General features: G+C 66.9%; 50 protein-coding genes and 1 tRNA gene (2 of these 51 cut by a window edge). 18 read left to right on the forward strand and 33 right to left on the reverse strand.

Annotated elements, in window-relative coordinates; translation table 11 throughout:
- From RHOSA_RS0104920 to RHOSA_RS0104935, 3 genes are all read left to right on the forward strand, one after another.
- Window positions 1–204: the 3' end of a thioesterase family protein gene (locus RHOSA_RS0104920; protein ID WP_051431812.1), read on the forward strand. Its footprint begins 318 nt before the window's first position; only the last 204 of its 522 coding nucleotides appear in the window; its start codon lies off the left edge, out of view; it ends in the stop codon at window positions 202–204.
- 14 nt (window positions 205–218) lie between these two features.
- A complete protein-coding gene (locus tag RHOSA_RS0104925; RefSeq protein ID WP_081728479.1) occupies window positions 219–773 on the forward strand; it encodes a pentapeptide repeat-containing protein in 555 nt (184 codons plus the stop codon).
- Window positions 774–1,156: 383 nt separating this feature from the next.
- Window positions 1,157–2,611 (forward strand): DUF6880 family protein, encoded by a 1,455-nt coding sequence (locus RHOSA_RS0104935; RefSeq protein WP_027287803.1) that lies wholly within the window; start codon window positions 1,157–1,159, stop codon window positions 2,609–2,611.
- A 91-nt stretch (window positions 2,612–2,702) separates the two neighbouring features.
- On the opposite strand, the gene RHOSA_RS20550 is transcribed toward RHOSA_RS0104935, so the two are convergent.
- The 3 genes from RHOSA_RS20550 to RHOSA_RS0104950 form a co-directional block, all read right to left on the reverse strand.
- Window positions 2,703–3,683: a DMT family transporter gene (locus RHOSA_RS20550; RefSeq protein ID WP_051431813.1), complete on the reverse strand. Its 981-nt coding sequence runs from the start codon at window positions 3,681–3,683 to the stop codon at window positions 2,703–2,705.
- Window positions 3,680–4,501: an alpha/beta fold hydrolase gene (locus tag RHOSA_RS0104945; protein ID WP_027287804.1), complete on the reverse strand. Its 822-nt coding sequence runs from the start codon at window positions 4,499–4,501 to the stop codon at window positions 3,680–3,682. Before RHOSA_RS0104945 ends, RHOSA_RS20550 begins: the two co-directional genes overlap by 4 nt.
- Before the next feature lie 172 nt (window positions 4,502–4,673).
- Entirely contained in the window at window positions 4,674–6,587 is a 1,914-nt protein-coding gene (locus tag RHOSA_RS0104950; protein ID WP_051431814.1) for a chloride channel protein, read from the reverse strand.
- A gap of 127 nt (window positions 6,588–6,714) precedes the next feature.
- Between RHOSA_RS0104950 and RHOSA_RS0104955 the strand changes: the two genes are divergently transcribed.
- On the forward strand, window positions 6,715–9,033 hold the full coding sequence (locus RHOSA_RS0104955) for an ATP-dependent helicase (protein WP_027287806.1): 2,319 nt from the start codon (window positions 6,715–6,717) through the stop codon (window positions 9,031–9,033).
- A 22-nt stretch (window positions 9,034–9,055) separates the two neighbouring features.
- On the opposite strand, the gene RHOSA_RS0104960 is transcribed toward RHOSA_RS0104955, so the two are convergent.
- From RHOSA_RS0104960 to RHOSA_RS20560, 5 genes are all read right to left on the reverse strand, one after another.
- Window positions 9,056–9,379, reverse strand: coding sequence for a hypothetical protein (locus tag RHOSA_RS0104960; protein ID WP_027287807.1), 324 nt, complete (start codon window positions 9,377–9,379; stop codon window positions 9,056–9,058).
- Between the two features lie 86 nt (window positions 9,380–9,465).
- Window positions 9,466–10,968 carry an exosortase C-terminal domain/associated protein EpsI gene (locus tag RHOSA_RS0104965; RefSeq protein ID WP_027287808.1) on the reverse strand — a complete coding sequence of 501 codons (1,503 nt, stop codon included), beginning with the start codon at window positions 10,966–10,968 and terminating at the stop codon, window positions 9,466–9,468.
- Between the two features lie 22 nt (window positions 10,969–10,990).
- The gene (locus RHOSA_RS20555; protein WP_051431815.1) at window positions 10,991–11,851 is read right to left on the reverse strand and encodes a sterol desaturase family protein; all 861 of its coding nucleotides are present in this window, start codon (window positions 11,849–11,851) and stop codon (window positions 10,991–10,993) included.
- A 109-nt stretch (window positions 11,852–11,960) separates the two neighbouring features.
- Window positions 11,961–12,188 carry a hypothetical protein gene (locus RHOSA_RS0104975; protein WP_027287809.1) on the reverse strand — a complete coding sequence of 76 codons (228 nt, stop codon included), beginning with the start codon at window positions 12,186–12,188 and terminating at the stop codon, window positions 11,961–11,963.
- A 333-nt stretch (window positions 12,189–12,521) separates the two neighbouring features.
- The gene (locus RHOSA_RS20560; RefSeq protein WP_051431816.1) at window positions 12,522–13,220 is read right to left on the reverse strand and encodes a DUF1523 family protein; all 699 of its coding nucleotides are present in this window, start codon (window positions 13,218–13,220) and stop codon (window positions 12,522–12,524) included.
- Window positions 13,221–13,401: 181 nt separating this feature from the next.
- Here RHOSA_RS20560 and RHOSA_RS20565 point away from each other — a divergent pair, with 181 nt between their 5' ends.
- Window positions 13,402–13,842: a GIY-YIG nuclease family protein gene (locus RHOSA_RS20565; RefSeq protein ID WP_051432429.1), complete on the forward strand. Its 441-nt coding sequence runs from the start codon at window positions 13,402–13,404 to the stop codon at window positions 13,840–13,842.
- Between the two features lie 98 nt (window positions 13,843–13,940).
- Here RHOSA_RS20565 and RHOSA_RS20570 read toward each other — a convergent pair whose 3' ends face one another.
- The 3 genes from RHOSA_RS20570 to RHOSA_RS20575 form a co-directional block, all read right to left on the reverse strand.
- Window positions 13,941–14,750 carry a M48 family metallopeptidase gene (locus RHOSA_RS20570; RefSeq protein WP_037255728.1) on the reverse strand — a complete coding sequence of 270 codons (810 nt, stop codon included), beginning with the start codon at window positions 14,748–14,750 and terminating at the stop codon, window positions 13,941–13,943.
- 170 nt (window positions 14,751–14,920) lie between these two features.
- On the reverse strand, window positions 14,921–15,859 hold the full coding sequence (locus RHOSA_RS0104995) for an aldo/keto reductase (RefSeq protein ID WP_027287810.1): 939 nt from the start codon (window positions 15,857–15,859) through the stop codon (window positions 14,921–14,923).
- Window positions 15,860–15,939: 80 nt separating this feature from the next.
- Window positions 15,940–16,533 (reverse strand): L,D-transpeptidase family protein, encoded by a 594-nt coding sequence (locus RHOSA_RS20575; protein WP_027287811.1) that lies wholly within the window; start codon window positions 16,531–16,533, stop codon window positions 15,940–15,942.
- A gap of 264 nt (window positions 16,534–16,797) precedes the next feature.
- On the opposite strand from RHOSA_RS20575, the gene RHOSA_RS20580 reads away from it, so the two are divergent.
- Complete coding sequence (locus tag RHOSA_RS20580) at window positions 16,798–18,615, forward strand: monovalent cation:proton antiporter-2 (CPA2) family protein (protein ID WP_051431817.1); 1,818 nt, start codon at window positions 16,798–16,800, stop codon at window positions 18,613–18,615.
- Between the two features lie 27 nt (window positions 18,616–18,642).
- On the opposite strand, the gene RHOSA_RS0105010 is transcribed toward RHOSA_RS20580, so the two are convergent.
- From RHOSA_RS0105010 to map, 5 genes are all read right to left on the reverse strand, one after another.
- Window positions 18,643–19,437: an ABC transporter ATP-binding protein gene (locus RHOSA_RS0105010; RefSeq protein ID WP_027287812.1), complete on the reverse strand. Its 795-nt coding sequence runs from the start codon at window positions 19,435–19,437 to the stop codon at window positions 18,643–18,645.
- A complete protein-coding gene (locus RHOSA_RS0105015) occupies window positions 19,434–20,345 on the reverse strand; it encodes an ABC transporter permease (RefSeq protein WP_027287813.1) in 912 nt (303 codons plus the stop codon). The genes RHOSA_RS0105010 and RHOSA_RS0105015 overlap by 4 nt, the downstream gene beginning before the upstream one ends.
- A gap of 118 nt (window positions 20,346–20,463) precedes the next feature.
- A complete protein-coding gene (locus RHOSA_RS0105020) occupies window positions 20,464–21,438 on the reverse strand; it encodes an ABC transporter substrate-binding protein (RefSeq protein ID WP_037255729.1) in 975 nt (324 codons plus the stop codon).
- 121 nt (window positions 21,439–21,559) lie between these two features.
- Entirely contained in the window at window positions 21,560–22,315 is a 756-nt protein-coding gene (gene radC, locus RHOSA_RS20585; protein WP_051431818.1) for a RadC family protein, read from the reverse strand.
- A 42-nt stretch (window positions 22,316–22,357) separates the two neighbouring features.
- Window positions 22,358–23,164 (reverse strand): type I methionyl aminopeptidase, encoded by an 807-nt coding sequence (map, locus tag RHOSA_RS0105030; RefSeq protein WP_027287815.1) that lies wholly within the window; start codon window positions 23,162–23,164, stop codon window positions 22,358–22,360.
- Between the two features lie 285 nt (window positions 23,165–23,449).
- On the opposite strand from map, the gene RHOSA_RS0105035 reads away from it, so the two are divergent.
- From RHOSA_RS0105035 to RHOSA_RS0105050, 4 genes are all read left to right on the forward strand, one after another.
- Window positions 23,450–23,842 carry a hypothetical protein gene (locus RHOSA_RS0105035; protein WP_027287816.1) on the forward strand — a complete coding sequence of 131 codons (393 nt, stop codon included), beginning with the start codon at window positions 23,450–23,452 and terminating at the stop codon, window positions 23,840–23,842.
- Between the two features lie 43 nt (window positions 23,843–23,885).
- The gene (locus RHOSA_RS0105040) at window positions 23,886–24,665 is read left to right on the forward strand and encodes a competence/damage-inducible protein A (RefSeq protein WP_027287817.1); all 780 of its coding nucleotides are present in this window, start codon (window positions 23,886–23,888) and stop codon (window positions 24,663–24,665) included.
- Between the two features lie 54 nt (window positions 24,666–24,719).
- Complete coding sequence (locus tag RHOSA_RS0105045) at window positions 24,720–24,992, forward strand: hypothetical protein (protein WP_037255730.1); 273 nt, start codon at window positions 24,720–24,722, stop codon at window positions 24,990–24,992.
- Window positions 24,993–25,152: 160 nt separating this feature from the next.
- Entirely contained in the window at window positions 25,153–26,430 is a 1,278-nt protein-coding gene (locus RHOSA_RS0105050; protein ID WP_081728481.1) for a sensor histidine kinase, read from the forward strand.
- A gap of 67 nt (window positions 26,431–26,497) precedes the next feature.
- Here RHOSA_RS0105050 and RHOSA_RS0105055 read toward each other — a convergent pair.
- Window positions 26,498–26,583 (reverse strand) — tRNA-Leu (locus RHOSA_RS0105055).
- 261 nt (window positions 26,584–26,844) lie between these two features.
- On the opposite strand from RHOSA_RS0105055, the gene RHOSA_RS20590 reads away from it, so the two are divergent.
- The 3 genes from RHOSA_RS20590 to RHOSA_RS0105070 all read left to right on the forward strand — a co-directional run bounded on the left by RHOSA_RS20590 (window position 26,845) and on the right by RHOSA_RS0105070 (window position 29,911).
- On the forward strand, window positions 26,845–27,591 hold the full coding sequence (locus tag RHOSA_RS20590) for a ZIP family metal transporter (protein WP_037255731.1): 747 nt from the start codon (window positions 26,845–26,847) through the stop codon (window positions 27,589–27,591).
- A gap of 102 nt (window positions 27,592–27,693) precedes the next feature.
- On the forward strand, window positions 27,694–28,359 hold the full coding sequence (locus RHOSA_RS0105065; RefSeq protein WP_027287820.1) for a glutathione S-transferase family protein: 666 nt from the start codon (window positions 27,694–27,696) through the stop codon (window positions 28,357–28,359).
- A gap of 118 nt (window positions 28,360–28,477) precedes the next feature.
- A complete protein-coding gene (locus tag RHOSA_RS0105070) occupies window positions 28,478–29,911 on the forward strand; it encodes an FAD-binding oxidoreductase (RefSeq protein WP_027287821.1) in 1,434 nt (477 codons plus the stop codon).
- Window positions 29,912–29,920: 9 nt separating this feature from the next.
- Here the strand turns inward: RHOSA_RS0105070 and RHOSA_RS0105075 are convergent, their stop codons facing one another.
- Together RHOSA_RS0105075 and RHOSA_RS20595 are read right to left on the reverse strand one after the other, a co-directional pair.
- Window positions 29,921–31,171, reverse strand: coding sequence for an ABC transporter substrate-binding protein (locus RHOSA_RS0105075; protein WP_051431819.1), 1,251 nt, complete (start codon window positions 31,169–31,171; stop codon window positions 29,921–29,923).
- A gap of 124 nt (window positions 31,172–31,295) precedes the next feature.
- Window positions 31,296–32,381 (reverse strand): aminoglycoside phosphotransferase family protein, encoded by a 1,086-nt coding sequence (locus tag RHOSA_RS20595; protein ID WP_169816595.1) that lies wholly within the window; start codon window positions 32,379–32,381, stop codon window positions 31,296–31,298.
- An 87-nt stretch (window positions 32,382–32,468) separates the two neighbouring features.
- On the opposite strand from RHOSA_RS20595, the gene RHOSA_RS0105085 reads away from it, so the two are divergent.
- The gene (locus tag RHOSA_RS0105085) at window positions 32,469–33,239 is read left to right on the forward strand and encodes a TIGR04283 family arsenosugar biosynthesis glycosyltransferase (RefSeq protein ID WP_081728482.1); all 771 of its coding nucleotides are present in this window, start codon (window positions 32,469–32,471) and stop codon (window positions 33,237–33,239) included.
- 12 nt (window positions 33,240–33,251) lie between these two features.
- Window positions 33,252–33,863 carry a TIGR04282 family arsenosugar biosynthesis glycosyltransferase gene (locus RHOSA_RS20600; protein ID WP_037255732.1) on the forward strand — a complete coding sequence of 204 codons (612 nt, stop codon included), beginning with the start codon at window positions 33,252–33,254 and terminating at the stop codon, window positions 33,861–33,863.
- 40 nt (window positions 33,864–33,903) lie between these two features.
- Here RHOSA_RS20600 and RHOSA_RS25370 read toward each other — a convergent pair whose 3' ends face one another.
- The gene (locus RHOSA_RS25370) at window positions 33,904–34,644 is read right to left on the reverse strand and encodes a helix-turn-helix domain-containing protein (RefSeq protein ID WP_169816596.1); all 741 of its coding nucleotides are present in this window, start codon (window positions 34,642–34,644) and stop codon (window positions 33,904–33,906) included.
- 69 nt (window positions 34,645–34,713) lie between these two features.
- Between RHOSA_RS25370 and RHOSA_RS25375 the strand changes: the two genes are divergently transcribed.
- The gene (locus tag RHOSA_RS25375; protein WP_027287824.1) at window positions 34,714–35,172 is read left to right on the forward strand and encodes a hypothetical protein; all 459 of its coding nucleotides are present in this window, start codon (window positions 34,714–34,716) and stop codon (window positions 35,170–35,172) included.
- An 11-nt stretch (window positions 35,173–35,183) separates the two neighbouring features.
- Here the strand turns inward: RHOSA_RS25375 and RHOSA_RS24015 are convergent, their stop codons facing one another.
- The 4 genes from RHOSA_RS24015 to RHOSA_RS0105120 form a co-directional block, all read right to left on the reverse strand.
- Window positions 35,184–36,983, reverse strand: coding sequence for a sensor histidine kinase (locus RHOSA_RS24015; RefSeq protein ID WP_051431822.1), 1,800 nt, complete (start codon window positions 36,981–36,983; stop codon window positions 35,184–35,186).
- A gap of 188 nt (window positions 36,984–37,171) precedes the next feature.
- Window positions 37,172–37,789 carry a response regulator transcription factor gene (locus RHOSA_RS0105110; RefSeq protein ID WP_027287825.1) on the reverse strand — a complete coding sequence of 206 codons (618 nt, stop codon included), beginning with the start codon at window positions 37,787–37,789 and terminating at the stop codon, window positions 37,172–37,174.
- Between the two features lie 174 nt (window positions 37,790–37,963).
- On the reverse strand, window positions 37,964–40,531 hold the full coding sequence (locus RHOSA_RS20615) for a hybrid sensor histidine kinase/response regulator (protein WP_051431823.1): 2,568 nt from the start codon (window positions 40,529–40,531) through the stop codon (window positions 37,964–37,966).
- Between the two features lie 139 nt (window positions 40,532–40,670).
- On the reverse strand, window positions 40,671–41,228 hold the full coding sequence (locus RHOSA_RS0105120; protein WP_200371954.1) for a putative pterin-binding protein: 558 nt from the start codon (window positions 41,226–41,228) through the stop codon (window positions 40,671–40,673).
- A 391-nt stretch (window positions 41,229–41,619) separates the two neighbouring features.
- Here RHOSA_RS0105120 and nhaC point away from each other — a divergent pair, with 391 nt between their 5' ends.
- The gene (gene nhaC / locus RHOSA_RS20620; protein WP_051431824.1) at window positions 41,620–43,152 is read left to right on the forward strand and encodes a Na+/H+ antiporter NhaC; all 1,533 of its coding nucleotides are present in this window, start codon (window positions 41,620–41,622) and stop codon (window positions 43,150–43,152) included.
- A 123-nt stretch (window positions 43,153–43,275) separates the two neighbouring features.
- A complete protein-coding gene (gene putA, locus RHOSA_RS20625; protein ID WP_215904988.1) occupies window positions 43,276–47,253 on the forward strand; it encodes a bifunctional proline dehydrogenase/L-glutamate gamma-semialdehyde dehydrogenase PutA in 3,978 nt (1,325 codons plus the stop codon).
- Between the two features lie 33 nt (window positions 47,254–47,286).
- On the opposite strand, the gene RHOSA_RS0105135 is transcribed toward putA, so the two are convergent.
- The 9 genes from RHOSA_RS0105135 to RHOSA_RS20645 form a co-directional block, all read right to left on the reverse strand.
- Entirely contained in the window at window positions 47,287–47,838 is a 552-nt protein-coding gene (locus RHOSA_RS0105135) for a TadE/TadG family type IV pilus assembly protein (protein ID WP_027287827.1), read from the reverse strand.
- A 10-nt stretch (window positions 47,839–47,848) separates the two neighbouring features.
- Window positions 47,849–48,421, reverse strand: coding sequence for a TadE/TadG family type IV pilus assembly protein (locus RHOSA_RS0105140; RefSeq protein ID WP_027287828.1), 573 nt, complete (start codon window positions 48,419–48,421; stop codon window positions 47,849–47,851).
- Window positions 48,418–49,851: a pilus assembly protein TadG-related protein gene (locus RHOSA_RS0105145; RefSeq protein WP_027287829.1), complete on the reverse strand. Its 1,434-nt coding sequence runs from the start codon at window positions 49,849–49,851 to the stop codon at window positions 48,418–48,420. Before RHOSA_RS0105145 ends, RHOSA_RS0105140 begins: the two co-directional genes overlap by 4 nt.
- A gap of 142 nt (window positions 49,852–49,993) precedes the next feature.
- Window positions 49,994–50,956, reverse strand: coding sequence for a type II secretion system F family protein (locus RHOSA_RS20630; protein WP_051431825.1), 963 nt, complete (start codon window positions 50,954–50,956; stop codon window positions 49,994–49,996).
- A complete protein-coding gene (locus RHOSA_RS0105155; RefSeq protein WP_027287830.1) occupies window positions 50,953–51,948 on the reverse strand; it encodes a type II secretion system F family protein in 996 nt (331 codons plus the stop codon). Before RHOSA_RS0105155 ends, RHOSA_RS20630 begins: the two co-directional genes overlap by 4 nt.
- Complete coding sequence (locus RHOSA_RS20635; protein WP_081728486.1) at window positions 51,945–53,624, reverse strand: TadA family conjugal transfer-associated ATPase; 1,680 nt, start codon at window positions 53,622–53,624, stop codon at window positions 51,945–51,947. Before RHOSA_RS20635 ends, RHOSA_RS0105155 begins: the two co-directional genes overlap by 4 nt.
- 9 nt (window positions 53,625–53,633) lie before the next feature.
- Window positions 53,634–54,857 carry a CpaE/TadZ family protein gene (locus tag RHOSA_RS0105165; RefSeq protein ID WP_027287831.1) on the reverse strand — a complete coding sequence of 408 codons (1,224 nt, stop codon included), beginning with the start codon at window positions 54,855–54,857 and terminating at the stop codon, window positions 53,634–53,636.
- Complete coding sequence (locus RHOSA_RS24020) at window positions 54,854–55,603, reverse strand: CpaD family pilus assembly lipoprotein (protein WP_169816597.1); 750 nt, start codon at window positions 55,601–55,603, stop codon at window positions 54,854–54,856. The genes RHOSA_RS0105165 and RHOSA_RS24020 overlap by 4 nt, the downstream gene beginning before the upstream one ends.
- A gap of 13 nt (window positions 55,604–55,616) precedes the next feature.
- Window positions 55,617–56,152, reverse strand: the final stretch of a protein-coding gene (locus RHOSA_RS20645; RefSeq protein ID WP_081728488.1) for a type II and III secretion system protein family protein. It continues 847 nt past the right edge of the window; only the last 536 of its 1,383 coding nucleotides appear in the window; the start codon falls outside the window, past its right edge; its stop codon occupies window positions 55,617–55,619.

Raw genomic sequence — 56,152 nt, forward strand, 5'->3', positions numbered from 1 at the left:
GCCACCGGCGAGCTTGCCGCCACCCACGAGGTGCTGCACCTCTACGTCGACCTCAACGTCCGCAAGGTCGCCGAGATGCCGGCGGAGATCGCCGAGCGTCTCGCGCGGCTGAAGCGCGGCCACGATCAGGTTGCCGGTTGGCCCGAAGAGGCCGGCCGGGCCATCCGCGGCGTCCCCGACACGGGGGCGTCCAAGACAGGTTGAAGACCGCTGTGCGCATGTTGCATCGCCGACGCCCCGCCGACCCCGTCACCCTGTCCGCTCATGCCCGTCTGCGCCGCCGGCTCCTTGCTGGCGCGGTCGGGTGGGCTGCGTTGGCCTATGCAGGGCCCGCGCTTGCCGAGTGCACCGATCCGCCCATTCCAGGGGTGGACTACAGCGACTGCAGCTTCGATCGGAACAATCTGTCGGGCGTGAATCTGAGTGATGCGCGTCTGCGCGGGGCGACCTTCCTGCGCGCCGATCTGTCGGAAGCGGACATGTCGGGCACGGAAGCGTACAACACCAAGTTCATTTCCGCCGATCTGAGCGGGGCCAAATTCGACCGGGCCAAGCTCTACCAGTCGGACTTCTCGCGCGCGGATGCCGAGGGAGCGTCGTTCGCCGGGGCTGACCTGCGCTATGTCGAGTTCTACGGCGCCAACCTGCGTGGCGCCGATTTGAGCGATGCGCAGCTGCGCGGCACCAGCTTCACCAATGCCGATCTGTCGGGGGCCACCTGGACCGACGGCAACTACGTCTGTTCCGAGGGCTCGATCGGCCGCTGCATGTAGGGGGCGGGCGCTGTGTTCCCGCTTTCCTCCAGGTGGGCGTGGCCAATCGGGAGCCGCGTGAAGATGGATGCTTTGTGCCTCTCGCGCGAATTGGGTCGATTGCAGGACCACTCCCCCGTGACGGGGCCGATTGTCGCGGGTAACATGCTACTCGGGGAAAACATTGACGGGCTCCCGGCTATCGCGTGAAAGTCCGGCCGGCGGCGCCTCTATCTTGTCACGGTGAAATGTTCAGGAGCCTGAATGGCGCCCGTCTCCGAGGCACAGCAGCGCCGCGGCCGTCTCTCGAACCAGCGGGGGAAGCGCCGCTTCACTCTGTGTCCGTTGGACGGCAAGGGCAGAGTCGTACGGGCCGCATCCTCCTACAGGGGGAGGCGTGCGCCATGACGCGTCCGGATCAGCCGACCGGTGGCGGACATCTTGTCCCGGAAACCGCGGTCACGGAAACCAATCTGACCAAGCTGGATAGCCAGCGCTTGGCCCGGATTCTGGCGGAGCACTCAATGCGCAACCGCCAGCTGCGCCGGCGTCTGCAGACCGAGCTGGCCGCCCAGCGCGGCGTCGACGCGTTGGCGGAGGATATTCGTGGGCGCCTGGAACTGGTGGTACAGCCGGGAAGCCGGCATGAGGTCCGGCAGAAGACGCGCCATTTGGTCAATGAATTGGAGGCTGAGCGCGAGGCGATCGTCGACACGCTCGCGGCGCGGGCCCCGGACGCGGCGTTCGACCTGCTGCTATGTTTCCTGGAAATGCATGCCGAGGTCATGGCGTGCGCCGACGATGCCGATGGCCGGGTCGCGCACGTCTTCTATAAGGCTTGCTGCGATTTGGGGGCGATCGCAGAGTCCGCGCGCGTTCTGTCCAGTCGGCTCGCGCACACGATCGTTCACCTGATCCTGGACGACCCTTTCGGCCTGTATGACGGGTTGATCACGACGCTCTCCGATGCGCTTGGCGATACCGGACTCGCCATCCTGGGGCACGAGTTGCTGGCCAAGCGGGAGGCGATCCTGGCCGGCACCGAAAGCAGCACGGCACACGGATTGCCCAACGTTTCTGTCGTCAACGCGCGTTTGCGCGAAGTGTATGAGTGCCGGGAGGACGTGGACGGCCTGCTGTCCACCTACACATCCGAGGAGCTGAAGAGTGCGCGCGTGGCAGCCTCGCTGGTGCGCCGTCTGACGGACGCCGAACGTCCGCAGGAAGCGATGCAACTGCTGGATGCCGCGCCCCCCAGCGCGGACACGCACTTTTTCGGCGAATACGACTGGACGAGCGCCCGGATCGACGTGCTGGAGGCGCTTGGCGACTGGGCGGAAGCGCAAGAGCTTCGCCTGTCTACCTTCCCGGCGACGCCGAGTGCGGCGCACCTGAAGGCCTACATCACGCGTCTGGCCGGGGTGGAAGACGACGCGGCGACCGACCAAGCCGCACGCGCTTTCCTAGAAAATCCACGGCCCGATCGCTCCGAAGCGTTGGCGTTCCTGGTCTCCTGGCTGGTCTTTCAGAACGCTGCGCGGTTGGTCCGCGTGCAGACTGGCGATGGAGTCCGGCCGCAGCGGCAGGTGCTAATCCCGGCCTCGCGCTGCCTTGAAGAGGCTTATCCTCTCGTATCGGTCGCGTTGCGTCGTGCATTGATCGAGGATGCGCTGACGCTCGCCCGGGCCAGCCGCTATCCCGACGCGGCCCAGAACGTGCGCGAGTTGGAAGCGCTCGACGCGACGATTCACACCTATGAGGCGTTCGAGACCCACGAGCAGTTCATGACCCGGCTGCGCACCGATCATCCACGCAAAAGACGCTTCTGGTCGCAGCTCGAGGGGGCGGACGCGGAGTAGGGGATAATCCCCTACTCCAGCCGGGTGCGTCCGAATGTGTCGGGCCGTCGCCGTCGCCCGTTATACCACCTGGAATCGAGGCGTGGCGTTGCTACGCCCGCTTCGCACCAGGGCCGAGCTTGTCCCAACTCGCTTCCAGGAAAACGCAGGCGGTGATCACCACGATCGCCAGCACTTGCCAGGTGGTCGGCACGGTGCCCAGGAAGATCAACGCCAGCAGTGCCGCCACCGCAGGTTTGAGGAAGAACAGGTACATGCCGCGCGTGATGTCCGGCACGGCGGCCAGCCCGCCGACCCAGAGGAACTGCGTCAGCGTGGTGTTGTAGAGCGCCAGGACGAGGATCGCGACCACCGCCAGTTGGCTTAGGTGGAACAGCGAGAACACGTTGACCCAGTCGCCCCAGGCGATTCCGACCAGCAGCCACAGCGCGATCCCGCCGGGAAACATGGTGACGGCCGAGATTCGCATCGCGCCGTATTGGGCGATGTAGGGCTTGATCAGGATCAGGTAGATCGACAACAGCAGCGCGCAGCCCATCGCCAGCAGCACGCCCAGCAGGCTGGCGGCGTCGCCGGCTAGGCGGGCGAGCACGCCGTCGGTTACCAGCAGGGCCACCCCGGCGAGCGCGCCCAGGCCGCTTACGATCTTGGCGCCCGACAGCGGCTGCTTGTTGATCAGCAGGTTGAGGATACCCACGAAGATCGGCGCGGTGGTCACCATGGTCGCAACCTGCGCCACGGTGGCGTAGTCGAGTGACCAGTGGAACAGCAGGTAGGCGCCGGTCACGCCGAGCAGCGCGAGTGGCAGGATGCGGTGGCCGTTCTCCTTGATCGGCTTGCTCAGGTCGCGCTGTCCCGGGGTCAGCAGGGCGAGTACGACCAGCCCGAAGCCGCCCAGAACGAAACGCCAGACCGACACCTCCGGCCCCGCGATCGCGGTTTCGTTCGAGATCACCTTGGCGACGAACTCGCTTGAGGCGTGGCCCGCGACGCCTAGGAAGACGGCGAGGTACGCGATCCAGGGATGACGGTGCCAGAGGCCCTGCGGCTGGGTCTGCGTGGCAGCGCTCATGTGCTGAACTCCTCGGCGAAGGTCAGGAGTTCCTGGGCCAGCGCCTGCGGCCGTTCGATCGGGATCAGGTGGCCGGCGTCGGGCAGCGCGACCGGCCGTACGTCGGGAAGGCGGGTGAGCAGGCGGGTGACATCGGCTTCGTCGTAGAAGATTCGGTCCTGCAGGCCGGTCACGTTCAGGACCGGAAGGCTCAGGTCTTCGTACGGCAGGTCCCAGTCGACCTGCTCGCCGCTTTCGATCAGGCGGAAGATGCCCGCCGACCGGTCGAGCGGGGTATAACCGCCGGGCTGCAGGAAGCTCTGTGCGTTCTCCGCCTGCCAGCTCTCGTTGGTCAGGAGTGGCAGGTAGGCGTCCTTGATCAGCTCCAGCCCGCCGGTCGCGGCGAGGCGGGTGAGTGCGCCGTTCACCCACTTCAGTCGCGGGCCGTCGCGGCGCAGCGTGTTGACGAACACCAGCCCTGTCGCGTGGGCCCCCGCAAGCCAGGCGCGTGCCGCGTACAGTCCGCCGACCGATAGGCCGAGCAGGACTGGGCGCTGCGGCGCCACCGTGTCGAGCAGTGTCTTGGCGTCGCCCGCGATCTGGGCTTCGCCGACGGGGGTCGCATCGCCGACCGGGCTCTGCCCCTGGCCGCGATAGTCCCACCACAGCGTGCCGTGGCCGGCCGCGCGCACGGCGGCGCCCAGCGTGTTCTCGAAGCCGGCCATGTCGCCGGTCAGGGCGTTGAAGCCCACGAAGGTGACGCCCTCCGCCGCGCTGGGCGGCGTGTGGGCGTAGGCGATCCGGTCGCTGGGACCGATCTCGATCGTCTGTACGGTCATGAAGGTGCGGTTGCTCCCCAATAGATGAACGCACGGTCCGGGCGTGGCGGGCGCCTGCGCGCGGGCCGGCGGGATGTTTGGTATACAATTTTTGGGCGCAGATTATACGCAGCGGTCCGGATCGCGGAACCCCTCGCCCGCATAAAGCAGGTGCGCGCGATGCCTGCGCCGATCAGCTCTCACCCCGTTCCTCCCGCCGTGCCTGCGTGAGCGCGCGGTGATAGGTGGCCATCAGCTCGTGCTCGTGCGCGACGCCCTGCAAGCGGAAGTTCCGGCGGTCGTTGACCACCGGCAGGTGCACCTCGCCGCTGGCGCCAAACACCTTGACGGCGCGCTCCAGGTCGTCGTCCAGCTCCAGCACGATCGGGGCCGCGCGCATCAGATCGGCGGCGGTCAGACGGTTGTCCTGGCTGGTATCGAATGCCGCTTCCGACAGATCGTGAAAGGTGATCGTGCCGATTAGGTGTTCGGCCGGCGGGTCGTTTGCGCCGTTCGCGCTGCCGGGATCGTCGTGCTGGGCGCTTCGGGTGGCCTCGGCGCGGTTCGCGGCGCCGGCACTTTCGGGCAGCGGCTCGGTGACGAACAGCTCGCCCCAGGAGGCCTTGACCAGCAGGGCGCGTACTTCCGCCACGGGCGTATCGGGGCGGACGGTGTCGTAGGTTCGGTCGACCAGCTGACGCACCCGGATGGCGCGCAGCAGCCGCGCCTCCTGCCCGCCCGACAGCGAGATCCCCTGGCGCTCCAGTTGCCAGAGGAAGAAGGAACGGCCATGCAGTTGCTGGGTGATCACGCTCGCGATCACGGTGGAGACCATCACCGCGATGGTTAGCGCGTAGTCGCTGGTCAGCTCGAAGATCATCAGGATGGTCGAGATCGGCGCTCCCAGCACGCTGCCCGCGACCGCGCCCATGCCGACCAGCGTGTAGGCGCCGTGGCCGCTGGACAGATGCGGGAACGCATCGGTCGCGATCAGCCCAAACGCGCCGCCCGTCATCGCGCCGATGAACAGGGCGGGCGAGAACACCCCGCCGCCGAAGCCGGCGGCGATGCACACCGCCGTCGCCGCGATCTTCAGCGCGCCCAGGGCGATCAGCATGTCCAGGGGATACAGCTCCGACAGGGCCAGGTCGGTCGCTTCGTAGCCCACCCCCAGCAGGTGTGGGAATCCCACCGCAGCCAGCGTGCCGACGAGCAGGCCGGCGACGCACGGGCGGGCCCAGTAGGGCAGGCGGGCGCGGTCGAACGCGCCTTCCACCGCACCCACGGTGAAGATGAACAGGATCGCCGCGGCCGCGCAGACCACCCCCAACAGGGCGAACGCCGGGAACTCCCAGAAAGAGGCGACGGCGTAGGTTTCCGGCAGGATGAAGGCCGGATAGTCGCCGTAGTACATCCGGCTGACGATCGTGCCGGTCACGCTCGCGATCACCACCGGGGCGAAGGCGGACAGGGCGTAGTGTCCGACGACCACCTCGAGGGCGAAAAACACCCCCGCGATCGGTGCGTTGAACGAGGCCGCGACCCCCGCCGCGACGCCGCAGCCGAGCAGCGTGCGGGTCAGTGCCCGGCCCAGGTGCAGCACGGTGGCAAGGTAGCTGCCGACCGTCGCGCCGAGGTGGACCACCGGCCCTTCGCGCCCGACCGAGGCTCCGACCCCGATCGAGGCGGCCGAGAGGCACGCCGCCTTGATCCCGATCCCAAGGTCCATACGCCCGCCGCGCAGCGCGCTTGCCTGGATCACCTGCGCGACGCCCTGCGGTCGGCGGCCAGGCATGAAGCGATGGACGCACACCCCGATCAGCAGACCGCCCACGGTCGGGGCGAGCAGCATACGCCACCACGGTTCGTCGCGGATCAGCGTCACCAGATGCTCGCCCGGAAAGCCGAGCGCCAGGATCTGTACGCCGTCGATCGCCAGGCGGAACAGGATCGCCAACCCGCCGGCGCCCGCGCCCAGCAGCAGCGCCATCACCGACAGGATGACCTGATCGTTCTTGCCGAATCGCTTCAGGGTCACCAGAAGACGGCGCCTGGACGAGAGCGTTGTCCAGGTGCGGCGCAGGCGGTTGGGGCTTGGGATGCTCATCGTGTCTCCGTGTCGGAGTCGCGATCCATTAAACCGACCCCGGCCGTAGGGCGAAAGGGCGCGCGCCTGGACCGGCGTTCGAAATCGGGGGCTGAGGGACGGGCGTGCCTGCGCTATATATCGGGCCATGACCGACACTGAGCCCAACCCGTCCACTGGCGTCCCCGCTGCCGGCGCGCCGGATGCCGACGTTTTGACCGCCGATCTCAACGCCACGCAGAGCGAGGCCGTGCGCACCGTCGATGGCCCCGTGCTGGTGCTGGCCGGCGCCGGCACCGGCAAGACCCGGGTGCTGACCACGCGCCTCGCCTACATCTTGCGCGCGGGGTTGGCGATGCACGGCCAGATCCTGGCGGTGACCTTCACCAACAAGGCCGCCCGGGAGATGAAGGAGCGCGTCGGCGCCATGACCCGCCGGCCGGTCGAGGGCTGGTGGCTCGGTACCTTCCACGCGCTGGCCGCCCGGATGCTGCGCCAGAATGCCGAGCGGATCGGGCTGAACCCGAACTTCACGATCATCGACACCGATGACCAGTTGCGGCTGATGAAGCAGCTGCTGCAGGCGCAGTCGATCGACGAGAAGAAATGGCCGGCGCGCACCGTCCTGCACGCCGTGCAGCGCTGGAAGGATCGCGGCCTGACCCCCGACCAGGTCAGCGCCGAAGACGCTGGCGACCTTGCCGGCGGCAAGGCGATCGAGCTGTACAAGCAGTACCAGCAGCGCCTGTTGACCCTGAACGCCTGCGACTTCGGCGATCTGCTGCTGCATTGCCTGACGCTGTTCCGTGAAGCCGGCGACGTGCTGGAGAAGTACCAGCAACAGTTTAAGTACATCCTGGTCGACGAGTACCAGGATACCAACGTCGCGCAGTATTTATGGCTACGCTTGCTGGCGCAGGGCCATAAGAACATCTGCTGTGTTGGAGACGACGACCAATCAATATACGGTTGGAGAGGCGCGGAAGTCGGCAACATCTTGCGGTTCGAGCAGGATTTCCCAGGCGCCAGTGTCGTGCGGCTGGAGAAGAACTACCGTTCCACCGGGCACATCCTGGGCGCGGCCGGCGGGCTGATCAGCCATAACGAAGGGCGGCTGGGCAAGACGCTCTGGACCGAGATCGATCAGGGCGAGGCGGTACGCGTGCGCGGCCTGTGGGACGGCGACGCGGAGGCGCGCTTCGTCGGCGAGGAGGTCGAGGCGTTGCAGGCCGACGGGCACCCGCTGTCGGAGATCGCGGTCTTGGTGCGTACCGGTGCGATGACCCGGGGGTTCGAGGACCGCTTCTTCACCATCGGGTTGCCTTACCGGATCGTCGGCGGTGCGCGCTTCTTCGAGCGGCTGGAGATCCGTGACGCGCTCGCCTACCTGCGGCTGATCCAGTCGCCGGACGACGACCTGGCGTTCGAGCGGATTCTGAATACGCCCAAGCGTGGGCTGGGCGACAAGGCGCTGCAGACGCTCTACCAGGCCGCGCGGGCGCGTGGCACTTCGCTGATGCGCGCGGCTTTCGACGTGGCGCAGACGGAGGAGCTGCGCCCGCAGGCGCGCCGCGCGCTGGGGACGCTGTTGGAGAAGTTCGCCCGCTGGCGTCAGCTCGCGCAGGAAAGCGACCACGTCTCGCTCGCCCAGACGGTGTTGGACGAAAGCGGCTATACCGAGATGTGGCAGCGCGACAAGTCGGCGGAAGCGCCGGGCCGGCTGGACAACCTCAAGGAACTGATCTCCGCCATGGGTGAGTTCGACGCCCTGGGCGGCTTCCTGGAACACGTCAGCTTGGTGATGGAGACCTTCGCCGACGACGCCGCGGAGAAGGTCACGGTGATGACCCTGCACGCCGCCAAGGGCCTGGAATTCGATACCGTTTTCCTGGCCGGCTGGGAGGAGGGGCTGTTCCCCAACCAGCGCGCGATGGACGAGAACGGCGTTAAGGGCCTGGAGGAGGAGCGTCGGCTCGCCTACGTCGGCCTGACCCGTGCCAAGCGGCGGGCGATCGTCTCGTTCGCCGCCAACCGGCGGATGTTCGGGAGTTGGAACGCGGCGATCCCCTCGCGCTTCGTCGACGAGCTGCCGAAGGAGCACGTGAAGATGGAGAGCGACCCGGGCCTCTATGGCACCGGGACCGGCTTCGGTGGCGGCGGTTTCGGGGGCGGCCGTGACACCTTCTCCAGCTTTGCCGAGCAGCCCAGCCGGTGGACTCCCGGCATGGCGCGGGCCTACCAGCGCCGGCAGGAGGGGGAGGCGCCGACCAAGTTCATCGAAGGAACGGCGGAAACCGTGGCCTCGGCCCCCGGTAAGTTCGGCCGGGGCGACCGCGTGTTCCACCGCAAATTCGGCTACGGCACGGTTCGCCAGGCCGAGGGCGAGCGCCTGACCATCGACTTCGACAAGGCGGACACCAAGAAGGTGATGGCGAGCTTCGTGGTGCCGCCGGAACAGGCGGATTGAGCGGCGTGCACTGCCGGGCTATTCAGCTGCCGCAGCCGCCGGAACCGCAGCCACACCCGGCGCCGTTTATCGGGTGTTCGGCCTTGAAGCGGAAGGTTTTGCCGGCGTACGGCCTGTCCTGCACCTCGCCGTCGCCGGAGCCGTTCACGATCCGGCGCAGGTCAGCCATCACCGCTTGAGATTCCTGCTCGCGCATGTAGTCGTTCGCCTCTGCGGCGGCGGTGGCGAGCGTGTTCTCGACCCCGCACTCGGGGCAGAAAACGATGTCATCATCGCCGGGCGCGTCGACGCGGCTTTTCACCGCTACGTCGCAGCTGGCGCACATCAGGGTGGCTTGGTCGCTCATGGTGTTTGTCGTCTCCTCGCGCCGTCGCGTTCTCTTCAGCTAACCGCGCGGGCCGGCCGCTTGTAAAGCGGCCAGTGACGTCGGGTTCAGCGTGCGCGCAATAACTGCAGCAACGCGGCATCCGGCAGGCGCGGCGCCTCGGGCGTCCGGGTGTCCTGCATCACCGCGGCAAGGGTCGCCTGCGTCGACCGGCCGGTCAGGCGTGCCCAGCCGCGGGCGGTCCGCACGACAAGCGGCGAGACCGTTACGGCGTCCCCGATCGTGTAGTGCCAGACGAGATGCCGTGCGCGCTTGCCGCCCTGCAGCAGCAGGCGCTCGTAGACGGCGGGAACGCAGTGACTGTCGTCGCACAGCTCGATCCGCCGCATCACCGCGGGCATCCAGGTTGCCGATCCCGCCATCGTGTGCAGATCGACGCTGCCCGCGCTGATCTTATGCCGAGGGGTCAGCGCGCGGGCGACGAAAAGCTCCGCAGGCTGGCCATCCGGTCCCCGGTAGCTGCGCTGGCGTGTATCAGTCGCGGCGGCGGCGCGCGGCGTCCATTCGGGCTCGTCGGGCGTTGCCTGCCAGCCGTTGATCCGCTCCGGCAGGCCGGGGACCGGCGTGCGGCCGAGCGGGACCCCTGTATCCGTCAGCCACGGGCCGACGGCGATCAGTGCAGCGGCAAGCAGCGGCAGGGCCAGCGTGCGCGGCCAGCCTCCGCCCGGGGCTGGCGGCGGCGATGCCCGCGGCGGCTCCGCCCGGACCCGGGCGTGAGCAACCAGCAGTCCACCGAACAGGGTCGCGAAACTGATCAGTTCGTACACACGGTGGCCGGTCAGTGGCATCTGCGTACCGTTGATCTGGTCGCTGGCCACGATCGCGATCACCCGTCCACCGTTCCCGAGCATCCCCAAGAAGGCGCCAAGCGCCCCGAACGCCAGCACCTTCCAGAGGGTCGTGTAATTGAGTCCCCCGAACACCGTGCCGACGAACGCTCCCATCAGGACGAACGGCAGCCCGGCGCAATCGTCGACCACCACGTAGCGGTAGCCGTCCAGAAGCAGGGTGAAGCCATCGCGCGTCATCGGCACGTGTGCGGCGCTGGCGTACAGTTCGACGAACCTGGCGGTGATGGCGCGCAGGGGCAGCAGCAAGACCTGTCCCGCCGGCACCAGGAAGCACAGCAACAGCAGCGCTGGCAGCAGGCGGCGTGCGCAGCCGACACCAAGTGTGGCGACCGTCACGGCACCGATCCCAAGCGCGATTGCGGCATGGCGGGCCACGGAGATCTGAACCAACTCGCCGGCCAGCCATAGCAGCCCGGCTGCGGCCGCGAGCGCCACGCCCCACCAACTCGCCCTGGGTGGCGCGGCACGCAAGCTGGCCCGATGCCACCAAACGACGAAGGTAGCCGCCGGCAGGACCGCCCAGGCGTAGCTGTACGTTTCCGACCGCGCCCAGACTTCGGCCATCTGGACAAGGGTCGTGGCGTGCGCGACTGCGAGCAGGACGAATGTCGCGGCGAGGACGATCACATGGCGCGGCCAGCGCCCGTGCCCTGTTTCGGCCGGCGCCGGCGAGGCGGCGGCAAGCGGCGTATCTGTCATTGTCACGGTTGACCGACCTCAGTCACTCGGCAGGCGGCTGCGTGGCACGGCCGTTGCCCGGTACCTCAACCCGCCTCTCCGGACGAAGCAGCGAGGCGGGCACAAACGGCTGCAGCAACACGCGGTCGAGCCAGCCGGCGCGCGCTTCCCGGAAATACTCCAGGCCGAGCTGGCGGCGAGCGGCCGTCTCCGGCGAATCCGGTGTGTAGGTGCCGAACAGGCGGTCCCACAACGTCATCATCAGCCCGAAGTTGCTGTCGGTCTCGACTCGCTCCGCCGAGTGGTGGACGTTGTGCACGGCCGGCGTAACCACCAGCCAGCGCAGCGGCCGGTCGACCGCCCCGGCGATCTGGATATTGGCGTGGGAGAATACGGCGACGATCGTCGCCGTCAGCGCGTACAGCGCAACGGCGAGCGGCGGAATGCCGAAGGCGACCGTAACGGCGATGAAGCCGATGGTGCCGACGACCACTTCCAGCGGATGGTGCCGCTCGGCCGTCGTGAAATCCACCTCGGTGTCCGAGTGGTGCACCATATGCACGCGCCACAACAGCGGGATACCATGCATCAAGCGATGCTCGACGTACTTCCAGAGGTCGAGCACCAAGATCCCGACTGCAACCGCGAGCCATGCCGGCGCGTTCAGCCAGACGGAAAGGCCGACTTCGCCGGCCAACGCTCCGTATCCGATGGCGATGGCGGCCAACGGTCCAAGGAAGCGATGCAGCAGCATGTTCAGCAGATACAGGGCGATGTTGGTCGACCACCGTCGGTCCAGCGCCCGGGACGCCTCGCGCGCCGGCACCAGCAGCTCGGCAAGTGCGAACAGAATCACGGCTGCGTAGAACACGCTGGCCCACGCACTGGTCAGTGCTTCGTACATGGCTTTTCCCGTTGTCGGCTCTCACCCCTGCGATCGGTCGGCTCGCAGGAAACGCTGGCGATGCGCGGTGCAGGGGCGACCTCGGCCGGCCGCCGCCCGCACCGAGACGTCAACGCTTGCGCTTAGCCACCCAGATGCCAGCGGCAACACCCGCGGCGACCATCGCCAGCAGGCCGCCCTGCGCGACCGGCAGACTGCTGCCCAGGGCAGACCCCAGCGTCGCGCCCAGGCTGCTGCCAAGCTGCGAGCCGAGCGGCACGGCCGCACCGGCCATTGCCCCGGTCGCCGTCCCCAAAGTTGCGGTGAGCGCAGCCGCGCCAAGTACGATCTTTTTCATGCGAAGTCCTCCCTTCCGTGGTTGTAAGCGGCATCCGCGCCGCAACGCGAACGCCCCGTTCCGGGGAAGGAAGCAAGAGATACGCCAACACGCCAAAGGTGCGGAAAAGTGTGGTTCGTACCCCAGGGGGCGGCGGGACCTGTAACGTTTTTCGACAGGCGGCCCGCTCAATCCGTATGAGGCATTTCATCTGCCAGGCGTGAGAGGTCGCGCCGGAAAGCCCGATACAGCCCGTGCTTTGCGCTCTCGTATCCCGCCATTCGACCACGCGGAAGGGAGAGGGGCGGGAGGTGTCAAATAAACCGACAGCCTGGCAGCGCGCGTCTCGGTCCGCTAACGCTTGCGCGCCCGCATATCCTCGACCACCGAACTAACCTCCTCGCGCAGCCAGGCCCAGGTCTTGGACGGCAGGCCGGCGGTGTCGTCCAGTCGCCGTTCGATCTCCAGCCGGCGCATTACCGGTAGCCAGTGCCGGTCGACGAACCAGCGCCACAGGCGCCAGACGATTAGCACCACGATCAGCAGGACGACGATGAAGACGACGTTGATCCAAGGGACCAGCGGTTCGGCGGCCGGGCCTTCGACCTCCTCCAGATTGATCGCATTCGGAAACGCGGAGAAAATCGGGAGACGCCAGCCGTAGTGCGTCACCAGCACCCAGGTCGGGTCCTTTTCCTGCGAGCGCATGTCCTGCGCCTTGGCCTGCAGGTTCTGGCTGTCGAACTTCATGTACCAGGGGAAGCCCCAGCCGGTCTCTTCGTTCCGGTAGACCCGCGGGCTCCCGTCTGGCCAAACGGCGTTGATGAAGCGCACGTCGCGGTTCAGCACCTCGCCCTGTTCGGCCTGCTCTCCCGCCTTGACGTCCATTCGCTTGACGTCGGTATCGACCACCCGGACCACGTCGTAGCCGGGCAGGTAGTACCACAGGAACATGGCGACCGCGACGATCGGCAACAGCCGAAGCACCCAGCCTGTCGCCTCAAGAATGAAGGTCCACTTGAACGAACGGTCGGCGTCGTAAGACTGGCTCATGAGTGAGTCCGGTTCTTGGGGTGGCTGCGGATTGACTGGCTATCTACCGGTTCCGAGAAGACCACGGATGGCGGGTTGCGTCATCCGTCTTATAGCAAACGCGGCGCGCCTGTGCAGGCGCCCAAACGGCGTGACCAATGGCCGCTCATAGGGATGACCCGACGAGGAGGTGATTCAATCCGTGCCCGAGATTTATGCAACGCGTGACGGGCGTGATCTGCCGGCGGTGCCGGGGGCCTACCTGCTCTGGCTACCGCTCGATCGGCCGGTCGATCTGATCGCCCCCAAACCGGGCGGCAGGTTGATGCCGGGCGTTTACCTCTACTTCGGCAGCGCGAACGGTCCGGGCGGACTGCGGGCGCGTGTTGCCCGGCATTTGCGGGCTGAGAAGCGCCCGCGCTGGCACGTCGATCAACTGACCGCGGTAGCGGGCGGGGCAGCCCGGGCGCTCGCCTGGCCGGGGGGCAGCGAATGTGCCTGGCGGGAGCACGTCCAGGCGGCCGGCGCGACAGTCCCCGTGCCGCGCTTCGGCGCCAGTGACTGTCGTAGCTGTCCCGCCCACCTGCTGCGCTTTGACGACGCCGGACTGGACGACCCCCGGCTGTTTCCCGTCGACGCTTGAACGGGAGCGGTCGGAGGAGTCGTCGCGGGCAAAGCCACCGCGCTGGCTTGGTTGCTGCGCACCGTGCCCCTGGATGGCGATGAGCGAGCGTGGGCCGCTTAGGTGCCGCCCTCCTTGCGCCGGTAAACCTCCATCGCCTCCGGCAGCATTTCGCGCAACTGTTTCAGGCGGCGTTCGTTGGAGGGGTGGGTGGAGGTGAACTCCGGCGGTGCCTTGCCCTCGCTCTGCTCGCCCATCTTGGTCCAGAAGTCGATCGCCGCACGAGGATCGTACCCGGCCTTGGCCATGGTCATCAGGCCGAAGCGGTCGGCCTCCAGCTCCTGTGTACGGCCGTAGGGCAGGACGACGCCGTACTGGGCTCCGGCGCCCAGCAGTCCGGCGATCTGATTGGCGTATGACACGTTGCCGGCCTGCAGTGCGGCGTTCAACGCCTGCACGCTGACCTGGGAAACCTTGGCCGCGCCCAGGCGCTCGCGGGAGTGATCCTTGAGCACGTGACCGACCTCGTGGGCGACCACGCCCGCGATCTCCGCATCGCTGTCGGCCAGCTCGACCAGGCCGGCATAGATGCCGATCCGGCGGCCGGGGAGCGCGAAAGCGTTCACCTGGTCGCTTTTGAACACCACGACCTCCCACGGCTCGCCGCCGGCGACGTCGGCCGCCTTGGTGATCCGCTGGGCGATTTGGTCGATGCGCTGCTGCATCGCCTCATCCTGGACCGGCTGCTCGTCCTGCTTGATGCGCTGCCAGGTCTGCAGGCTCATCTGCGTGACTTCCTGCTCGGACACCAGCGCGCCCGGCGCATCGCCGAGGTCCAGGCCGCCTTCGGCGCAGCCGGCCAGCATTAGCGCAGCAAGCAGCGGCGCGGCGAGCGCGCGGGCAAACGGGCGGCGGAAGGCGGTGGTCATGACGGGGCCCTTTCCAACGTCTCGGCGGTCGATCGCGATTACGGGGAGTGGTTAACACGCTGGCCGCGCGTGTGCGATGGGATAGCGCACGGGCCACGCAGTGCTCACTAGCAAGGTCGGAATCCAGCCAGACGGTCCCAGGCTACCGCCCGGCCACTACAATTCGGCCGCTACAATCCGGCCACGTAGCGCGCCATCTTCTCGCGCGTTTTCTGTTCGGGGAGCGGACCGCTCAGCGCGCCCATGTTCTCCCGCATGTGCGGGATCTGGCTGGTGGCCGGGATCGCGCAGGTGACGGCCGGGTGCGAGATGATGAACTTCAGGAAGAACTCGGCCCAGTTCTGCGCGCCGGCCTCCGCTTCGGCCCAGCCCGGCAGCGGTTGATCCTGGTACTGCTGGAACAGCTGCTTGCGCTTGTAGGGGCGGTTGACGATCACCGCGATGCCGCGCTCGCGGGCCAGCGGCAGCAACCGATCCTCCGCCCAGCGGTCGAGGATGTTGTAGGTGAACTGGACGAAGTCGAGCGGCTCGTTCCGCATGATCCGCTCGAGTTCATCGTGGCGGCTGCCGTGGGAGGTGGTGACGCCGATGTAGCGCACCTTGCCCTCGTCCTTGTGGGCGCGCAGCGTTTTCAGGTGGGTCTGCCAGTCGACCAGATTGTGCACCTGCATGACGTCGAAGCTGTCGAGGCCCCAGAGCGCGCGCGAGCGCGCCATCTGCTGCACGCCGTCGCGCATGCCACGGGTCCAGACCTTGGTGGCCGAGATCAGTCCGTCGGGCTTGCCAAGCCGGTCCAGGCACCACCCCACGACGTCCTCGCTGGAGCCATACATCGGCGAGCTGTCGATCATCCCGCCGCCGTGGGCGAAGAATTCCGCCAGGATGCGCTTTCGGTGCTCGCGCAGCTGCGTGCTGCCACCCACGTTGAAGGTGATCCAGGTGCCCATGCCGACCGCGGGAATGCGCTCTCCGCTCGACGGGATCGCTCGGGTGTGGATGCCTTGGGAGGCCGCGCGTGCCAACTCCGGGCCGAACGTCGGCGCCAGTGCGGCCGCTGCTGTGGTGGCCAGGAACTGTCGGCGCGTGCAGCCGCGTCGTAGCTGACTCATGATCGCCATCCCGCTTTCACCGTGCCTGTTGCCGGCGCGAAGTGGCGCAGCGGGCACGTGCTTTCAAGCAGGATGGGCGGCTATGGCCGGATTTCGATCGGGGTCCCGACGGGAACCAGGGACCAGATCTCGTCGATCTGATCGTTGGTGACGGCAATGCAGCCTTCGGTCCAATCCTGTTGGACGTGACGTTTGCCGACCGAGGCGAACTCCGGCTTCAGGCCGTGGATCATGATGTTGCTGCCGGGGTGTACGCCCAGCGCGCGCGCCTCCCGCCAGTCCTGTGCGTTCGGATAAGAGACGCGGATCGAGCGGTAGAAGGCGCTGTTCTCGTTCTTGAAGTCGAGGGTGTAGAGGCCTTCGGGCGTGCGGCCGTCGCCTTCCCACATCTTGTCGCCCTTGGGCTCGCGGCCGAGAGCGATCTCATAGGTGCGGAAGACCTTGCCGTCGGCCAGGAGGCGCAATTCGCGCAGCGCCTTGACGACGACAACCTTGTCAGCCTCCTCGGGTTCCCGGTTGGTGGCCGACTTATCGGTGTCGGGCGTGGTGCGGGGCTGGACCTTGGCGGTATCGGCCGGATTGGTCACGGAGATCGGGTCGCCCTGCCGCGTGGGCCCGGTGCAGCCCAGCAGGAGCGCGCCGGCGAGGGCCAGCGCGATGCCGGGGAGCGCCATGTACGTTCGAACCTGCCGAAATCCCATTGCCAGCCGCCTCGTCACGCGCGCGATCCTCATCACCCTTTGGCCTAACATGTCCCGTCCCGGACTGGTACGAAACCGGATCTGTTCCAACGTTTCCGGGCGACGCGCCTCTGGGACGCTGGAATCGTAACGATGTTTCGGCTGCTATAGTGTTAACACGTAAAGCCTGTCGAGCCATTCAACGGAGGGCCGGAGTCGCTGCGGCCTCTCCTATCCTCTGCGACCCCCCGGGAGATCATGGAACACGGCGCCGGACACGATTTTCTTTATAGCGCCCTGATGCTGCTTGCCGCCGGCGTGATCGGCGTCTGGGTGGCGAAACAGGCGGGCTTGGGCTCGGTGATCGGCTATCTGCTGGCCGGGGTGGCGATCGGCCCGTGGGGGCTGGGCGCGTTCACGGACGTCGAGCGAATCCTGGAATTCGCCGAACTGGGCGTGGTGCTGCTGTTGTTCGTGATCGGCCTGGAACTGGCGCCCGCGCGCCTGTGGGCGCTCAGACGGGCGGTGTTCGGGCTGGGCGCGTTGCAGGTGTTGGGCACCGGCGCCGTTTTGGCGGCCGGGACCTACTCGCTGGGCTTCCCGCTCAAGCCGGCGGTGGTGATCGGCTTGACCCTGGCGCTGTCCTCCACGGCGTTCGCGATCCAGGTGCTGTCGGAAAGCCGGCAGTTGACCACGCGCGCCGGCCGCTCCGCCTTTGCCGTGCTGCTGTTCCAGGACTTCGCGGTGATTCCCTTCCTGGCAGCGATGCCGGTCCTGGCCGTGGGCGGGCAGGGGATGGACCTGGACCGCCTGATCGAGGCCGGGAAGGTGATCGGGCTGCTGGTGCTGATCGTGGTCGGCGCGCGGTATCTGCTGCGCTATGCCCTGCGCGTGGTCGCGATGACCGGGGTGCGGGAGATTTTCGCCGCGGCCGCCCTGCTGACCGTGATCGGCATGGCGATTCTGCTCGAGGCAGTCGGCCTGTCGATGGCATTGGGCGCCTTCCTGGCTGGCGTGCTGCTCGCCGACAGTGAATATCGCCACGCGCTGGAAGCCGACATCGATGCCTTCCGCGGCCTGCTGCTGGGGCTGTTCTTCATGGCGGTCGGCATGTCGGTCAACCTGGGCCTGTTGCAGGCGCAGGTGCTGACCGTTCTGGGCGGCGTGGTTGGTCTGGTCGGGATCAAGGGCGCGGTGCTGTATGCGCTCGGGCGCTGGCACGGGCTGCGTCCCGGCGCGTCCCGGCGGTTCGCCGCGCTGCTCAGCCAGGGCGGCGAGTTCGCGTTCGTGCTGCTGACCGCGGCGGTCGGCCGTGGGTTGCTGGACCGCGCGGTCGCGGATCTGGTGACCTTGATCGTGATCGCCTCGATGCTGACGACGCCGTTGCTGGTCGCGCTGGCGGGGCGGCTGGATCCGGCACGCGCGCGCTCGGTGCCGCCGGAGGAAGCCGAGCTGCCGCCCAAGGAAGGCCGGGTGATCATCGCCGGGTTCGGCCGGTTCGGGCAGATCGTCGGGCGTGTGCTGCGGGCGCGCGGCATCTCCTTCACCGCGCTTGAGTCGGACCCCGCACAGGTCGATTTCGTGCAGCAGTTCGGCACCAAGGTATACTACGGCGATGCCGCGCGCCCAGACCTGCTGCGTGCTGCCGGCGCGGACGAGGCCGATGCGCTGGTCGTCGCGGTCGACGATACTGAGATCGCGGTGCGCACGGTCGAGGTCGCCAAGACCAGCTTCCCCAATCTCAAGGTCTACGCCCGCGCGCGCGACCGCCGGCACGCCTACAAGCTGATGGAGGCGGGGGCCGACCTGGTGATGCGGGAGACCTTCCATTCGGCGCTGGAGACGACGCGCAGTCTGCTGGTCGGCCTGGGTCTGAGCGAGAAGGAGAGCCGGCGCCTGGTCGAGACCTTCCAACGCCACGACGAGGCGCGTCTTGCCAACGACTACCAGCACCACACCGACGAGGAACGCCTGATCTACCTCGCCCGTCAGTCGGCGGAAGAGCTGGAAGACCTGTTCCGTCGCGACGCCGAGGAAGATGTCCTGGAAACCGCCCGCGACCGCAAGGCGGGGTAGGGCGGTCTTGTCGCCCCAGAAGGGTGCTTAGCTGAGCAGCAGCGCATCGCTGTCGAGGGATTCGCCGCGGACCTGGGCGAAGCGGTCGATCAGGTCGTCGACGCCGAGCGCCGCGCGGTCCTGGCCGGCGACGTCGAGGGCGATCTTGCCTTCGTGCAGCATCACAGTGCGGCTGCCGAAGTCGAGCGCCTGGCGCATCGAGTGGGTCACCATGAGCGTTGTCAGCTGCTGCTGCTCGACCAGTTGGTGGGTGAGGTTGAGCACGAAGTCGCTCATCCGGGGGTCGAGCGCGGCCGTGTGCTCGTCCAGGAGCAGGATCTTGGCCGGGCGCAGGGTCGCCATCAGCAGGCTGACGGCCTGCCGTTGTCCGCCGGAGAGCAGCCCCATCCGGTCGCCCAAACGGTTCTCCAGCCCCAGGCCGAGCTGCGCCAGCTGCTCGCGAAATTCCACCCGGCGGTTGCGGCCGAGGGCGAGGCTGGGACGCCGGGCGCCGCCGCGTGCGGCGGCGATCGCCAGGTTTTCCTCGATCGTCAGCCCCTCGCAGGTACCCAGCATCGGGTCCTGGAAGACGCGCGCGACCAACTTGGCGCGTTTGGACGCGGGCCAGGGGGTGACGTCGGTCTCGTCGATCAGCACGCGCCCGCTGGTGAGCGGCGCCTCGCCGGACAGCGCGTTCAGCAGGGTCGACTTGCCGGCGCCGTTGGAACCGATCACCGAGACGAACTGGCCGCGTGGAATCTCCAGGTTCATGCCGGCGAGTGCGACGTTCTCCAGCGGTGTGCCGGCGGAAAAGACGACCCGGCCGTGCTCCAGGCGGATCATGACGGCGCTCCCTGGCCGCGCTTTTTCATCAAGGCCTTCACCGGGTTGCGGGCACCCGGCAGGATCAGCGCGATCGTGACCAGCACAGCCGTCAGCAGGTTGAGGTCACCCGGGTTCATGCCGATGAATTCGGCGTTGAGCGCGAACTGCACGGCGAAGCGGTAGATCACCGAGCCGACGATGCAGGCGACGACCGCCATCACCACGCCCTTGGGCCGCAGGATCGCCTCGCCCGCGATCACGGCGGCCAGGCCGACCACGATCGTGCCGGTGCCCATGGTGATGTCGGCGAAGCCGTTCATCTGCGCGAACAGCGCGCCGGCGAGGCCGACCAGCGCGTTCGACAGCGCCATGCCGAAGTAGGTCATCGCCGCCGTCGGCACGCCCTGCGCGCGGGCCATCCGCGGGTTGGCGCCGGCCGCGCGCATGCCGAGTCCGCTGTCGGTCAGCAGGTACCAGGCGACCAGCGCGCCCACGAGCGCGACCACGACGAAGCCGAAGATCGGCTTGATCGTGCCGCCGGACAGGCCGAACAGCTCGAACGGGCTGATCACCGTCGGCTCCATGATGATCGCCAGGTTCGGCTTCCCCATGACCCGCAGGTTGATCGAGTAGAGCGCCGTCATGGTCAGGATGCTGGCCAAGAGGTGCAGGATACCGAAGCGGATGTTGAGAAACGCCGTCACCAGCCCGGACAGCCCACCGGCCACCACAGCCAGCAGGGTGGCGAGGTAGGGATCGATGCCTCCAAGAATACCTGCCGCGGCGACGGCCGCGCCGAGCGGGAAGGAGCCATCGACGGTCAAATCGGGGAAGTTCAGCACCCGGAAGGAGATGAACACGCCGATTGCGACCAGGCCATAGACCAGGCCGATTTCCAGCGCGCCCAGAGCGGCGACGAGCGACATGCGGAAAGGCTATCTTCAGCGTTTGTGGGGTGGGGCGGTGCCAACGCCCCCAGCCTGTCCCGCTCCGCCTGAGGGAGGCGAAAGGGGCAAGCTGGGGGCGATGGTTGGGCGGATGGGCTTATTCCTCGACGACTTCGTCGGCGCGGTCCATCACGGCTTGCGGGATCTCGAGCCCCATGCGCTTGGCGGATGCCGGGTTCACCGCGAGCTGCGTCTTCTGGACGCTCTCGACCGGAATCTCGGACGGCGCCTCGCCTTCCAGGATACGCACCACGATCCGGCCGGTCTGGCGGCCCAGATCGTAGTAGTCGAAGCCCAGCGCCATCGCCGCGCCCCGCGGGACCGAGGCGGTGTCGGCGGCGAAGATCGGCAGGTCGTTGTCCATGCCGACCTTGATCGCGCTTTCCAGCGCCGAGATGATCGTGTTGTCGGTCGGGATATAGACGGCGTCTGCCTTGCCCACGAGGTTGCGCGTGGCCGACAGCACGCCGGAGGACTTCGGCGAGACGCTTTCGACGATGTTGAAGTCGTATTCCGGGCCGTACTGCTTCAGCAGTTCCAGGATCTTGACCGAGTTCGCCTCGCCCGGGTTGTAGAGCACGCCGACCGTCTTGGCCTCCGGCATGACCTCGCGGATCAGCTCCAGCTGGCGCTTGACCGGCGACAGATCGCTCACGCCGGTGACGCGGCCCTTGGGGTTGTCCGGGTCTCCGACCAGCCGGGCGGCCACGGGGTCGGTGACGGCGGAGAACACCACCGGAACCGCGTCGGTCGCCGACAGCACGGCCTGGGCGCTGGGGGTCGAGATCGGGACGATCACGTCGTGGTTCTCGCCAGCGAACTGCCGGGCGATCTGGGAGGCGATCGCCGGATTGCCCTGCGCGGTTTCGTAGGTGAACGCGAGGTTTTCGCCCGGCACGTAGCCTTGGGCTTCCAGTTCGTCGCGCACGCCGTCGCGCACGGCGTCGAGCGCCGGATGTTCGACGATCGCGGTGACCGCGACGGATTTCTCCTGCGCGTTCGCCGGTACGCCGGCCAGCACCAGCGGTGCGGCGAGCGCGGCCATCGCCAACGCGAAACGACGGATCGACATGACAGGTTGCCTCCCCTTGAAAACAGGTCGCTTGTCGGACATGCGCCACCCAAAGCGCGCCGGACCATGCGCCAGGGCGCACGGGCGGTCAAGCGGGTGCTGCCGCGACATTGCCGGCGCGCTAGAGCAACCCCTTGGTTTTGAAGCTGGTGTGGCCCGAGCGGGTGATGATGACGTGGTCGTGGACGCTGATGCCCAGCCGCTTGGCGGCCTCGGCGACATCGCGGGTCATCTGGATGTCGGCCTTGCTGGGCGTGGGGTCGCCGGAAGGGTGGTTGTGCACCAGAATCAGCGCGCTGGCGCCCAGCTCAAGCGCGCGCTTGACCACCTCGCGCGGGTAGACGGGCGTATGGTCGACCGTGCCCTTGCCCTGCGCCTCGTCGGCGATCAGGCGGTTGCGCCGGTCCAGGAACAGGAGGCGGAACTGCTCGACCTTCTGCTCTGCCATCTGGATGCGGACGTAGGCGAGCAGCTTGTCCCAGGAGGAGATTACCGGCCGTTCCATCGCCTGTTCGCGGGCCATGCGGCCGGCCGCCTCGCGGGTCGCCATCAGACCGGCGACCGCCCCGTCGCCCAGGCCTTTGACCGTCTTCAACTCGGCTGGCCCAGCCGCGAGCACGGCGGCTAGGCTGCCGAAGCGCTGCAGCAGGGCTTTCGCCAGCGGCTTGGTGTCGCCGCGCGGATTGCCCGCGAACAGCAGCACCTCCAACACCTCGTAATCCGCCAACGCTTCGCCGCCCTTGTCGAGCAGGCGCTGACGCAGGCGCTCCCGGTGGCCGTGGTAGTGCGGCTTAGCGTCGCTGGACTTGGGTGCGGCGGCCGCATCCTCCGGCGCGCGCGATCCCGTCTCCTCGCGTCTGGAGCCGCGCGCGCTCATGGCCGAAAGGCGCCCCCTCAAGGCGTGTGTTGGATCTCCCGCCTAATCTTCGGAGGTGTAGGGCGGTTTGTCCAAGCCTTTCGGCGAATAGGTGAACACCTCGCAGCCGTCCTTGGTCACGCCAAGCGAATGCTCGAACTGCGCCGACAGGGACTTGTCGCGGGTGACTGCGGTCCAGCCGTCCTCCAGCACCTTCACGTCGGGCTTGCCGGCGTTGATCATTGGTTCGATCGTGAAGATCATCCCCTCGCGCAGCGTCATCCCGGTGCCGGGCTGACCATAGTGCAGCACGGTGGGTGCGGCGTGGAAGACCTGGCCCAGGCCGTGGCCGCAGAAGTCGCGGACGACCGAAAAGCGGTGCGCCTCGGCGTGGGACTGGATGGCGTGGCCGATGTCGCCCAGCGTCGCGCCCGGCTTGACCACCTCGATCCCACGCATCAGGCAGTCGTAGGTGACGTCGCATAGCTTGCGCGCCTTCACCGACGGCTCGCCCGCCCAGAACATCCGGCTGCTGTCACCGTGCCAGCCGTCCAGGATGACGGTGATGTCGATGTTCAGGATGTCGCCCTTGGCGAGTTTCTTCTTCTCGTTCGGGATGCCGTGGCAGATCACCCGGTTCACGGATGTGCAGGTCGCCTTGGGGAAGCCGCGGTAGTTCAGCGGAGCCGGCGTGGCGCCATGGTCGTTGATGAACTCGTGGCACAGCCGGTCCAACTCGCCGGTGCTCACGCCCGGCTGGACGTAGGGGGCAATCATATCGAGCGTTTCGGCGGCCAGCCGGCCGGCCTTGCGCATGCCCTCGAACGCGTCCTCGCCGTGCAGCGGTACGCGCCGCTTGTCGTCGGCCATTACGGATCTGGATTCGTCTCGGCTCATCTTGATGCTCGGATGTGACTGCAGCTGCTTCGGTCGCGCGCTCGGCGGCGCGGGAGGTCGGACGACGCGTCCGTCAGGCGGCGATCGGACGCCGCGGCATGCTTGTCGCTTGCGCGCGGACGGGCAAGTGCGCGACCTTGACCGGACATAGCGATGCAGCCGCGCGCGGACAAGCCGCAATGCGTTTGCCTGCCGTGCGCCGCGCGCATGCAACAGCTACAGCTGCGCCCGTCTGACCACAGAAGTCAAGGACTCGCCATGACGCTCCGCCGTGCCGCCCCGTGCCGCCCGTTGCTGGCTGCCGTGTTGGTGCTGGGCCTTGCCGGCTGTTCCGGCGGGGCCGACGATCCGTTCAATTTCGGCCCGGTGTTCTCCAGCCCCACGGGGCCGCAGGAGCGGGGAGTCTGGGTGAAGGCGGACGCCGGTCCGCAAGCGCGTGAGGCGGCGATCGACGAATGCCGAACGGTGGCCCGGGCGCAGATTGAGCGTGACCGCCAGATCGACCGCGACCAGCAGGTCGGCTCCGCGACTGTGGGCGTCGACCAGCCAGGGGCGGACCTGACCCGGCAGTTGCGCGACTACAGCCAGGACAACCGTCAGCGCCGGCTGTTCCAGGACTGCATGCGCGACAAGGGCTGGCGGCTCGACTGATTCCCAGCGATCCCAAAGATCGCCCGTCAACGAGGATGCTCGCATGACCCCGTCTGTCAGCGGTTCTGCGTCCGATACCGTTACCGCCGCGCTCGTCATCATCGGCGACGAGATTCTCTCCGGACGCACCCACGACAAGAACTTGCCCTACCTGGGCCGTCGGCTGAATGAGCTGGGCGTGCGTCTGTCAGAGGTGCGGGTCGTGCCCGACGACCGCGCGGCGATCGTCGAGGCGGTCAACGCCCTGCGTGCCAAGCATCAGTACCTGTTCACCACCGGCGGGATCGGCCCCACCCACGACGACATCACGGCCGAATGTATCGCCGAGGCGCTGGACCGCCGTTTGATTGAGCATCCGGACGCTCGCGCGATTCTGGACGCCCGCTACGGGCCCGAGGGGCTGACTCCCGGGCGGTTGCGCATGGCCCGCACGCCCGAGGGCGCACAGATCGTGGAGAACCCGGTCAGTAAGGTGCCCGGCTTCAAGATCGGCAACGTCTACGTGCTTGCCGGTATTCCGGAGGTGATGCAGGGCATGTTCGAGTCCCTGGCGCACGAGCTGGTCGGCGGGGCGCCTTTGCTCAGTACCACCGTCGTGGCTGCCCTGCCCGAGGGGGATCTGGCGCAACCGCTGGGTGCGCTGCAGGCGCGCTATCCGGATGTCGGCATGGGCTCATATCCTTTCTTCGGCCAGCACCGCTATGGCGCCAGCCTGGTGTTGCGCGCCACCGATCGGGACCGGCTGCTGGCGGCCAAGGCGGAATTGGTCGAGATGGTGCGCGCGATGGGGGCCGAGCCGGAGGTCGGTGACGATCCGGTCTGAAAGCATCCCCACGCGGGCTGGTCGCACCTCCCAGGCGGTCTTAGATTGATCGGTATGCGTAAGCTGCTTGCCCGACTGGTGCCGAAGGATCGTCCGGAGTACGAGGGCGTGCGCTTTCTCGCGCACCACATGGTCGGTGGTGTGCTCGGCGCCGTGGTGTTCTTCGCCCTGATCATGGCCTACGACCTCGCCAACTTGCGCGCGTTGATGTTCAACACCCGCGACGGTTGGGTGGCAGCGGCTCTGCTTTTGTTCGGGCTGGTGGTAACCTTTGGCTCAGTCGCGATGGGGATTGCCGTGATGCTGCTGGGCCGCGACCGGAACTAAGCGCGCTATTGCAATCCGTCGGTCCCACGTAGGGGGTAGCCCTGCCAAAACGACAACGACGGCAGTGGCACGAGCGCCCGATTTTAACCTTTCGCTTTTTACTATGTCTTAATGCGCGGTGTTGGAGTTTTGTTTAGCAACTTTTTCTGAGGGTTCGCGTATGATTCCCGCTCCCCGCCCGCATGACGAGACCGCTCGCCTGCGCGCCTTACGCGCGCATATCGACATCCAGAATGCTCGCGACGACGGTGTTCAGGCGGTAGCGGAAATGGCGGCGCGCGCGGTCGGTGTGCCGATCGCGTTGGTGAGCCTTGTGGATGACACGGAACAGCTGTTCGCTGGCTGCGTCGGCCTGGACGCCGAACGCACGTCGCGCGACGTCGCCTTCTGTGCCTACACCATCCTGAGCGATGACATCCTGGAGGTGAGGGATGCGCGCCAGGACCCGCGGTTCGTCCAGAATCCGCTGGTGACCGGGCCGCCCTATATCCGTTTCTACGCTGGTGCGCCGCTCACCAGCGCGGAGGGGCATCGTCTGGGCACCCTTTGCCTGATCGATTCCCACCCGCGCCAGTTGAACACGCAGCAACGCCAACTGCTGCGTGACATGGCGGAAACCGCAAGCCGGGTGCTGCGCAAGTTGCGCCAGTTGAACGAAGCGAACCACCAACTGGTCGATGCGTTGGAGGACTCCAGGCGTACGGAACGGGCGACGGCCACCTTCTTCGCCAGCATGAGTCATGAGTTGCGCACCCCGTTGAACGCGGTGATCGGCTTCGCTGAAGTGATCGAGCGGGAGAGCTTTGGCCCGATTTCCGACTCGCGCTATGCCGAGTATGCCGGTGATATCCGGCGCAGTGGCGAGCATTTGCTGTCTCTCATCAACGGCATCCTTGATATCAGCCGGTTGGATGCGGGTCAGCACATCCTCTATCCCGAAGAACTCGACCTCGGCGCCGAGGTGAACTGGGTTCTGCGCATGTTGCAACCGCTGTGCGAGAGCTACGGAGCGGAAATTCAGCCGGCGCCAGGGTTGGACACGCTGGAGGTGGTATTCGACAAGCGCGCTGTGCGCCAGTTGCTGTTGAACCTGCTATCGAACGCGGTGAAATACGCGGGAGGCGCTGGCACGATCACGCTCCAGGCCGAGCGCGAGGATTCGCAGATCCAACTGTGCGTCGTGGACCAGGGGCCGGGCATGGATGCCGACACGACCGCGCGTCTGTTCGAACCGTTCGCCCGGGCCAAGCGCGCGCATCAGGATTGCGAAGGCACCGGCCTTGGACTGGCGTTGTGCAAGAAGCTGGTCGATTTCGCCGGTGGCGAGATCGAGGTCGACAGCGTCCCGGGGCAGGGCACCCGTGTCGAGGTGATGCTGCCGGATTTGGGCGACATCGAGGATAACGTGGCCACGGAGCGGTCCGTGGCGGCCCGCTAGCGCCAGCGGTCACGGTCCCGATTAGGACGCGTGGTGCCCGGAAGGCTCGCGCATGTCAGAAAAGCCTTGGTGCGGGCGGGGGGACTCGAACCCCCACGGGCATTGCCCAAGCGATTTTAAGTCGCTTGCGTCTACCGGTTCCGCCACGCCCGCGTTTTGGCGCGGTCCCCCATGCGAAGCAGGTCGCGCAGAACCTCTATAGCAACCGCAAAGGTCTCTTTCTAAGGGATTCGTACAGCCCGAACGGGTGCGCGTAGCCGGGCAGGCGTGTGCTCGGTATAGATTAGAACACTTCTAAAGAAACCATTCGGCCAAACGTGCCGGTGTATGCTACATCATGCGCGTCCCGCCGCGCTTGACGGTGGCTCCTTGGAGTCGTCGTCGCGTCGGTTCCAAGCCTTGGAGCGTGCCCACATGATCGAGACCAGCGTCTGGACCGTTTTCATCGCGGCCTTGATCACGGCGCTCGCGACGGGTCTGGGCGCACTGCCGTTCCTGTTCGTGCGCAACCTGACGCGCCGTTGGGAGGCGATCGGCAATGCGATCGCCGCCGGCCTGATGATCGCGGCGTCGATCGGTCTGGTGAAGTCGGGGATCGAGCTATCGGTTCTGCGCACCCTGATCGGCATCGGGTTGGGGGCGATTTTCATGTTCTACAGCCACAAGCTGGTGCACGCGCGCGAGGACCTGACGATCGGCGAATTGACCGGCGCGGATGCGCGCAAGGCGCTGGTGATCGTCGGCGTGATGACGATGCATTCGGCTGCCGAGGGAATCGGTGTTGGCGTCTCGTTCGGCGGGGGCGAGGATCTGGGCGTGCTGATGACGATCGCGATCGCCATCCACAACGTGCCGGAGGGGCTGGCGATCTCGCTCGTACTGGTGCCGCGCGGTGTCTCGGTGTTGATGGCGGCGTGGTGGAGCGTGTTCTCCTCTTTGCCGCAGCCGATCCTGGCGATTCCGGCGTTTATCTTCGTCTGGTTCTTCCAACCGCTGCTGCCCGTGGGCCTGGGGTTGGCGGCCGGGGCGATGTTCTGGATGACCTTCTCGGAAATGATTCCAGAAGCACGTCAGGAGGTTAGCTGGATGGCGGTGATCTCTGCGGTAGGCGGTGCGGTCCTGGCAATGGCGGGGCTCGGCTGGGCCGTTGGCGGACTTTAGCCGCCCAGCGCCTGTATCGGGCCTGTGTCGTCGTATCGGTCGTGTGTCTTTGCCGGCCCCGCCTTCCGCAGCGCGGCACGAGCGGTTAGTCTCCCCGACGCCATGCGCGTTCTCTATCACACCCCTTTGCACCCCGGATGCCGCAAGGTCCGCCTGCAGCTGCAGGAAAAGAGCCTGGCATTCGAACTGAAGACCGAACAGACCTGGCAACGCCGGGAGGGCTTCTTGCGCCTGAACCCGGCGGGCGAGGTGCCGGTGTTGGTCGAGGACAGCGCGGTGATCGCCGAGGCTCCCGTGATCTCCGAGTTCCTGGAGGAGGCCTATCCGGAGATCGACTTGCTGGGCACGGATGCGTTCGAACGGGCGGAGACGCGCCGGCTCGTCTGGTGGTTCGACGCCAAGTTCCACGAGGAGGTCACGCGCAATCTGGTCGACGAGAAGATCTTGAAGCGCCTGATGCGCAGCGGTAACCCGGATAGCCAGGCGATCCGCTGTGGCCATGCCAATATCGGCTATCACCTGGCCTACATCGCGTGGCTGTGCGACCGGCGAACCTGGCTGGCGGGCGACAGTTTTTCGCTGGCCGACATCGCGGCCGCCGCGCAGCTTTCGGCGGTCGACTACCTGGGCGACGTGCCGTGGGAGGATGTGCCGGGCGCCAAGGACTGGTACGCCCGGGTCAAGTCGCGCCCGTCGATGCGCGGCATCCTGGCCGAGAACATCCCCGGGTTTCCGCCGCCGGACCATTACGCCGATCTGGATTTTTGACCGTCAACGTGGCGGGGCATCAACTGTTAAGCGGCGGGGACGGGGCCTCAAACCCGCATGGATCATGGCATTTGTCCGCTGACTGGCGCATGGTCCACACGTGTCTTAAGGTCGGGCCATGGCCCCATCGTCGACCTGCCCAGAGCTGCTTTCCCAACTAGGTGACCTGCTGGGTCCACGTCACGTCGTCACCGAGCGGGATGAAATCGCCCCGCGCCTGATCGACTGGCGGCGGAAGTACACCGGCAACGCTTTGGCGCTGGTCAAGCCCGGCACCACCGCGGAGGTCGCGGCGGTTGTGCGGGCCTGTGCCGATTGCAGGACGCCGATCGTGCCGCAGGGCGGCCACACCAGCCTGGTCGGCGGCAGCACGCCCGATCTGGACGGGCGCGCGGTCATCCTGTCGACCGAGCGGCTCACCCGGGTCCGCGACGTCGACCCGGTCAACAACACCATGACGGTCGAAGCCGGCTGTATCCTGCAAAGTCTGCAGGAGGAAGCCGCGCGCCACGACCGCTTGTTCCCGCTGTCCCTGGCGGCGGAGGGGACCTGCCGGATCGGCGGGAACCTGGCGACCAATGCCGGCGGGCTTAACGTGCTGCGCTATGGCAACGCCCGGGATCAGGTGCTGGGGCTGGAGGTCGTGCTGCCCGACGGGCAGGTCTGGGACGGCTTGCGCACCCTGCGCAAGGACAACACCGGCTACGACCTGAAGCAGCTGTTCGTCGGGTCGGAAGGCACGCTCGGCATCATCACCGCCGCCACGCTCAAGCTGCAGCCGCAACCGCTGGAGGCTGCAACCGCGTTCTGTGCCGTGCGCGACGTCGATGCGGCACTGGATCTGCTGGCCCGCTGCCAGCAGGCGACCGCGCAGTCCCTGACCTCGTTCGAGCTGATCCCGCGGATCGGTATCGACCTCTCTCTCAAACACGTCGCCGGCAGCGTCGACCCGCTGGAAGGCGCCTACGATTGGTACGTCCTGGTCGAGGCGCAGGGCGGCCATGGCGACGGTGGGCTCAAGGCCGCGCTGGAAGGCGCGCTGATGCAGGCGTACGAGGACGGTCTGGTGCTGGACGCCGCGCCGGCGGAAAGCGCGGCCCAGGCGCAGACGTTCTGGCACCTGCGCGAAGCGGTGGTCGAGGCGCAGCGGCACGAGGGCGGCTCGATCAAGCACGACATCGCCGTGCCGGTGTCCAGCGTTCCGGCGTTCCTGACAGAGGCGACAGCCAAGGTGCATGAAATGGTGCCCGGCATCCGCCCGGTGCCGTTCGGCCACCTCGGCGACGGCAACCTGCACTTCAACCTGACCCAACCGGAGGGGGCGGACACACAAGCCTTCCTCGCCCGTTGGGACGAGGTGAACGCGGCCGTCCACGACATCGTGGCCCGCTACCGCGGCTCGATCTCCGCCGAACACGGCATCGGCCAGATGAAGGTCGCGGAAAACGCCCGCTTCAAGCCGCCGGTGGAACTCGAGATGATGCGCGCGATCAAGCGGAGCCTCGATCCCGGCAACATCATGAACCCAGGCAAGGTGATCGACCTCGACTAGGCCGGCGCCTTAGCTGCCATAGCGCCGCTGCCAGGCCTGTTCGATCCGGGTCATCCAGGTCGGATGCGGCTCCAGCAGGGTGGGGCCGAGTTCGCTTGGCCCGAGTGTGGCCTTGCCACGGTCGATGTCCCGGAATAGGGCGCGCTTGTCGTCGGGCAGTTCGCCGACGTCGAGCACGGTTTGATCGCCCCAGACGTCCGGGCGTGCTTTCTCCGCCTGGGCTTCCGGGCTCATCAGGAAGTTCGCGACCACCAGGGCACCGGCTTTGTGTGCGGCGTTGTAGGGGATCGCGACGAAGTGGGTGTTGCCGATCATGCCGCTGTCGAAGACGAAGGTGCGCGCGCTCTCCGGCAGCCGGCCCTCCGCGATCAGGCCCGAGGCTTGCGAGGGGTAGAACGACAGCGCCATGTCGAGCACCCCGTCGTTCAGCATGCGCACCTGGGCCGGGCCGCTTTTCGGGAAGTCGCGACCCCGGCGCCAGAGGTGCGGGTGCAGGTTGTCCAGGAAGGTCCACAGCGGTTCGGTGACGCGGGCGAACTGTTCGTCCGATTGCACCGGCTCCTGCAGCAGGTCGGGGTTGTCGCTTAGTTCGATCAGCGCCTGCTTCAGGAAGGTCGTGCCGAGGAAGTCCGGCGGTGCGGGATAGCTCAGCCGGCTGGGATGGGCCTCGGCCCAGGCGGCGAGGTCGCGCATGCTCTCCGGCGTCTCAGCTGGGTCGATCCGGGCGGAATCGTAGATGATATTGAACTTCGCCATGCCCCAGGGCGCTTCGTAGCCTTCGGTGGGGATGGTGAAGTCGATCCTGGTGGTCGGCTTGTCGTCGACGTCGACCAGCTTCCAGTTCGGCAGTCGGTCGACGAACGGCCCGTACAGCAGGTCGTTCTCCTTCATCGTGGCGAAGTTCTCGCCGTTGATCCAAATCAGGTCGATCGACCCGCCGTCGTCGCGTCCGGCGGACTTTTCCGACAACACGCGGCTGACTGCTTCCGCCGTGTCGGACAGCTTGACGTGGCGCAGCTCGATGCCGAAGCGCGCCTCGACCTCCCCGGCGACCCAGTCGAGGTAGCTGTTGACCTGCGGATCGCCGCCCCAGGCGTTGAAGTAGACCGTCTGACCTTGGGCGCGCTTCTGTGCGCTGTCATAGCTCATGGCGCCGTCTGCTGCGGCCAAGCCGAGCGGTAGGCCGCACGTCAGCAGCAGGCTGAGCAGGAATGCCCGTGTCACCGTGCGGGCGGTTGGGCGCGTCGGGGAAGTCGTCATCGGGTGTCCACCTTCGCAGGGGGCCGTTGTCCTGATTTGCGGACTCGAGGCTAGAACGCGGCGACGCGTATGTCAGCGGGCCTCACGGCGGTTTGATGCGATCGTGCGCCGGAAGTTGCGTGCTTCAGTCGCCGATTTCCGCTGCCAGACCGGGGGCGGCCAGCCATTCCGCGCGCATCCGACGTAGCGTTTCGGGCCGCAGGTACTCGGCCACACGGTCGGCGACGTGGGCGATCAGCGCCGGGTCGGTGTTGTCCGCCGACCAGTCGCGCCCGTGTCCCGCCGCGTCGGTGCGTGCAGCCCGGCGGTGCTCGACCGACCACATCACGCACCAGGTGAGCGCGCGCAGGAAGGTGATCCGGCGCAGCGGCACCAGCCAGGGTCGGAGCTGCTGCGCAAGCTCGGGCCCGACGGCTTCGAGATAGTGGCTGTAGTAGCCGCCCAGTGCGTCCAGCGAGAGGTCGGCGTAGGTGTCCGGGTCCCAGGTGGTGGAGCTGTACAGCGTGGCATGCGCCAGATCGGTTCCGGGTGAGCCGTAAAGCGCCTTCTCCAGATCGACGATCACGGCCTTGCCGTCGTCGGTGATCAGGAAGTTGCCCGGATGGGTGTCGGTTAGGACAAGCCGGATCGGCTGCGCCGCGCCCTCGACACGCGCGGCGAAGGCGCGAGCCCAGTCCAGTTCGGCCTCCAGTTCTTCCCGTGCGGCCGGGTCGAGGTCCGCGGCGTCGAGATACTCGGCCTGCGCCGTGATCTCGGCCATCGCGCCGGCGACCGGGTCGCTATGATCGGCGAGCGGCGGGCGGTCCATTGGAGATGGAACGGGGAGGTGGTGCACCCGTGCCATCGCGGCAGCGAGCGCGGGCAGGTCGTCCGGCAGGCGCGGCGGGCGGCCGACGATCTCCTCGACCACCAGGGCGCCCATCGGCAGTTCCTCGCTCGGCGTCAGGACCGCGGCCAGGCGCGGCGCGTGGCCGCTGGCGCTGACCCGTTCGAAGCAGGCGGCCTGGTAGGTCAGGTTGTCTTGCGCGCCGAAGGCGAACTGGCTTTGTTTGGGCACGCGTAGGACCCAGCCGCGTTGGCCGACGCGCAAGTGTTCGTGCGCCAGGCCCTTGACGGCCATGGGCGTGAGTTCGTCCGCACCCAGGTCGGCGAAGCGAGGATGGGTGCGCAACTGGCGGGTCAGGGTGGCGCGGTCGGGTATGGCGGGCATGATCCACGCACCTAGCATGTCGGATGCGTTGAGACAGCCCACAGGTAGCAGACCTGTCATCACGATCATGCTATCTGCGGGGGCGTCATGTCCCTAACCGACTCCACACTGCCCCCGTCGTCGTTCCCGCAGGTTTTGCCGTCCAGCATAGCTGCCGGCGTGCAGGCGCCGGAGGGCACGTTGTCAGTGGTGATCCCCACGTTGAACGCGCGGGCGCGCTTGCCGGGGTGCCTGGGGGCATTGCGTGCGGCCCGGGCGGCGAGTCTGGTCGATCAGGTGATCGTGGCCGATGGCGGGTCCAGCGACGGCACGCCGGAGATTGCGCGTGGGTTCGGCGCGATCGTGGTCGCCGCGCCCACAGGACGTGGCCCGCAACTGGCCGCCGGCGCCAAGGCGGCGTCCGGTGACTGGCTGCTGTTCCTGCACGCCGATACCAAGTTGGCCGAGGGGTGGGAGCGCGTGCTTGCTGAGCACCTGGCCCGGCCGGATGCTGCGGCGATGGCGGCCGCCTTCCAACTCGCCTTCGACGAGGTGTCCGACGGCGCCGCGCGTGTGGCAAGGCTGGCGAACTGGCGTGCCCGGCGGCTGGGGCTGCCCTACGGTGACCAGGGCTTGCTGATCGCCCGGTCGTTGTACGACGGGGTGGGCGGCTACCGCGAGCTCGCGCTGATGGAGGACGTCGATCTGGTGCGCCGTTTGGGCCGGCACCGCCTGCAGGTCTTGCAGGCGACGGCCGTGACCAGTGCCGCACGCTACCAGCGGGAGGGGTGGTGGCGGCGCCCGGCGCGCAATCTGAGCGTCCTCGCGCTCTATCTGCTGGGGGTGCCACCACGTTTCCTGCGCCGTCTGTACGGCTAAGGCAGGAAGGTCATGGCGAGCACGCGCCATCTGGTGATTTTCGCGCGCCAGCCGCAGATCGGGGTTGGCAAGCGGCGCTTGGCGCGTGGGGTCGGCGATTTGAACGCCTGGCGCTTCCAGCGTCTGATGCTGGCGCGCCTGCTGCATCGCGTTGCCGGCGACCCGCGCTGGACGACCTGGCTGGCGGTCACCCCCGACAGCGCTGCTGTCCGTCCGACCTGGCTTCCGCGTGCGGCATACGGTGCAGTCACTGCGATCCCGCAGGGTCGGGGGGATCTGGGGGCGCGGATGGCGCGTCCGATGCGCACCCTGCCGGCGGGGCCTGTCGTGATCGTCGGCAGCGACGTGCCTGGGATCGACCGCCACCATGTTGCGCACGCCTTCTTCGCATTGGGGCGGACGGACGCCGTTCTGGGGCCGGCGGCCGACGGCGGCTATTGGCTGATCGGGCTGGGGCCGCGGGCCCGTAAGCGCCCGCCGTTCGACGGCGTGCGCTGGAGTGGGCCGTACGCCCTGGCCGATAGCTGCTGGAACCTGGGCCGCGCCGGTCTGCGGTGGGCCCTGTTGGCGCGATTGTCCGATGTGGATGAGGCGACCGACCTGTCGCCGGATCATTTTCGTTGATCGACGAGGCTCAGGCGCGCGTTCCGCATTGGTTGCGGGATTAGATCGGGGCTTCGCAGCTCATCCGCTCCAACGCCTTGCGGTCGCGTAGAGCGACTTCGGTGGTCGAGGGGCAGGCGATGATGCCGTCTTGGCGCAGCCGGCTGAAAGCCCGGCTCAAGGTGGGTAGTTCGAGAGCGAGGTAGGAGGCGAGGTCGGTGCGGCGCATCGGTAGCCATAGCGGTGCGTCCGCGTCCATGCCGCGCGCCCGCTGCCGGCGGTCGAACTGCAGCAGGGCGGTGGCGACGCGTTCCGCCGCGTTCATGGCGCCCAAAATCAACAATTGATCCTGGGCCAATGCGAATTCTGACGTCACGGTGCGATAGAGGGCGTGGCGTAGGTTAGGGTAGGTGTCGCTCAGCTCGTTGAGCTCCGTCTGTCGCACGCTGGCCAATGTGCTGCGGGTGACGGCCCGCGCGCTGTAGAGGTAGTGTACCCCCGCAAGGGCGCCCAGTAGATCGCCCGGGAACAGGAATCCGGTCACTTGCAGGTTCCGGTCGGCGCGTTGCTTCCACACCATGAGGCAGCCGTCGACGATCATGTGAACGTATGTCGATGGGGTGCCTTCCGCGACGATCAGTTCGTTCTTCTGGACGTTGTGACACCGTAGCGACTTGACGAACGCCGCGCGCGCCGTAGCTTCACACGCCCTGAGCAGGGGGGACCTGTCCAGCCGGTCTGGATGCCAAGACCCGGTATGGGCACGGGGGTCGGTGGGGGTGTGCGATCCGGTTCCAGACATCCAAACGCCCCGCGTTACCGTACACGTTGTCGAGACGCGTGAACTAAGCCGATTGTGAGGCGGATCCGCATGAGCACGCCCTTCGTCGCCAGAGAGATGACTCGCACGGACGCGCAGCGCGCCTATGCCCTCGTCGAAGCGATCCGACCCAACATAACACTTGATAATTGGCTTAACCATATTAAGCCGCTGATCGAGCGCGAGAGCACAACCGGAAGAGATGCGGGGGCGATCGTGCTCAGTGCGGGCGGGGACTATCTCTATGGGGCGTTTACCTATCGCCTTTGGACGACGCTTGCGCTCGGTCGAACCTTGATGGTCGACGACTTCTGCGCGGTCGGTTTGGCGGGCGAACGGACGCCCGCGCACGCCCTGTTTGCCGCGGCTGACGAGGTGGCCCAGCAGCACGAATGCGAGGCCGTGTGCGTCAAGTTTCTCGACGGAGACCGGGCCGAACAGAATTGGCACAGCTATGCGGACGGGGCTGCCTACGTTCCGATCCCCGCGGTGGCGAAACGGATCGACTGATTGGTCTGGAGTTAGCGCGCGCGCATATCTTCACGGGTGGTGCGCTGGGCGTCGATATTGATACCCGCGGAATCCTGAGCCATGGCGCTTGACTGGTTGGAACTGATCCGTGTGACGGGCAGTCGCACGGTCGCGCGGGTGCCTTCACCGGGGACACTGAAGATATCCAGTCCGCCGTCGTGTAGCTTGGCAAGCGCGCTGGTGATGTTGATGCCGAGGCCTGTGCCTTCTGCCCGGCGCGTCAAAGCATTTTCCGCCTGGCCGAACAGTTGCATCGCCCGTTCCAGGTCTGCCGGGCCCATCCCATGGCCGGTATCAGTAACTGACAGATAGAGCCACGTGTCGTCGCGCGCGACGGACACGGTCACGGACCCGCCCGGATCGGTGAATTTAAGCGCGTTCACGACCAGGTTCAGCAGCATCTGCTTCAAGGCGCGCGCGTCGGCGCGCAGGTGCAGATCGCTGTCTGGGACGAACAGCGCAACCTGCGTCTGTTCGGCTCGAAAGGCAGCCAGGCGGCGGACCGAGCGCAATGTCTCGGCGAGTTCGATCTCCTCTTCGTACAGCTTGTGGCGCTGCGCCTCGATCTTTGCCAGGTCGAGGATATCGTTGATCAGCGAGAGGAGGTGCTGTCCGCTTTCGTAGATATCCTGCGCATATTCGCGGTAGTTGGGATGGTTCGGGCCGAACGATTGCTTCGAGATGATCTCGGAGAATCCGATGACTGCGTTGAGGGGTGTGCGCAATTCGTGGCTCATCAACGTCAGGAACTCGGATTTGCTGCGGTTTGCCTCTGCCGCTTGTTCGCGCAACGTCTGCTCGCGTTGGCGCGCAGCCTCTGCGTCGCGCCGCGCATGATCCTGTATGCGGCTGGCAAGCTGTGCGCGGTGAAGCAGCAGCGTAAGGCCCAATACGCATGGCACCCCGGCGATCAACATGCCGCGGACATAATTCCACCAGCGGTCCCAGACCGCCGATGTCGGCGCGGCGGCGACGATGCCGATATCGTAGGTCGGACTCATCGCGACGGTGGCCAGCGCGTCGTGATCGTCCAGGAACGTTTTCTGTTGACTGGTCCAGGCGGACACGCCTGGCTTTGGCGTCTCCTTGAACAGGTTCTGGATGCGCGTCGGGTCCGTGGCAGTGCCGCGTCCACCGGTCACCATCGCCGTGCCGTCTGACCGGTAGATGCCGACCTTACAATCCGCGCACGCGCTATCGGTGCGTAGAATCGGTAGGTAGTAGGCCGGCTCCACCGCTGCGGCGACGACGCCGCGGAAACCGTATGTGCCCACCGTGATCGGCCGGCTGACCGGCACGAAGGTGTTGCCGGTGTACTTGCCTGGCATTGTCGGGCTGAAATGCAGGTGGGACTTCCTGCCGAAGCCGTGGGCGCTGAAATACTCCCGGTCGATCGTGTCGAGCGGTGGCGTTTCCCATTTTGCGCTGTACAGGCGCATGTAGCCGTTCTGGTCGACCAACCAGATCGAACGCAGTTGCGGCAGGCTATTGGCAATCTCGCGCATCCGATGCCAGACGTTGCGGCTGCGCGCAATCTCTTCCCAGGGCTGGGTGTCTACGGTGCGGATGACTTCCTTGAGCGCCATGTCGACCGCCTGGAAAGTGCGGTCGGCATGCTCTCTAAGCACGCGCGCTTCGTCTGTCGTCTGGGCCACGATCTCCTTGCGTGCAGCGAAGTACGCTTCGGTGCTGGCGTAGGTGAGAAAGGCGACGAGGCCCACGATGGCCCCAAGGCCCAGCAGGAACAACGCACGGCCAGGACGTACGGACGAAGCGGAAGGCGTCAGCATCAGGGATTACTGCATGAGTGTAGACAGGGAAAATCCCCGTGACGAGAAGCTGGAGATCGCACTGTTCTTAACTCTCGTCTAAATCGCTTGCAGGCGTAGTGCGTGCCATCGCAGAACGATCCTTGGATGCTTTTGATGCGCTTAGATGGAGAAATGGAAGACTTGCCGGTCGCTGGGCCGGGTCTGTGTCAGACCAATCCCCCTTCCTTGGCGATCATCGCGGCATGGGTGCGGTTGCGGGCATCCAGCTTGCGGCACAGCGTCTTCACGTGCAGCTTGACCGTGACCTCTTGAATGTCGAGTTGCCGGGCGATTTCCTTGTTCGCCAAGCCTTGGGTCAGGCACAACAGCACTTCCCGTTCGCGCCGGGAGAGCTGAGTTGATAAGGCCGGGGTTTCTGGCTCCGGCGGTTTTTGATTCAGAAAGCTGAATGGGGCGTAGCATTCCCCGGCGGCCATCAGGTTGACCGCATGGATCAGCGATTTTGCGGCCATCGACTTCGGCACAAAGCCGGCTGCGCCGGCCGCCAGAGCCTGTTCGGCGACCGCGGGGCTCGCGGTTCCGGAGATCAGCCCCACGGGCTTTCCGGCATTCAGGCGGATGGCTTCGCTCAGGCCGTCCAGCTCGTGCATCCCCGGCATGGTATAGTCGAGCAGGACCAGATCGAACGGACCGGAGTTATTGATCGCGGTTCGGGCTTCATCAAAAGACCCAACCGCGCTGACTTTAATCTCGCCCGACTGTTGCAGATAGGCGGCAAGGGTATCCCGGACCAACTCGTGGTCGTCAGCGAGCAGGATGCGCATCGTGTCTTCCAAGTCGCCTCGGTCAGATGACGTCAAACCGCGTTGTCCGCACTCCCCCGGGCGATTTCGCACTGGGTCCCATGTCGATTCCCGCGGGTCAGTCCATTTAAAGCTCTTTTGGTTTAAAAGTGGTTCAAGGCGTGACCCAAAAAGGTGGCGTCGGGCAACCGTGTCTCAGGCAGCCGTTTCCTCGGCGAACTCGGCCAGGATGGACTCGGTCGCCATCGCAGAGTCACGCAATACGTCTATTTTCGCCCGGGCGGTTTCGCCGTCGCCGCGTTTGCACGCCTCCTCGATGACGCCGCAGACGCCATGTAGCGTGTATGCGCCGACCATTGCGGCGCACCCGGCCATGCGATGAACTTGCCGCGCCAGTTCCGCGTCGTCCGGACCGCGTGCCGTGGTTTCGATGACGGACAGGCCGCTGGCGATCTCCCGCCGGACCATGGAAATGGTCCGGTTAAGCGTTTCCGGGGGAAGAGTGACCGAGAGGTCGCTGAGCACGTCGGCGTCGATGATGTCGTCCTCTTCACCGAGTGCGTCGTCCTCATCCGGTGGTGTTGGAGACGGCGTTGCCGCCTGCGGGACCGCGGCCGCGGTGACGGATTCCTGCTTTTGCGTGACGTAGCGGGCCACGATGGCGAGCAATTCTGTGCGGCGCAGCGGCTTGATGATCGCGTCCTGCATGCCGGCGTCCGCGAACCGGCGGCGGTCTTCCGGCAGGGCGTGGGCGGTCAACGCGACGATCGGCGTATTCTTGGAGAAACCGCCGCCTTGACGGATCGCTTGCGTCGCCTCGACACCGTCCATCGCAGGCATGCTGATATCCATCAGGATCAGGTCGAAGCGGCGCTGCGCAGCGGCGGCGATTCCAGACAAACCGTCATGCGCCTCGCTCACGTGGTGACCGGCCTGGCGCAGCATTTCCACGGCCACCATCCGGTTCACCTCGTTATCTTCGACCAGCAGCACTTGGTACCCTGCGGGAGTGGCGAGGTCTCCCCCGGCAGACTGCACGTTGGACTCGTCAGCCGCGTCCGTCGCCCAGGGAAGGGCCAGGCGGATCCAGAACCGGCTGCCGCGGTCCCCCGCGCCTGGGGTGACGCCGATCTCCCCGCCCATCGCTTCCACGATCCGCCGGCAGATTGCCAGACCCAGCCCGGAGCCGCCGGCGTTGCGGTCGTAGCTGCTGTTGAGCGTGACGAAGTCGTCGAAGATGCGCTTCCGGTCCGGCGGCGGGATACCCGGGCCGGTGTCGTTCACGGCGATCTCGACGTCGCTGGTATCGTCGTCTGTGTCCGCAACCCTGAGCTCCAGTTCGATGTGCCCGTTCCGGGTGAACTTGGCGGCGTTGGAGAACAGGTTGAGCAGGACCTGGCGTAGGCGGTGCGGGTCACCCAGCACGCGCCGGGTGGGCTCATCGCCGGTCACCTTGGCTGTATTGCCTTTCTGCTCCACCATCGGTGCACCGATCATCAGCGTTTCGTCGAGCACCGCCCGCAGGTCGATCGCTTCCTTCTGGAAAACCATCTTCCCGGCTTCGACCCGGGTGACGTCGAGCACGTCGTTGATGTGCTTGAGCAGGATCCCGCCGGAACCGACGGCGGTGGCGACATAGCGGCGCTGCTGCGCGTCCAGGTCGGTGCGCTCCAACAGATCGAGCACGCCCAGCACGCCGTTCAACGGGGTCCGCATCTCGTGGCTCATCACCGCCAGGAAATCGGTTTTGGCGCGTTCGGCCGCCAGCGCTTCGTCGCGGGCGGCGACCAGCGCCGCCTGCTGGGCACGTCGGCTGGAGATGTCGCGCAGGTAGTAGATGATGATCGGTCCATCGGGACCCTGGCTGACGCCGAGCGCCAGTTCGACCGGAAACACCGTGCCGTGCGCGTTCAGGGCGGTGGTCTCGAACCGGCCGGTGTCGACACTGTTTATGCTGCTGTCGCGCAAGTAACGTTGCATCGTGCGCCGGTGCTGGGCCCGCTCGCCTTCTGGGATGATCAGGGCCGTCATCTCCGCGCCAACGGCCTGATCGTGGCTGTAGCCGAAGATCCGTTCGGCGGCGCCGTTCCAATCGACAATCCGGCCAGCGGCGTCGGCGACCACCACGGCATCCAGCGACGCGCCGATGGTTGCCGATAGACGGTCGCGGCTGTGGCTGACTTCCGCGGCCCGGCGCAGGGATATGCGATGCTGCCGGTCGAGCACGGCGAGCGTGAGGACCAGCAGCACGATCAGCCCGAATGCGACGGCCGAGGCGGTCAGCAGGGCATTGACGAAGTTCTGCCGTCTGGAATCCGACTGCGCCGCGTGAAGGCGGACGCCAGCGAGGGAAATGTCGCGCACCACCGGGAGCAGGCTGCGCACTTGGTTGTGCACCTGGTCCAGTTGACGGCGAAGCGTTTCGTTATCGGAATCGACGATCGGTACGATCGTCTCCAGAAAGCTTTGTACCTGCTGCAGGTCGCGGTCGACCTGTGCGACCCGCCGCAGCTCTGCGAACCCACGTCCCTGCCGGACTGTCTGCGCCCGGCTGTAGAAGAGATCGAAATGCCGGCGGACCTGAGCGATCTCGCCGTCGAACGCCTGGGCATCCTGCACGGCCGTTTGGAGCCTTAGCAGGTCGGCTTCGAGTTGGGCGAGGCTCCACTGCACATTGTCCTGCGGCGCTGCGCGCAGATCGCTCAACTGCTGGTACAGACTGACCCCGGTGCCGGTGGCGACCAGGGCGAAAAACGCCAGCACGGTGAGCGTAACCCCCCGACGACGATTGCGCAGGAGCAGAAGACCCGCCAGCTTTCGCCAGCGGGTTCCTGTCGGTCTGGAAGGAGATGCGTCGTTTAGGCGTTCGGACATCGCATGGTCCCGATGGGGCCTGGGTCGGTCAGTCTGTCACCTGCAGCCGGTTGAGCTGCCAGATGCTGCGTGCGTAGACCGTTTCGCGCTGGAAGGCCGCATCCGAGTCAAAGGGATAGACGATCCACAGCGGACCCTTGTCGCGCACGGACATCGCTTCGCCGTCCATGGCGTAGGCGACCAGGGCGCCTTCCGCTGCGTCGATGGGCATGACGATCGCGTAATCGTTCAGGGCGGTTGCGCGCAGGGTCTTGCCCTTGGCTTCAACGGCCGACAGCAGGTCGCGCAGCGCCACGCCGGTGAAGCTGTGCTTGCCCTTGGTCCAGATCGTCGAGGTGGTGAAGCTGGTCTGGGGCAGTTCGCGCAGCATGGCGCGGTCGAACACCATCGCATCGTCGCGGTTGGTGCGCCCGATCTCGCCCGTGACGGTCAGCACAACCTTGCCTTCGGGCGTGCCGAGCGATTGGGCATGGCTGTCCATCGGGCCGACTAGCAGGCCGATCAGCAGCGCGACAGCGGCAAGTAGATGGCCGGTGGTATGGCCTGGAGTTGGTTGAAAACGGGAGGAAAGGAAGGGGAAGCGCATGGGTCCTGACCAGCTGTCCGACCCCGCTGGCGGCGGGGCCGGAAGTGTTGAATGATCCGCCCACCATATGTTTTATCAGCAAACAACCACACCAAGAAGGCGTATAGGTTTCCTATCCATTCGCATAGGGCGGGCGGTCAACGGTGCGCACGCACCCGGTCATGCGGGTGATCTGTTCCGATAGGCGCCGGCGCCGCGCCAATGTAATACCCTTAAAATGCAATATCCTATCGTAGGAATACCTTCAGGTAAGATCGTCGCAAATTCGATCATGAATGACGCCCCACCGATTACGTGACGTATTGCCTTTTTGCATCTACGGTTTGCAGGCTTGAATGGCCTGTCGCCGCGTAATTGTGCAGATGTACAGTCAAAAATACGGGAGGCATGCGTGAGTAATGACAGCACGGCGCCACGGGCGCCGGGAATCTGGCTTGCCCTCACACCGGTGCTGCTAACCCTGGCGGTGCTCGCTCTGCAGCTCTTCTACTTCGGCGATTTTACCCCGCACATCCCGCTTGCCATCGGGTTGGCGATCACGGGGCTGGTCGGGCTCAAGCTGGGCTACGAATGGCCGTCGATCGAGCGTGGCGTGTTCCATGTCATCCACGTCTCGCTGCCCTCGGTCTCGGTGCTGATCACGGTTGGGATGATCATCGGCGTGTGGATCGCCAGCGGCACCGTGCCGACGTTGATCTATTATGGCCTGACCATCCTGTCGCCGCAGATCTTCCTGGCGGCGGCGATGATCCTCTGTTCCGTCGTGTCGCTGTCGCTCGGCACGTCCTGGGGCACGGTCGGCACCGTCGGTCTCGCGCTGATGGGGATCGGGGCCGGGTTCGGCATTCCGATGTACTGGACCGCCGGCGCGGTCGTCTCCGGCGCGTTCTTCGGCGACAAGGTCTCGCCGCTGTCGGACACCACCAACCTCGCCCCCGCGGTGACCGGCACCAATCTGTTCGACCATATCAAGAACATGATGCCGACCACCGTGCCGGCGATGCTGATCGCCCTGGTGATCTACACCGGCGTCGGTTTCACGCTGATCGATTCCGAGCAGACCTCGTTCGACAAGATACAGGCGATCACAAGCGCGCTGCAGGCGAACTTCTGGATCTCGCCGATCATGCTGGTGCCGGCCCTGCTGGTGATCTTCCTGGCGGTGCGCAAACAGCCGCCGATCCCCTCGCTGTTCGCGGGCGTGGTCGTTGGCGGCCTGATGGCGATCTTCTTCCAGGGCGCGGGCATGCACGATGTCTTCCAGTTCGCCAACAGCGGCTATTCGATCTCCACCGGCGTGGACGAGATCGACAGCCTGCTGAACCGCGGCGGCGTGCAGTCGATGATGTGGACCATCTCGCTCGTGCTGATCGCGCTCGGTTTCGGTGGCGCGCTGGAGAAGACCGGCTGCCTGGAGACGATCATCAACGTGATCATGACCAAGGTGCATAATTTTGCGGGCGTGCAGAGCTCGGCGATCGGCACCTCGATCGCGACCAACTTGGTGGCGGGCGACCCCTATCTGTCGATCGCGCTGCCCGGGCGGATGTACGCCCCGGTCTACCGGGGCATGGGCTACTCGACCCTCAACCTGTCCCGCGCGGTCGAGGAAGGCGGCACCCTGATGTCGCCGCTGATCCCGTGGAACGCCGGCGGCGCGTTCGTGATCAGCGCCCTGGCCCTGGGCGTGGGCGACGGGAACTTCGACAATCTACTTTACATCCCACTTGCCTTCGCCTGCTGGACCGCGCCGGTGATCGGCATCTTCTACGCCATGACGGGCCTGTTCTCCCCGAAGGCCACGCCCGCGGAGGTGGCCGAATGGCGTGACAGCGGCGAAGCGATCAAGGACCTTAGTAGCCACGGCTACGAAGACCCATTGGCGGCTGCCGGCGTTTCAGCCTACGGTCAGAGTTCGAGCTGAGCCGTGCGGTGCTAAGGCGCCGTTCGACACAAGCCGCCCGTTCCCGGGGGCGTCACTGGCTAAGGCCGGGCGGCGTCCCCGGGCCGCCGGGCCGCAATGTACGACTCACAACCGGTTGAGCCCATGCCCGAGAAGATGATCTTCAAGACGCCGCTGCCCGATCGTGGCGATCTGCGTGCCCGGATCGACGCCCATTACCGCGGCGACGAGACGGCCTGCATCACGACCCTGCTGGCGGCGCTGGAGGACCTGCCCGAGGGCAGTCAGCGCACCATCCAGAGCTACGCCCACCAGTTGGTCGAGGCGGTGCGTGCGGAGACCGCGCATCAGGGCGGGATCGACGCCTTCCTGCACGAGTACGGGTTGTCCACGCAGGAAGGCGTGCTGTTGATGTGCGTGGCCGAGGCGCTGCTGCGCGTGCCGGATGACGAGACGCGCGAGTGGCTGATCCGCGACAAGCTGGGCACGGCGGACTGGCGCCAGCACCTGGGGCACTCCCGCTCGCTGTTCGTCAACGCGTCCACCTGGGCGTTGATGATGACCGGCCGGGTGGTGCGCATGGCCGATGCCCGCGGGCAGGGGCCGGAGCAGGCGCTGCGTCGGCTGGTCGCGCGCCTGGGCGAGCCGGTGGTGCGCGAGAGCGTCAACCAGGCGATGCGGATCATGGGCCGGCAGTTCGTGATGGGCCGGACCATCGAGGGCGCGCTGGAGCGTGCGCACGCCTGGCAGAAGCGCGGCTACAGCTATTCCTACGACATGCTGGGCGAGGCGGCGCGCACGATGGCCGACGCCCGGCGTTACTTCGACCACTATAAGCACGCGATCCAGCAGATCGGCCAGCAGGCGGAGGGCAAGGGGCCGATCAACGGCCCGGGCATCTCGGTCAAGCTGTCTGCGCTGCATCCGCGCTACGAGGTTGCCAACCACGACCGGGTGATGGACGAGCTGATGCCGCGGCTGCGCGCGCTCTGTGTGGAAGCGGCGCGCTACGACATCGGTCTCAACATCGATGCGGAGGAAGCCGACCGCCTGGACATCTCGCTCGACTGCATCGAGGCGATCTCCGGCGACCCCGACCTGAAGTCCTGGCAGGGCTTCGGGGTGGTGGTCCAGGCCTATCAGAAGCGCGCCTACTACGTGCTCGACTACCTGGCGGATATGGCCCGCCGGCACGAGCGCCGGCTGATGGTGCGCCTGGTCAAGGGCGCTTACTGGGACATGGAGATTAAGCGCGCTCAGGAGCAGGGCGTAAGCGACTACCCGGTATTCACCCGCAAGACCAACACCGACGTCGCCTATCTCGCCTGCGCGCGCAAGCTGTTCGCCAATACCGATGCCTTCTATCCCCAGCTTGCTACCCACAACGCGCATTCGATCGCCAGCGTGCTGGAATTCGCGGGCAACAGCCGGGACTTCGAGTTTCAGCGCCTGCACGGCATGGGCGAAGAGCTGTACGAGCGGGTGATCGAGCACGACCAGGTCGGTGCGGGCTGCCGGATCTACGCGCCCGTGGGCCAGCATGAGGACCTACTCGCCTACCTGGTTCGGCGGCTGCTGGAGAACGGTGCCAACAGCTCCTTCGTCAACCGGATTCAGGACGACTCTCTGCCGATCGAGGAGATTGTCGCCGATCCCGTCCGGGCGGTTCGCGGTCTGTCGCGGGTGCCGCATCCGCGCATCCCGCTGCCGCGCGACATCTATGGGGCGAACCGGGTGAACGCGCAGGGCGTCGACCTGTCCGACCGGGTGCAGCTGGACAGTCTCGGTCAGGAGATGGAGCAGGTTCTGGCCGAACGCTGGACCTCGGGTCCGATCGTGGGCGGCGACGATGCGGCTGGCCAGGACGGCCGCGAGGTCAGCATGCCGCACGACCGCGCCCGCACGCTGGGCGAGGCGACGGAGGCCACCGACGATCAGATCGAGCGTGCGATCGCGACGGCGCAGAAGGCGGCGGCCGATTGGGCCGCCAAGCCTGTGGTCGAGCGCGCGGCCTGCCTGGAGCGTGCCGCCGATCTGATGGAGCAGGAGATGTCGAGCCTGCTCGGACTCGTGGTGGCGGAGGTCGGCAAGACCCTGAACGACGCGGTTTCGGAGGTGCGGGAGGCGATCGACTTCTGTCGCTACTACGCCCTGCAGGCGCGCCAGAACCTGTCTGGCGAATTCCGGGTGCGCGCGCCTGCCGGCAGCGGCGAGAAGATCGCCATGCAGGGCGGCGGCGTGTTCACCTGCATCAGCCCCTGGAACCTGCCGTTTGCGATCTTCAACGGCCAGGTGGTGGCCGCCCTGGCGGCTGGCAATGCAGTACTCGCCAAGCCGGCCGAGCAAAGCCCGCTGATCGCCGCCCGGGCGGTGCGCCTGTTGCACCGCGCCGGCATCCCGCCGGAGGTACTGCACCTGTTGCCCGGAGATGGCGCGCGGGTGGGCGGCGCGCTGACCCGCGACCCGCGGATCGCCGGCGTCTGCTTCACCGGCTCCACCGAGACGGCGCGGCGGATCAACCGCACGCTGGCCGCCCGCGATGGGGCGGCGATCCCCTCCCTGATCGCCGAGACCGGCGGCCAGAACGCGATGATCGTGGACTCGACCGCGCTCACCGAGCAGGTCGCCCGCGACGTCATCGTCTCCGCCTTCCAGAATGCCGGCCAGCGCTGTTCGGCGCTGCGCGTCCTGTATGTCCAGGAGGATGTCGCCGAGCGCACGCTGGACATGATCGCCGGCGCGATGGACGAGCTGCGCGTGGGCAATCCGCAACTGCTCTCGACCGACGTCGGTCCGGTGATCGACGACGACGCCCAGGCGATGGTTGACCAGCACATCAAGCGGATGCTGGGCGAGGCCAAGGAAATACGCCGCGCGCGCCTGGGCCAGGGCACCGAAAACGGCAGTTTCGTCACCCCGGCGGCGTTCGAGATCGACCGGATCGGGCGGCTGGAGCGCGAGGTGTTCGGGCCGGTGCTCCACGTCGTGCGCTACCAGGCCGACCGGCTCGACCAGGTGGTCGACGAGATCAACGCCACCGGCTATGGCCTGACGATGGGGGTGCACAGCCGGATCGACGAGATGTGGAAGCGCGTCTACGACCGGGCGCGGGTCGGCAACTGCTACGTCAACCGCAACCAGATCGGCGCGATCGTCGGTGTGCAGCCGTTCGGCGGCCAGGGTCTGTCGGGCACCGGGCCGAAGGCGGGCGGACCGCTCTATCTTGAACGGTTCGTGGCCGAAGCGCCGCAGGACGGAGCGGCTTCCCCCACGTCCCAGGAGGCCGGTCAGGCGGTCGACCTCAAGGCGCCGCGGCTCGCCCGCAAGGCGTTGGAGCAGGCGCTCAAGACGCTGGACAAGCAGGGCCACGAATGGTTGCGACCGGCGGCCGACCGGGCCGCCATGCTGGAGCGTGCGGCTGCCGCGATTGAGGCGGGCGCGAAGCCGCTGCAAAAGCTCGGCAAAGCGGCCGGAGATGCCCAGGCCGGCGCGGACTTTCTACGCGTCTACGCCGCCCAGGCGGCCGAGGAACTGGCCGAGCCGAAGCAGATGCCGGGGCCGACCGGGGAACGCAACGAACTGTCCTTCTGGCCACGCGGTACGGTCGCCTGCCTGGCGCTCGGTGGCGACGGCACCGCCTCTCAGGTCAGCGCATTGATCGCGCAGGCGGGCGCGGCGCTCGCCGCCGGCAACACGGCGCTCTTGTGGGCCGAAGCGGACGGTGCGGCCGCCGCCGTTGCCAAGGTGCTGCAGGAGGCGGGGGTGCCTGATTACGCCGTGCAGGCGGTCGAGCCGGGCAAGGATGCCGGGCTGGACGCGCTGCTGACGGCCGAACCGGTGCATGCCACCGCGATCGCCAGCGACCGGGCGAGCGCGGCAGCGGTCAACGCCCTGCTGGCTGAGCTCGACGGGCCGATCCGCACGCTGATCCGCTTCCGCCCGACGCCGGCGGATGCGGGCGCGGGCGACCTTGGCCAGCCGGTGGCGAGCAGCCCGGCCTATCTGCATCGCTTCGTCCACGAGCGCAGCCTGTCGATCGATACGACGGCCTCGGGCGGCAACGCCTCGCTGCTGTCGATCGAGGAGGGACCGCAACTGCCAGGGCAGGTCGCCGCGGAATAGGGGCTTGCGGTATGCGCGCCTGAGCGCCTGGCGTCAGTTCAGCGAAGCGAGTGTGCCGCGGCGGGGTCGGAAATAGGCGACCTCGCGCACCAGACGATCCGGGACGATGCCGAGCAGCCAGGGGTCGTAGTCGTAGACCGTCTCGGCGACCACCAGGGCCTCGCCACCGAAGGTGACCAGACCGTCGGGCACGTTGGCCGTCTCGCCGACCTGGCCGACGGTGCTGGCCACGGACAGGCTGCCGCCCCCGGCCGACTGCCAGGCGACCTCGGGCGGTTGGTCCGCGCCCGGCACGATGACCCCGCTGACGATAATGCGCAGCTTCGCCCCCGCATCGAACGGGTTCATCATCACCGGGGCGGCCGAGAACAGGGCGGACAGGTCGCTGCCGGAGACCTCCTCCGGTCGGCTCATGATGTCGCCGACGTTGCCGGCGACGTTCTGCACCTTCATGGACAGCTGAACGAAACGCCCGACTTCCAGCGTGCCGAGCAGCGTGACCACCAGCAGCGGCAGGATCAGTGCGAACTCGATCGCCGCAGCCCCACGGGTCGATTTGAGCAATCGTCTCACAGGCTGGGTCATTGCTGCCGGGTCATTGCTGATTGAACGGTTCGTTGCGGACCGGAACGGAGCTGGTCAGTTCGAGGTCCTGGACGATCGGCTTCATCAGCCCGGTGATGCCTTCCCAGGGGTAGCGGACCTCATAGACGACCACCTCCTCGGCCTGGCCCAGCCCGGGCGCGCCCTGGTCGGCGTCCCAGCTGCCGTTGCCGTTGACATCGGTGAAGCTCTCGCCGTCGTCGTACGCGTCGTTGGCGTTGGCGTCGTCGAAGCCTTCGGCCTGATCGATGCTGTCGAACCCCTGATAGACCTGCGTCTCGATCACCAGTCGGTCCATATCGACAAGGCCGAAGGTGCGGTCCTGAATGATCTGGCGGATCATCTCCTCGCGTGTCCCGTCGGATGGCTGTGCGCCGGTGGCGCCATAGCGCGCGGCTTGCAGCGAGGCGCTGTCGAGCATGGAGGCAGTGGTCAGCAGCACCGCGAACTCCAGAAGGCCGCCCATCAGCAGCACCATCGGCAGCGCGATCAGGCCGAATTCCAGCAAGCTGCCACCGCGCCGGTCGCGCAGCACGGCGAGACACTGGCGACCTTGCGGCCTCATTCCACGATCCTCAGATTGGCCAGTTCCTGACCGATCGTCCGGAAGGCGGGTGCCAGATCGTCGTTGTCGGGGGCGTGGAAGTAGTTGCCGGGGTCGCTTGCGCAGGCGCGGAACAGATCCCGAATGCGGCCGCTGCTGGCGCCGCTGCCGAAGGTGATCGTGTAGATCGTGATCCCCCGGTCCTTCATCTTCTGGCAGACGTCGGCGAACTTGCCGTCGAGCGTGTCCAGGCCGTCGCCCTCGTTGGTCGCGGATGGCATGAACTCTTCGCCGATCCGGCCGTAGCCTGTGTAGTCGGAGACGTAGTCGTCGTCGCCGTCGTAGTCGAAGAACTGGTTCTGGCCGTCGGACAGGACGATCGCGACCTTGGACACCTTCTCGTCGTTGTAGTCGACGGGCCAGACGCTGCCCGGCCAGACGCCGCGCCATCGCGGGGACAGCGTGCGCCAGCCCCAGACCAGCCCGAGGTTGCTGGTCGTGCCGCCGCGGTGCCAGGCGGCCATCGCGTCGATCGCGTTCGTGATCTCGGAGCGTTCGCGGGTCAGTGGCGTGATCGCCGGCCCACAGCCGAGGTTGGGCCCCGTCCCCGAGTTGCGCGACCACACCGATTCGTCGACGTCGGGCCACTGGTTGCCATTGGCGTCGCCATCCGGATCGTACAGCGTAGAAGGGTAATAAAAGACGTCGAAGCGTTCGGTGGTTGGCGGGGCGTCGGTCTCGTCGCGGTTGCTCTGCCAGCGGGCCTCGACGCATCCCTTCCAACTGGTCGGGCTGAAGTTTGGGCCGGCATTGACCCAGCCGCTGTGCTCCGCGCCGACGTTCACGGTCGCGGTGTAGGGCACCAGACTGAACCACAGTTCGTCATATCGCTCGGCATCGCCGAACACGATGTTCACCAGCTGCTGCGCGGCGTTCTTCATCGCGTCGATCTTGCTGCCGTACATCGACCCGGTGTTGTCCATGACCAGCGCGATCTCCGTGCCCGATGTCACCCGCTGGATGACCGAGCGCGCCGAGACATTGATCGAGTCCTTTCCGAAGACGCGCATGAACCGGGTGGGCATGCTCGTCTGGGCGGTGACGGTGATAAACTCGGCGTTGCTGTCGATCTGGATGTCGATGTCTTCCGCCGAAATGTCGCTACCCATCAGGCCGTCGCGGTAGTTGGCGGCGAAGAAGGCGCGGGCGTCCGCTTCCACGCGGTCTTCCAACGCCACGCGTCCGGCCGCGAGGCCTGCGGCGTCCAGCGCCTTGCCCATGCGCGATTCGACGACGAACGCGCGGGTCGTATCGATCGCCAGCCCCGTGCCGCCGATCAACGGGATGGTGCTGAGCGCCATGATCACGCCCGCGCCGCCTTCGCACGCCCGCAGGCAGCGCCCCAGCGTCTTGAGTAACGGGTGTGTCCGGAGATTGATCGACGGTCGCATGTCATCCTCCCGAATTGGGAGCTTGACGATATTATCTGACGGTTAAATGGAGATAAATGTAGGCGATTTAATATTAATGTTAATTTCGTCTATAATTGAATTATTGATTTTATATTTGTTCTATTATTGTCTGTGCCATAAGTTAGTTGATGCTCTTGAACATGTCGCCGATGTCCATCACGGCTGGGCCGAGCAGCACGACGAACAGTGCCGGCAGGATGAAGACGATCAGCGGCACGGTCATCAACGCGGGCAGGCGCGCGGCCTTTTCCTCCGCGCGCAGCATGCGGGTCTCGCGCATCTCGCCCGCCAGGACGCGCAGGGCCTGGGCCAGCGGGGTGCCGAACTTCTCTGTCTGGAACAGTGTGTTCACGAGCGCCGTGACGCCCTGCAGCGGGCAGCGCTTGGCTAGGTTCTCCAGCGCCACGCGGCGGTCGGGCATGAACCGCAGTTCGAGCAGCGTCAGCCCGAATTCGTCGGCCAGCGCGGGGCTGGCCGGCTTGATCTCGGTTGCCACCCGCTTGAACCCGGCGTCCAGACTTAGGCCCGATTCCGCGCAGATCACCATCAGGTCGAGCGCATCCGGCAGAGCCTTATTGATCTGCTTCGTGCGCTTTTGAATCTGGTTTTTGACCAGCAATTCGGGCAGGTGGCTGCCGATCAGCGCGGCCATGATCACCCCCGCCAGCTTGAGCATGCTGGCGAGGTCGCCCGGGTAGGCGACGAACAGGTAAAGCGCCGCCAGCCCGGCCGCGATTCCCGGCAGCACCAGTTTCCCGAACAGGTAGAGCGTGACCGCGTCATTCGACCGCCAGCCGGCCTGGGCCAGCTTGACCGACAGCGCCGCCCCGCGACGGTCGCGCATGATGTTGAATCGTTCGACCAACCGCTTGATCAGCGCCATCGCGTCGTCGCCGGCGGCGGGTCCGCGACGTTGCGCTTGCGGCCGGCCGCGCCGGGCGGCGGCGGTGCGCACGCGCGCCACCCGCTCGCGCCTGGCCGCAGCGGCGTTGGACAGCACGTACACGGCGATGAAGGCGCTGAGCGCGAAGGCCAGCGGGATCAGCGCCAGCGGGCTGGCCCACTGCGCCATCAGGTCGCTCATATCTCGAACCTCACCATCTTGGCCATCACCGCCACCCCGATCAGTTCGCTGCACAGCCCCACTGCGATCAGCACGTGGCCGAACGGGTCGGTGAACAGCCGCGACATGTAGTCGGCGTTCAGCAGGAACAGCACGCCCGCCATCACGAACGGCAGGGCCCCCAGCAGATAGGCACTGGCCCGGGCTTCCGACGACAGTGCCTTGATCTTCAGGCGCATCTGCTGGCGCCGGCGCAGCAGGCGGGACAGGTTGTCCAGCGTCTCGGTCAGGTTGCCGCCGGTTTCCCGCTGCAGACCGACCGAGATCGCCAGAAAGTTGAACTCCGGCACGTCCAGCCGGCCGGCGACGTCCCACAGCGCGTCTTCCAGGTTGGTGCCCATGCGCACGAACCGGTCGATCTGTGTGAACTCGGCCCCGACCGGGCCCTCGAAGTCCTTGGCGACCGTGCCAATCGTCTCGGTCACCGGCAGGCCGGACTTGAGGCCGCGCACCATCACGTCGATCGCATCGGGCAGTTCCTGCAGGAACCGCTTCACCCGCTTGCCGCCCAGATAGCCAACCACGAACCGAGGCAGCAGCCAGCCGCCGCCCAGGCCGGTCGCGAGAACCGCCGGCCACAGTTCCTGGCCGACGAGAGCAAACGCGATCCCGGCGAACAGCGCCCCGATCGCCAGGCAGGCCATGACGTAGCGCGCCAGCGGCATGGTCAGGCCAGCCCGCGCCAGGCGCGCGCGCAGCTTGTCGCGGCCGGGCAACGCGCGACGCAACAGCAATTCCAGTTGGCGGAAGCGGCCCTGCACCTCGTCGCGGCGCAGGCTGGCCGGCGTGTTGCCGGTCGCGCCGGCTATCGTGCGCCGGTGGCCCGCCGCCCGCTGCAGGCGTCGGCGCCGCTGACCGTTGTTGCCCAGGGCGACCAGCAGGCCGCCGACCGTACCGGCCAGTGCGAGCGTGCCCAGGAACACCCCGGCCATGATCAGGGTCGGGTCGGTCATTGGCCGGGCGCTTCCCGGTTGCAGCCCATTGCGTCCAGCAGTTTGTCGGCGAGGCCGAAGTATTCGGCCCGGGTGGTGAAGTAGGGCCGCAGGCCGGACGAGCGGAAGCTGCCGGTCAGCTGGCCGTCCGGGCCTTCGCCCTGGAACTCGAAGGCGAACAGGTCCTGGGTGGTGATCACATCGCCTTCCATGCCCACAACCTCGCTGACCTTGGAGATCCGGCGCTTGCCGTCGCGCATGCGCGAGATCTGCACGATCAGGTTCACGGCGTCGGAAATCTGGGTGCGCACGGCCTTCGCCGGCAGTTTGAAGCCGGACATCGCGACCATGTTCTCGAGGCGGGTCAGGGCTTCGCGCGGGGAGTTGGCGTGCAGCGTGCACATCGAGCCGTCGTGGCCGGTGTTCATTGCCTGCAGCATGTCCATGGCCTCCGCCCCGCGAATCTCGCCCAGGATGATCCGGTCGGGGCGCATGCGCAGTGCGTTCTTGACCAGGTCGCGCATGGTAATCTCGCCCAGCCCCTCCAGGCTGGGCGGGCGGGTTTCCAGGCGCACCACGTGAGGCTGCTGCAGCTGCAGCTCGGCGGCGTCCTCGATCGTCACGATGCGCTCGCCATGATCGATCAGGCGGCTCATGGCGTTCAGCAGGGTCGTCTTGCCGGAGCCCGTGCCGCCGGAGATCAACACGTTCAGCTGACAGCGCGCGGCGATCTTGAGCACGTTCGCCAGTGGCTCCGACACGTTGTTCTGTCGGGCCATCACCTCGAGGGTGATCTTCTTCTTGGCGAACTTGCGGATCGAGATCGACGCGCCGTCGATCGCCAGCGGTGGGGCGATGATGTTGACGCGGCTGCCGTCCTCCAGGCGCGCGTCGACCAGCGGGGAGGATTCGTCGATCCGCCGTCCGACCCGGGTGACGATCCGGGTTGCGATGTTCATGACGTGGGCGTTGTCGCGAAACTCGACGTCGGTCAGTTCCAGCTTGCCGCCGCGCTCGACGTAGACCTGGTTGGGGCCGTTCACCATGATGTCGGTGACCGTCTCGTCGGCCAGCAGCGGCTCCAGCGGGCCCAGGCCCAGCATGTCGTTGAGCAGCAAGCGGCACAGCTGCTTTTGCTCGTTGCGGTTCAGCTGGACCTTCTGCTCGATCAGCACCTCGCCGATCATCTCGCCGATCTGACGTTCCAGCTCCGCAGGTTCGAGCGAGGAGGCGACCGCGACGTCGATCCGCTCCATGACGAACGGCTGCACCGTCTGCTTGGCCGCGCGCAGGCGGTTCGGTTTGCTGCGCCCGTTCTTGGGCGCGTCGTCGTTCGCCTCCGGCTCGGCCGTTGTGTCGGGTACAGGGGCCGCGGGCGGGGCGGGCGGCGTGGTGCCGTGGGCCTGCTGGGTCGCTGCCTTGGTTTCCGCCAGCAGGGCGTTCAGCACGTCGGTCACGACGTTGCGCTGGCTCAGCATGTCCAGCTGCTTGCCGTCCTGGCTCAACACCGCGTCCAGGCAGGCACCGACCTCCCGCGCCAGTTCCCGCCGGGAGTGGTTGGCGAGCGCCGCGATGTCCAATTGCGCGCGCACCTTGTCCTGGACACGCGCGACTAGACTGTCGTCGCGCGCGGACGCCGGGTTCGCGCCCTCTGCGGCAGTGGTATTGTCAGGGCTCGCCTGGGTGTCGTCGAGCATGCCCGCGGCCTAGCCTTTCTTCAGGAAGCCGAGTAAGGCGCGTTTACGCGTGCGTGGCGCGCCGACGAGGTCGACCAGCAGAGTGCGCAGGTCGGCCAGCAGCTTGGCCTTGGGCGCGCTGTGACTGAGCGTCCGGCCGGCCATCGCCGACTTGGCGACGTTCTCCGGATCGAAGCTCAACTGCGCGGCCAAGTCACTTTCCAGCTCTTTGTCGAACTCGCGCGCGTCGACGTGGCCGGGTGCCTGCTTGCCGACCCGGTTAGCGACGACCCGGACGCGCAGCTTGCCGTCCTGTTGCTTGGCCAGCCGGATCAGCCGGTTACAGTCGCGCAGGCCGGGCAGCGACAGGTCGGTCACGATCACCAGGTCGGTGACTTGTTCCAGCAGGTCGGGCTGCTGGCCCAGCAGATGGCGCGGCAGGTCGGCGACCAGAACGTCGCGGCTTTCGCGCAATTTGGCGAGCAGCTGGGTGACGGCTGTGCGCGGCATCACGGGGACGTCGTCGACCGCCTCTTCCGCAGCGAACACGCTCAGGCGCGCATCCGCCTTGACCGCCAGATTGTCGATCATGCTGTCGTCGACCCGTTCGGGATCCTCCAGCGCCTCGCGCAGGCCGGCGGCGGGCTGCAGGTCCAGCGACAGCGCCTGGCAGCCGTATTGCAGGTCAAGGTCGAGCAGGCCGGTCTGACGCTCCCGCTCGCTGGCGATCAGCCAGGCCAGGTTGCCCGCGACCGTCGAGGCGCCGACGCCGCCGCGCGCGCCGACCACCGCGATGCAGCGCCCGCGTCGGACCGGCGCCGCCTGGCCAGCGGGGCGGCTGGTTTCCGCGCGCGCGACCGCGGCGGCGAGCTGTTGGGTGTGGACCGGCTTGACCAGGTAGTCGCAGGCGCCGGCATCCATCACCCGGCGGAACATCGCGACGTCGTTCTGCGTACCGAGCGCGATCACCTTGCTGCCGGCCGCGAGTTCGCCGAGGCTGGCGGCGATGTCCTCGACATCCTCCATCCCCGATAGGTCGACCAGCAGGATATCCGGCGCTGCCACGACGCCCAGCTGTCGTAGCGCTGCGCCCAGGCCGCCGCGCTGCACTTCGGCGGGCGGCCAGCCGCGCTTGCCGGCCAGTTGCACGGCCGCGGCGTAGGTGGTGTCGTCGGAAACGAACGCGCCGAACGGTTCGCGCGCATCCAGATCCGGATCGGCGGAGAATACCGACTGGTCTTCGGCCAGGCTCATTGCGCCATCCCCTCCTTGCTGCCGTTGCCAGTGGGCCGGTAGTTGCCGCTGCTGGCTTCCTTGTCGGCGGCGACATTGGCGCCTCTGTCGTCGTTCAGGAACGAGGGGGTGTAGCTGCGGCCGTCATGGTAGTCGCGCACCGGGATGGCCGTGCGGGCGCCGGACACCGGGCCCATCTCCCGGCCGCGCAGCAGGTCGCGCGGGTTCGCCACCATCAGACCCAGGTTGCGTCGGTCGGCGCAGCCGAAGTTGCTGGACGGCAGGTTCGAGTTGTCGCTGATCCGGGTGCGGCTATAGTCCGGGCAGTCCGGCAGCACGACGTGGTAGCGCGCGATCCGCACCAGCACGTCGCCGTCGCCCGGTCCGGCGGTATCCAGCAGCGGGTCGCTGGCGCGCGGCGCGAAGCCGCGCTGACGCAGCAGTCGGACGACCTGTTGCCGGCGTCGTTCGGCGATGTCGCCCGACGTCGGTGCCGCCGCGACCACCACGGTGGCCTGCCGGTCGGCGCCGCTGTCGCGCAGGAAGCGGTCGAGCGCGGCCCGTTCACCCGCCGACAGGTCGCTCGTATCGCCCGGGAAGGCGACGTCGTGGCGGTACAGCGTGCGCTCGACGCCCAGCTTGTGGGCCTGCGGACCGACCGCGTCCGGCGGGGTGACGGGGTAGCCGCAGCCGGTGAGCGCGGTGGCGGCGGTCAGCACGGCGCTTACGCCGACCAAGCACAAGACGCGGGGGAAACGAACGGTCACGGGCCAGCTCTCCCTATTCTTCCAACATGAAGCCGACGGGGCCGGCCAGTGACTTGCCGTCCAGCTCGTTCCGGGCGGCCATCCGCGCGCGGCTGTTCTCGCCCTGCATCCGGCCGAAGAAGATTCGCTCGATGTCATCCGGCGGCAGCAGCTCGTCGGTCGGCGCCGCCAGCTGCCGGGTGGAGACCGGCTTGACGATGTAGGGGGTGATGATGATCGCCAGCTCGGTCTCGCCGCGCTTGAACTTGTCGGACTTGAACAGCGCGCCCAGGATCGGCAGGTCGCCGAAGCCCGGCAGCTTGCGCACCTGCTGGTTCTGGGTGTTCTTCAGCAGGCCGGCGATCGCGAAGCTCTGACCGCTGGCAAGTTCCACGGTGGTGGAGGCGCGACGGGTGTTGATCGCCGGAACGGTGATGTTCTGGAACCGGAAACCTTCGTTGAAGTTGAGCTCGCTCACTTCCGGTGCCACCGCCAGGGAGATCTGGCCGTTGTCCAGCAGGGTCGGGGTGAACTCCAGCTGGACGCCGAACTCCTTGAATTCGACGGTGA

This window comes from Rhodovibrio salinarum DSM 9154, assembly GCF_000515255.1.
Taxonomy (GTDB): domain Bacteria; phylum Pseudomonadota; class Alphaproteobacteria; order Kiloniellales; family Rhodovibrionaceae; genus Rhodovibrio; species Rhodovibrio salinarum.

Bases quoted from the DNA above. Each gene is read 5' to 3' on its own strand.
- RHOSA_RS0105145 (WP_027287829.1), bottom strand. From the start codon at position 49,851: ATGCGACCGTCGATCAATCTCCGGACACACCCGTTACTCAAGACGCTG.
- RHOSA_RS0105155 (WP_027287830.1), bottom strand. From the start codon at position 51,948: ATGACCGACCCGACCCTGATCATGGCCGGGGTGTTCCTGGGCACGCTC.
- RHOSA_RS0104995 (WP_027287810.1), bottom strand. From the start codon at position 15,859: ATGAGTCAGCTACGACGCGGCTGCACGCGCCGACAGTTCCTGGCCACC.
- RHOSA_RS0104935 (WP_027287803.1), top strand. From the start codon at position 1,157: ATGACGCGTCCGGATCAGCCGACCGGTGGCGGACATCTTGTCCCGGAA.
- RHOSA_RS0105075 (WP_051431819.1), bottom strand. From the start codon at position 31,171: ATGACGACTTCCCCGACGCGCCCAACCGCCCGCACGGTGACACGGGCA.
- RHOSA_RS20550 (WP_051431813.1), bottom strand. From the start codon at position 3,683: ATGAGCGCTGCCACGCAGACCCAGCCGCAGGGCCTCTGGCACCGTCAT.
- RHOSA_RS20600 (WP_037255732.1), top strand. From the start codon at position 33,252: ATGGCGAGCACGCGCCATCTGGTGATTTTCGCGCGCCAGCCGCAGATC.
- RHOSA_RS0105050 (WP_081728481.1), top strand. From the start codon at position 25,153: ATGATTCCCGCTCCCCGCCCGCATGACGAGACCGCTCGCCTGCGCGCC.
- RHOSA_RS0104975 (WP_027287809.1), bottom strand. From the start codon at position 12,188: ATGAAAAAGATCGTACTTGGCGCGGCTGCGCTCACCGCAACTTTGGGG.
- RHOSA_RS0105010 (WP_027287812.1), bottom strand. From the start codon at position 19,437: ATGATCCGCCTGGAGCACGGCCGGGTCGTCTTTTCCGCCGGCACACCG.
- RHOSA_RS0105065 (WP_027287820.1), top strand. From the start codon at position 27,694: ATGCGCGTTCTCTATCACACCCCTTTGCACCCCGGATGCCGCAAGGTC.
- RHOSA_RS0105110 (WP_027287825.1), bottom strand. From the start codon at position 37,789: ATGCGCATCCTGCTCGCTGACGACCACGAGTTGGTCCGGGATACCCTT.
- putA (WP_215904988.1), top strand. From the start codon at position 43,276: ATGCCCGAGAAGATGATCTTCAAGACGCCGCTGCCCGATCGTGGCGAT.
- RHOSA_RS0105070 (WP_027287821.1), top strand. From the start codon at position 28,478: ATGGCCCCATCGTCGACCTGCCCAGAGCTGCTTTCCCAACTAGGTGAC.
- radC (WP_051431818.1), bottom strand. From the start codon at position 22,315: ATGAGCGCGCGCGGCTCCAGACGCGAGGAGACGGGATCGCGCGCGCCG.
- RHOSA_RS0104950 (WP_051431814.1), bottom strand. From the start codon at position 6,587: ATGAGCATCCCAAGCCCCAACCGCCTGCGCCGCACCTGGACAACGCTC.
- RHOSA_RS0105040 (WP_027287817.1), top strand. From the start codon at position 23,886: ATGACCCCGTCTGTCAGCGGTTCTGCGTCCGATACCGTTACCGCCGCG.
- RHOSA_RS20590 (WP_037255731.1), top strand. From the start codon at position 26,845: ATGATCGAGACCAGCGTCTGGACCGTTTTCATCGCGGCCTTGATCACG.
- map (WP_027287815.1), bottom strand. From the start codon at position 23,164: ATGGCCGACGACAAGCGGCGCGTACCGCTGCACGGCGAGGACGCGTTC.
- RHOSA_RS20555 (WP_051431815.1), bottom strand. From the start codon at position 11,851: ATGTACGAAGCACTGACCAGTGCGTGGGCCAGCGTGTTCTACGCAGCC.
- RHOSA_RS20570 (WP_037255728.1), bottom strand. From the start codon at position 14,750: ATGACCACCGCCTTCCGCCGCCCGTTTGCCCGCGCGCTCGCCGCGCCG.
- RHOSA_RS0104960 (WP_027287807.1), bottom strand. From the start codon at position 9,379: ATGAGCGACCAAGCCACCCTGATGTGCGCCAGCTGCGACGTAGCGGTG.
- RHOSA_RS0104925 (WP_081728479.1), top strand. From the start codon at position 219: ATGTTGCATCGCCGACGCCCCGCCGACCCCGTCACCCTGTCCGCTCAT.
- RHOSA_RS0105015 (WP_027287813.1), bottom strand. From the start codon at position 20,345: ATGTCGCTCGTCGCCGCTCTGGGCGCGCTGGAAATCGGCCTGGTCTAT.
- RHOSA_RS0105020 (WP_037255729.1), bottom strand. From the start codon at position 21,438: ATGTCGATCCGTCGTTTCGCGTTGGCGATGGCCGCGCTCGCCGCACCG.
- RHOSA_RS0105140 (WP_027287828.1), bottom strand. From the start codon at position 48,421: ATGAGGCCGCAAGGTCGCCAGTGTCTCGCCGTGCTGCGCGACCGGCGC.
- RHOSA_RS0104965 (WP_027287808.1), bottom strand. From the start codon at position 10,968: ATGACAGATACGCCGCTTGCCGCCGCCTCGCCGGCGCCGGCCGAAACA.
- RHOSA_RS0105165 (WP_027287831.1), bottom strand. From the start codon at position 54,857: ATGAGCCTGGCCGAAGACCAGTCGGTATTCTCCGCCGATCCGGATCTG.
- RHOSA_RS20560 (WP_051431816.1), bottom strand. From the start codon at position 13,220: ATGAGCCAGTCTTACGACGCCGACCGTTCGTTCAAGTGGACCTTCATT.
- RHOSA_RS0105035 (WP_027287816.1), top strand. From the start codon at position 23,450: ATGACGCTCCGCCGTGCCGCCCCGTGCCGCCCGTTGCTGGCTGCCGTG.
- RHOSA_RS20630 (WP_051431825.1), bottom strand. From the start codon at position 50,956: ATGAGCGACCTGATGGCGCAGTGGGCCAGCCCGCTGGCGCTGATCCCG.
- RHOSA_RS0105135 (WP_027287827.1), bottom strand. From the start codon at position 47,838: ATGACCCAGCCTGTGAGACGATTGCTCAAATCGACCCGTGGGGCTGCG.
- RHOSA_RS24015 (WP_051431822.1), bottom strand. From the start codon at position 36,983: ATGCTGACGCCTTCCGCTTCGTCCGTACGTCCTGGCCGTGCGTTGTTC.
- RHOSA_RS20635 (WP_081728486.1), bottom strand. From the start codon at position 53,624: ATGCTCGACGACACCCAGGCGAGCCCTGACAATACCACTGCCGCAGAG.
- RHOSA_RS0104955 (WP_027287806.1), top strand. From the start codon at position 6,715: ATGACCGACACTGAGCCCAACCCGTCCACTGGCGTCCCCGCTGCCGGC.
- RHOSA_RS25375 (WP_027287824.1), top strand. From the start codon at position 34,714: ATGAGCACGCCCTTCGTCGCCAGAGAGATGACTCGCACGGACGCGCAG.
- RHOSA_RS20595 (WP_169816595.1), bottom strand. From the start codon at position 32,381: ATGCCCGCCATACCCGACCGCGCCACCCTGACCCGCCAGTTGCGCACC.
- RHOSA_RS0105085 (WP_081728482.1), top strand. From the start codon at position 32,469: ATGTCCCTAACCGACTCCACACTGCCCCCGTCGTCGTTCCCGCAGGTT.
- RHOSA_RS20575 (WP_027287811.1), bottom strand. From the start codon at position 16,533: ATGGCGCTCCCCGGCATCGCGCTGGCCCTCGCCGGCGCGCTCCTGCTG.
- RHOSA_RS25370 (WP_169816596.1), bottom strand. From the start codon at position 34,644: ATGTCTGGAACCGGATCGCACACCCCCACCGACCCCCGTGCCCATACC.
- RHOSA_RS20580 (WP_051431817.1), top strand. From the start codon at position 16,798: ATGGAACACGGCGCCGGACACGATTTTCTTTATAGCGCCCTGATGCTG.
- RHOSA_RS0105045 (WP_037255730.1), top strand. From the start codon at position 24,720: ATGCGTAAGCTGCTTGCCCGACTGGTGCCGAAGGATCGTCCGGAGTAC.
- RHOSA_RS0104945 (WP_027287804.1), bottom strand. From the start codon at position 4,501: ATGACCGTACAGACGATCGAGATCGGTCCCAGCGACCGGATCGCCTAC.
- RHOSA_RS0105120 (WP_200371954.1), bottom strand. From the start codon at position 41,228: ATGCGCTTCCCCTTCCTTTCCTCCCGTTTTCAACCAACTCCAGGCCAT.